This window comes from Acinetobacter sp. NIPH 1852 (genome assembly GCF_022549455.1).
Lineage (GTDB): Bacteria > Pseudomonadota > Gammaproteobacteria > Pseudomonadales > Moraxellaceae > Acinetobacter.
The window spans coordinates 1-57,671 of the sequence record NZ_JAKZGG010000019.1 but is presented as its reverse complement, the minus strand read 5'-3'; the positions used below and the strand labels follow the sequence as shown (position 1 = coordinate 57,671).

The window sequence follows — 57,671 nt, the reverse complement described above, 5'->3', positions numbered from 1 at the left end:
CCGTAAAGATTTGAAAGAAGAATACAAAATCTTTGAAGAAGCAGCACGTGAACGTATTGTTCGCTTGTTGAAAGGTAAAGAGTCTAATGGTGGCGGTACAACGAAGCGCGGCGATAAACTTGCAGAAGATATGTTGTCTGGTTTAGAGCTGGTTGATTTGTTAGAAATCCAACCAACAGATGAAGCAATCGCTGAACGTTTAACTCAAATTCAGGTATTCTTGAAAGAGAAGAGTATCGAGATTGATGAAAAATTTGCTGAGAAGAAACGCAAACTCTCTACAGGTGATGAATTAACAACGGGTGTATTAAAAGTTGTTAAGGTTTACCTTGCAGTGAAACGTCGTATCCAACCGGGTGATAAGATGGCGGGTCGTCACGGGAACAAGGGTGTTGTCTCTAACATCTTACCTGTTGAAGATATGCCACATGATGCCAATGGTGTACCTGTTGACATCGTATTGAATCCATTGGGTGTACCGTCGCGTATGAACGTGGGTCAGATTCTTGAAACCCATTTGGGCTTGGCGGCAAAAGGTTTAGGCGAGCAGATCGATAAGATGCTGCAACAACAACGTACCGTTGCTGAACTTCGTTTGTTCCTTGATAAGATTTACAACAAAGTTGGTGGCGAGCAAGAAGATCTTGATAGCTTAACTGATGAAGAAGTGTTGAAGCTTGCAGGTAACTTACGTGCAGGTGTTCCTTTGGCAACACCAGTTTTTGATGGTGCTGAAGAAAGCCAAATTAAAGAATTACTTGAACTTGCTGAATTGCCGCGTTCTGGTCAACAGACTTTGTTTGATGGCCGTACAGGCGAACAGTTTGACCGTCCTGTAACTGTTGGTTACATGTATATGCTCAAATTGAACCACTTGGTTGATGACAAAATGCACGCGCGTTCAACTGGTTCTTACTCGCTTGTGACACAGCAGCCGCTTGGTGGTAAAGCACAATTCGGTGGTCAGCGTTTTGGTGAGATGGAAGTCTGGGCACTTGAAGCATATGGTGCAGCATATACACTCCAAGAAATGCTCACTGTGAAATCGGATGACGTCGAAGGTCGTACTCGCATCTATAAGAATATTGTAGATGGTAACCATTATATGGATCCGGGTATGCCTGAATCGTTCAACGTATTGACCAAAGAGATCCGTTCTTTAGGTATCAACATTGAACTGAAAAATGGTGACTAATTAGCCATTAATCCCCCGAGCCCCCTTTACGAAAGGGGGAGTTCCCACTTGAAAGGGTAGGAGCTTCCCTCCTTAGAAAAAGGAGGGACTGAGGGCGGATTATTCAGTTAAAAAACAATATTTGTGACCCAGTCGGGCGAGCTTAGCTCCCTGACACACGGAGAAAAAAATTGAAAGACTTGCTCGATATCATGCGTAAGAAAACGGATTCAGAAGGTCATGCACCTGTTGAATTTGACCGTATCCGTATTGGTCTTGCGTCACCAGAAATGATTAAGTCATGGTCTCACGGTGAAGTAAAAAAACCAGAAACCATTAATTACCGTACTTTTAAACCTGAACGTGACGGTTTGTTCTGTGCCAAAATCTTTGGTCCAGTTAAAGATTACGAATGCTTGTGTGGCAAATACAAGCGTATGAAATATAAAGGCGTCATTTGTGAAAAATGTGGCGTCGAGGTTACGACTGCTAAAGTACGTCGTGAGCGCATGGGTCACATTGATCTTGCTTCGCCAGTTGCGCATATTTGGTTCTTAAAATCATTGCCAAGCCGCATCGGTTTGTTACTTGATATGACATTACGTGACATCGAACGCGTCTTGTATTTCGAATCATATGTCGTTACAGATCCAGGCATGACTCCGTTTGAAAAGTATCAACTTTTAACAGACGAAGAATACTTCAATGCGCTTGAAGAACATGGCGATGAATTCACTGCAAAAATGGGTGCTGAAGCAATCCAAGATCTATTGAAAGATATCGATCTTGAAGCTGAAATTGCACGTTTGCGTGAAGAAATTCCTCAAACAACCTCTGAGACGAAACTTAAAAAAGCGTCTAAGCGTTTGAAACTGATGGAAGCTTTCAAAGATTCAAACAACAAGCCAGAATGGATGGTGTTGACAGTACTTCCAGTACTTCCACCAGATCTTCGTCCACTTGTACCACTTGAAGGTGGTCGTTTTGCGACGTCTGACTTGAATGATCTTTATCGTCGTGTGATTAACCGTAACAACCGTTTGAAGCGTCTACTTGACCTATCAGCACCAGACATTATCGTGCGTAACGAAAAACGTATGCTGCAAGAGTCTGTCGATGCGTTGTTAGACAACGGTCGTCGTGGTCGTGCGATTACAGGTTCGAACAAACGTCCATTGAAATCTTTGGCAGATATGATCAAAGGTAAGCAAGGTCGTTTCCGTCAGAACTTACTTGGTAAGCGTGTTGACTATTCTGGTCGTTCGGTTATTACTGTTGGTCCTACTTTACGTCTTCACCAATGTGGTCTTCCGAAGAAAATGGCACTTGAGTTATTCAAGCCATTTATTTTCGCAAAATTACAAGCATCAGGTCAGGCTACAACCATTAAAGCTGCGAAGAAAATGGTTGAGCGTGAAACACCTGAAGTTTGGGACGTTCTAGCATCTGTAATTCGTCAACATCCAGTGATGTTGAACCGTGCGCCAACACTTCACCGTCTAGGTCTTCAAGCATTTGAACCTATTCTGATCGAAGGTAAGGCAATCCGTCTCCACCCACTCGTATGTGCTGCGTTTAACGCCGACTTCGATGGTGACCAAATGGCGGTACACGTTCCATTGACGCTTGAAGCACAGTTAGAAGCTCGTGCCTTGATGATGTCAACCAACAACATCTTGTCACCTGCAAATGGTGAGCCGATCATCGTTCCTTCTCAGGACGTTGTGTTGGGTCTTTACTACATCACACGTGATGCGGTAAATGCCAAAGGTGAAGGCATGATGTTTGCGGATACACACGAAGTAAACCGTGCGTTGGCAACTGGTCAAGTTGCGATTCATGCACGCGTAAAAGTACGTGTACATCAAACAGTAATCGATGAAAATGGTCAACGTGAACAACAAACCATTATTGTTGATACCACGCCTGGTCGTTGCTTGTTGTGGGAAGTTGTTCCACAAGGTTTAAGCTTTGAATCGATCAACCTTGAGATGACCAAGAAAAACATCTCTAAGTTGATTAACTCTTGTTACCGTAAACTTGGTTTGAAAGATACCGTTATCTTCGCTGACCAATTGATGTATTTGGGCTTCCGTCAAGCGACGCGTTCAGGTGTATCAGTCGGTATGGAAGACATGTTGATTCCACCAACCAAGTATACGATTATCGATAAAGCTGAAACAGAAGTTCGTGAAATCGAACAACAGTTTGAGCAAGGTTTCGTAACAGCGGGTGAGCGTTACAACAAGGTTGTCGATATTTGGGCACGTACCAATGACCAAGTTGCGAAAGCAATGATGGACAACTTGTCTTTTGTTACGGTTAAAAACCGTGACGGTGTTGATGAGAAGCAGAAATCATTTAACTCAATTTATATGATGTCTGACTCTGGTGCCCGTGGTAGTGCGGCGCAGATTCGTCAGCTTGCTGGTATGCGTGGTTTGATGGCGAAACCAGATGGTTCGATCATTGAAACGCCGATTAAAGCAAACTTCCGTGAAGGTTTGACAGTACTTCAGTACTTCATTTCAACACATGGTGCACGTAAAGGTTTGGCCGATACTGCATTGAAAACTGCAAACTCTGGTTACTTAACGCGTCGTCTAGTCGATGTAGCACAAGATTTGGTGATTACTGAGCCTGATTGTGGTACAGCTGGCGGTTTAGTGATGACACCATTCATTCAAGGTGGTGACGTGATTGAGCCATTACGCGATCGCGTATTGGGTCGTGTAACAGCTGAAGATGTACGTCGTGCGTCTGATGATGAAGTGGTATTGCCACGTGGTACGTTAATCGATGAGAAAATCGCTGCTCAGCTTGAAGAAGCGGGTGTCGATGAAGTTAAAGTACGTTCTGTGATTGCATGTGAATCTACCTTCGGTGTATGTGCACGTTGTTATGGCCGTGATCTTGCACGTGGTCACTTGGTGAACCCAGGTGAGTCTGTTGGTGTAATGGCTGCACAGTCAATCGGTGAACCAGGTACACAGTTAACGATGCGTACCTTCCACGTCGGTGGTGCTGCGAGCCGAACATCTGCTGCAAACAGTGTTCAAGTCCGTAATAAAGGTACTGTACGTTTCCACAATGTGAAAACAGTAGAACATAACAAAGGTCACTTGGTTTCAGTTTCACGTTCAGGTGAAATTGGTATTGCGGATGACTTAGGTCGTGAGCGTGAGCGCTATAAACTTCCTTACGGTGCAAGCATCTTGTTGAAAGATGGCGAGTCTGTAGAAGCGGGTGGTATCGTTGCGACTTGGGATCCACATACCCATCCACTTGTGACAGAAGTTGCGGGTAAAGCACGCTTCAGCCAAATCGCTGATGGTGTGACTGCGACCTCTAAAACAGATGATGCAACAGGTATGACCACTGTTGAAATCTTACCAGTTACAGCACGTCCTGCTTCTGGTAAAGATTTGCGTCCTGCAATCGTGTTGGATACAACCGATGGTGGTGAACAGTTCTACTTCTTGCCACAAAACACGATCGTAACCGTTCGTGATGGTGCAACGATTGGTGTCGGTGATGTACTTGGTCGTGTACCACAAGAAACTTCACGTACACGTGATATTACCGGTGGTCTACCGCGTGTAGCTGATTTGTTCGAAGCACGTAAGCCGAAAGAGCATGCAATCTTGGCTGAAGTGTCAGGTGTTGTAAGTTTTGGTAAAGAGACTAAAGGTAAGAACCGTTTGGTGATTACACCAGATGATGGTTCTGAGATTTACGAAGAGCTTATTCCGAAATGGCGTACCATTAACGTGTTCGAAGGCGAACATGTGAATCGTGGTGAAACCATTTCTGATGGTCCTCAGAATCCACATGATATCTTGCGTTTGAAAGGTGAAGTGGCATTGACCAACTACATCGTGAACGAAGTTCAAGATGTATATCGTCTCCAAGGTGTAAAAATCAACGATAAGCATATTGAAGTTATCGTACGTCAAATGTTGCGTAAAGTTGATATTACTGAGGGTGGTGATACCAGTTTCATCAAAGGCGAGCAAGTGGATTACATTCGCGTTGTTCAAGAGAACCAAGCGGTATCTGCTCAGAATAAATTCTCTGCGAAGTTTGAGCGTTTATTAATGGGTATTACTAAAGCATCGCTTTCTACTGACTCATTTATTTCAGCTGCATCGTTCCAGGAAACAACACGTGTGTTAACTGAAGCGGCTGTAACAGGTAAAGAAGATGACTTACGTGGCTTGAAAGAAAACGTGGTTGTGGGTCGTTTGATCCCAGCGGGTACGGGTCTTGCGTATCACTTAGAACGTCGTCGTCAAGAAGCTGAAGCTGCTGAATTAGAACTTCACAATGACTTTAGTGAAGTTGACCAAGCATTTAGCCAAGCGTTGAACTCTGATCAATTCTAAGTTCTAGCTAAATCAAAAAAGACACCTTCGGGTGTCTTTTTTTGTGGAGAAAATGAGAGCAAAGCCTTACAAAAACACCTCAGAGCGTTAATGTTTCATTACCGGATCTGAATAGATACTTCATGAAACATGACTATCTTATTGCATAGAAAGAGAGGAGTAGTTCCAATGAAAAAAATGATGATGCTTACGGGTGTTGTGCTTATGTCAACGACAATCTTGGCAGGTTGTCAGCACGCAAGCCCAGAAAGTAAACGTATAGGTGCTGCTGCAATTGGCGGTGGTGCAGGTGGTGCTGTAGGTAAAAATCTAGGTGGTAATTTGGGTGCGGGCCTTGGTGCAGCTGTTGGAGCTGGTGTTGCAGCGAATACAAAAGGTGCGAATAGTAAGAATACACGTAACAGTGCGATAGGTGCTGGCGTAGGTGCATGGCTAGGTGGTGCAGTATTAGGTGGTGAAGCTGGTGCGGCAACAGGTGGTGCACTAGGTGGTAGTGCTGGTGCTGCGTATGGCGAAAAAAAGGGTAAGTACTAGTCGTATAGTTTAGTACAGAACAAAAGCCTAAGATTAAACAAGCTCTTATCATTGATAAGGGCTTTTTTAATTAGGTGGTATTGCAATAGTAAGCTTTCCAGATGGCATGATGGGATCAATACTGCGGGAGGTCATACGCCTTGCACAACTGCCATGTTCTGATATGGATATGTTTAGAAATTTTTAAACAGCTTTTAAAATACTAAACTTATGCTCGATTCGGCTCTTGATTGGCTCAGGTCTATGCAGTTCTAGCGAGATGGATTGCTGAATAGGGGAAAGTGCTTTACAAAATTTCAATCGATTAGGACAGTGTGATAACACAATATGATCAAAATACTCATAAAAGAAGGCTATGCTTTTTATAAGAATAGAAGGAGTGAATACGGTCATGAAAAAAACAATTGCTTTAGTTTCTGCAGCTATGTTGTCTACGGTTATGTTTACAGGCTGTCAAAATATGAGTGCATCTGATCAACGTATTGGTGCGGCTGCATTAGGTGGTGCTGTAGGCGGTGGTGTAGGTAATCATGTTGGTGGCGGTCTAGGTGCTGGTGTCGGTGCGGCAGCGGGTGCTGGTGTTGGTGCAAATACCCAAGGTGGTAGTAGCAAGACCACGACCAGTAGTGCCGTCGGTGCAGGTATTGGCTCGGTTGTCGGTAAAGCGATCTTTGGCGGTGACTCGGGTGCTGCGATTGGTGGCGCGATCGGTGGTGGTGCTGGTGCAGCAATCCAAGAAAAGAAATAGTTCTTGGAGCTTTCAACAGCCTTAAATGTGATGAATAAGAATGTCTGCAAGCGATAAAGTGCAGGCATTTTTTATTTTTAAGCGCTTTTATTTTGATGTGGCTTTCGGCTTTTTACGACGGATGTATAAAACTTTCTCAACTTCCGCAATGCGTGTACCCGCATCATCGATGATATTTAAGGTGTAATGACGTAACACGGGTTCATGATTTTCAGCCAATTGCTTAATTTCTGCAATTTCAACGGCACTCAGTTTAATATCTGCATAAACCGTATTGCGACCAGGTGATATAAAATTAATGGTGGCGCTTTTATCCCAGACGATATATTTATGCCCGAGGTGGTGTATCAGGATTAGCATATAAAACGGATCAACCATTGAATATAAGCTACCACCAAAATGCGTACCCACAATATTACGATTTTTTCTGGTAAGCGGCATTTTGACTCGAATGTGGTAATTATCCAGATCCATGGTTTCAATCGCAATTCCTGCACCACGATACGGGGAGTAGTGGTTGATCATAAATTTTGCAACCACAGGAATGGTTCGAATTTTTTTGAAAAAGCTTTTCATGGTCAATTTTTTTTCTTACAACTCAATTCATACTGCATTAGTATCATTTTTATAGTATCGCTGGCAATGGCTGATTGAACGACCAAGCCGTCTGAAAACAAAATGGGAAACAATTATGCAAGTACAAGTAGAAACTGTAACAACCTCTGATCAGCAAACGCTGTGTGTAAAAACATGGGGTGATGAGAAAAAGCCAGCATTGGTGTTAGTACATGGCTATCCTGACAACCAAGAAGTATGGGAACCGATTATTGAAAAACTGGTGAATGACTATTTTGTTGTTACCTATGATGTACGTGGCGCAGGCTTATCTTCGATTCCAAAACGCATTAAAGACTATCGTTTACCGCGCTTATCATTAGATTTACAAGAAGTCGTTGATCAGGTATTACCGAATCGTAATTTTCATATGGCGGCGCATGATTGGGGTTCTTTACAATCATGGGAGTCAGCGACTGAACCAAAATTAAAAGGTCGTTTATTGTCTTATACGACGATTTCAGGGCCTTGCTTAGATCATGCATCTTTGTATTTACGTGAAAAATTTAAATCAGCACCGAGCCATGTGTTAAAAATGCTGACCAAATCTTGGTACATCGGCGCATTCCATTTACCTCTACTTGCACCAACGGTATGGACTTTGTTTAGTCCTGAGAAGTGGGGCAAGGTGTTAAGCGGCCTAGAGAAAAAACAAGATTTACCTTTGAATGCAAATATTGTGGCAGACGGCAAATATGGGATTAATCTATACCGCGCTAATTTTATTCCATCTTTAACTCAACCGCGCCAACGCTATGCTCAATGCCCTGTACAGGCAATTGTCTTAAAAAGAGATGCTTTTGTTAGCCCTGAATATATTACGGAATCTATGCCGAAATGGGTTGAGAACTTTGAGTATGTTGAGTTGGATGCGAACCATTGGGCGGTGTTGAGCCAACCCGAAAAAATTGCGAATTATATTCGTCAATTTATCGTGAAAAATGCATAAATAAAAATCACGTGATGGCATCGCAGAATTTAAACTCTGCTAAAATGGCGACCTCGTTTCATTTAGTTCAAAGTTATGTTTGCAATTCTTGCTGCGGTTGCCGTCATGTTCGGTCTTTCCTTGGGCCGAGTTCCTGTTGTTTTTGCTTTAGTGATTGGTGCTTTGACAGGCGGTTTACTGGCTGGTTTGGGGTTACAAGGAACATTAGATGCATTTAATAATGGTCTAGGTGGCGGAGCGAAAATCGCACTTGCCTATGGGGTGCTAGGTGCATTTGCCTTGGCCTTGGCGCGTTCTGGGTTGCCTGATTTATTGGCCTACAAACTCGTTAAAATTCTAAAAAATGATACCGACATTCGTGCTCAAAAACAGGTGAAATTTCTCATATTTCTCACTGTTGGTTTAGCTGCGATTGCCTCACAAAATGTCATTCCAGTTCATATTGCATTTATTCCTGTTTTAATTCCGCCTTTATTGAGTGTGTTTAATCACTTGCACTTAGACCGTAGAGCAATTGCGAGTGTGCTGACCTTCGGTTTGGTTGCAACCTATATGTTCCTGCCAATGGGATTTGGGGCAATTTTCTTAAATGATATCCTTGCACATAACATCAATCATTTTGGTCAAGCCTACGGCTTGCAGATCAGCAATGATCAGATTCCCCGTGCGATGATGATTCCTGTTGGGGGAATGTTTTTAGGTCTACTGGTTGCTGTATTTATTAGTTACCGTAAGCCGCGTGTTTATGAAGATAAACCCTTACATAACGTGACACGTAGTATTGTCGGAGAAATGGCGCAACAGCAACAAGCGCCTCAAATTGCCACTTTTACTTTATGGATGGCGGCCTTTGCGATTATTGCAACCATTGCGGTGCAGCTTTATTCAGATTCGATGATTGTTGCTGGCTTGGTGGGGGTGGCCATATTAAGTTGTGCGGGTATCTTTAAGTGGAAAGAGGCAGATGATGTTATCGTCAGTGGGATGCGGATGATGGCGTTGGTTGGATTTACCATGATTGCTGCGCAAGGTTTTGCTGCTGTCATAGAGGCGACCAATCAAGTGCCTGATCTAGTCAAAGCAACTGCTGGTTGGATTGGTGATAGTAAAGCTCTCGCTGCTTTGGTCATGCTTTTGGTCGGGTTATTGATTACTTTAGGGATCGGTTCTTCATTTTCAACGGTGCCGATTCTTGCGATTATTTATGTCCCATTATGTTTGCAATTTGGCTTTAGCCCAATTGCAACGATTGCACTGATTGGCACGGCTGCGGCATTAGGAGATGCGGGTTCTCCAGCATCGGACTCAACTTTGGGTCCAACATCAGGTTTGAATCTCGATGGACAGCATGACCATATGCGGGATACGGTTGTACCGACCTTCATACATTTTAATATTCCATTGATTGTCTTTGGCTGGATCGCCGCGATGGTACTTTAATACAAAAATGGCTCTAATTAGGGCCATTTTTAATATTAAGAAATAATAAAAAGATGACCGATGCTTAAAATAATATTTTTGTTTTCTAATGAATCGCTTTTATTATCGTGCGATGGTTGATTATAAAATTTGGTTTTAATTTAATTATCTGGTTATAAAGTGACATTTTTTGTCTTTTATGTGATTTTGCTTGTGTTTTTATCAAGGCTTCATTCTTAAACAAAACTACATTATTTGATTTTTAAATCGCTTGGTGGATTTGTTTTTTGTTGTGCGAATCCATACAAAAATATTTGGTTTTCATGTGTTTAAACCGAGTGATTAAGTTGGGTATGATGTTTGTTACATATATTTACAAATATATATTGTTGTTAATCAGTTGTTTGAAAATATAATCAAATTGGTCGGAATTAATACATATTGCATAAAATAAAAACCCATGATTATTATTAATAGCACGGTTAGATTTTTATTAAAGAGGTCATTTAAATGTTTAAAAAATTATTAATTGTTACTTTATTGGGGATGTCTTCAACTGTTTTTGCGGGTGGTTTTCAAGTTAAAGTCGGGGCAAGTGTTATTGCACCAACGGATGAAACAACAGTTGCGGGCGTGGGTACGTTAAAAGCGGATTATGAGTTTGCATTTACACCGTCTGTTGAGTATTTCTTTGGAGATACGCCTTTTTCTGCTGAATTATTGCTTGCAACACCGATATCACATGATGTTTCTTTAGACGGAACGAAAGTGGTCAAGCTTAAACATTTACCGCCAACGATTACGGCGAAATATAACTTTAAAAACTCAACTGCTTTTACGCCTTATATTGGGGTAGGCGGTACTGCTTTTCTTGCTTGGGATGAAAAAGCAGTAGGTCCGTTATCAGGCGAAAAAATCAAAGTGAAAGAGGATTTTGGCTTTGCGGGTCAGTTAGGTTTTACTTTTCAGCCTGCTGATGCAAAGAATTGGGGAGTCTTCTTCGATGCCCGTTATGCTCAATTAAAACCAGAAGTAAAACTTAATGGCACAAAGTTGACAGATTTGGATATCAACCCGATGGTATATACCCTTGGCTATAGTTATAAATTCTAAGTTGATCCCTCAAACAAGTCTTACCGAAAGGTTGGACTTGTTTGATTTTTGAGATTGATCGTATTGAAATGAATGAATAGATAAAAAATTAAAATTGAGGTATTGAAAAATCGAAGATATGCACCATTCATAAACCAGTCCAATTTAATACGCCTCACAGATAAGGAGTGATTTATGAGTGAACAAGCATCACAAAATTATAGTTTCCAAGCTGAAGTTGCTCAGTTATTGCATTTAGTGACGCATTCTCTCTATTCCAACCCTGAAATTTTCCTACGCGAATTGATTTCAAATGCTTCTGATGCATGTGATAAGTTGCGTTTTGAGGGAATCAATCATCCTGAATATTATGAAAATGATCCGAACTTACGTGTTCGTGTGACTTTAGATAAAGAGCATAAAACGCTGACCATTTCTGATAATGGGATTGGTTTAAGCCAACAAGAAGCGATTGATAATTTGGGAACGATTGCGAAATCGGGAACCAAAGATTTTATGTCTAAGCTGACTGGCGATCAAAAATCTGATGCGCAGTTGATTGGACAGTTTGGTGTGGGTTTTTATTCAGGTTTTATTGTTGCTGATAAAATTACGGTTGAATCTCGTCGAGCAGGTTCAGAGGCTGCTGATGGGGTACGTTGGATCAGTGGTGGTACAGGTGAGTTTGAAGTTCAAAGCATCGATAAAGCGACACGCGGTACCGATATTATCCTGCACCTACGTGATGATGCGCTTGAGTATTTAGAGTCGTGGAAAGTTAAGCAAATCATCAATAAGTATTCTGACCATATTAGCTTGCCAATTGAAATGCAAAAAGAAGTCTGGCAGGAAGAGGAAGTTGCCGAGGGTGAAGAGCCGAAAGGCGGTCAAATGGTCAAGACCGATGAGTGGGAGGCGATTAACTCTGCCAGTGCGTTATGGACGCGTAGCAAGAGTGAAATCAGCGATGAGCAATACATCGAGTTCTATAAGAACCTCAGCCATGATTTTGCTGAACCGTTGGCGTGGGCACATAACCGTGTGGAGGGCAGTACTGAATATACCCAGTTGCTTTATATCCCGAGTCAGGCCAAACAAGATTTATTTACCCGTGAAGCCAAAGCTGGCATCAAGCTTTACGTTAAACGTGTCTTCATCATGGATGAAGCGGATAATCTGATTCCAAACTATTTACGTTTTGTACAAGGCGTGGTGGATAGTGCTGATTTACCACTCAACGTCAGCCGTGAATTATTGCAAGAAAGCCGTGATGTTAAAACCATTCGTGAAGGCAATGCGCGCCGTGTGCTGACTTTGATCGATGGTTTAGCGAAATCGGAAGATGAGAAAGACCAAGAGAAGTTCAAAACGTTCTATGCTGAATTCGGTTCAGTTCTGAAAGAAGGCTTGGGTGAAGATACTGGAAATCGTGATCGTATCTTGAAGTTATTACGTTATGCGACTTCAAATAATGACGAGATATCAACATCTTTGGCTGATTATAAAGCACGTATGCAAGAGGGACAGAAAGCCATCTATTACGTGACGGCTGATAGCTTAATGGCAGCGAAAAACTCACCGCAACTTGAACTGTTCAAGAAAAAAGGCATTGAAGTTTTGCTCATGGCAGACCGTGTTGATGAATGGGCGATGAACTTTGTATTTGAGTTTGATGGTACGCCATTACAGAACGTTTCTAAAGGTGCGGTAGACTTAGGTGATCTACAAGATGCTGACGAGAAAAAAGCACTTGAACAAGCCGCTGAACAATTCAAACCTGTTGTGGATCGTTTAACGACATCGTTAAAAGACAAGACCAAAGAAGTACGTGTTACGACACGTTTGGTCGATTCTCCAGCATGTTTGGTGACCAGTGAAGGTGAGCTTTCTCCACAACTTATTCGCATGCTTAAACAAGCGGGTCAGGCTGTTCCTGAGATTAAACCGACACTGGAAATTAACCCTGAACATCCTTTAGTGAAGAAATTAGAGAGCTCTGCGCAGTTTGATGATCTTGCCAATGTGATTTTTGATCAGGCTGTGATTGCAGAAGGTGGTTTACCTGAAGATCCTGCGGCGTATGTAAAACGCATTAATAGCTTGTTATTGAAATAAACGCTTTTCTTAAAAAACTCTGCTTCGGCAGAGTTTTTTTTATGTCTATGGATAACATTAAAGTTATCCACAGTTGTGCTGATAATTCCATCAAAACTAAAATAAGGTCTCAAGACGAACAAAGGTACGGACATAGTGGTCTCTGTCTTCACGATGATCATTAAAATAATTGAGATCACCTTGCACATAAAACCATTCACGCCACAGTGGTTGTCTCCATGAAATGAAAGGCCCCCAGCTATTCAGGCGCAAGTCATTGTCATTGTAATAACCACCCGTATAAATGCCATAATTAAAACGATTGTGCGCAAAAAACTGATGCTCACGGAAGGTTCGATTATCCCAACGTAAATCATCATCTTGTTTATCTGCATAAGTCAGGCTGAGCTGATTGGATAAAAAAGCTTGATTGGGACGAGCATGGATAAGTTCTAAATTAGTGCGAAGATAATTTTCACTTTTACTGCCATAGCGATAAATTTGCTCTGCATTGAAGCTAAAATCGTTATTTAATTGCCAATCTTTTTTTGCTCTTAAACGAAGATAAATATCACTGCCTGAACGCAGACCAATATCGGCATTGGTTTCAAAAGGCAGTTTCTTAGAGAGGTCGGAGAAGCGTAAAGCGACTGAGCCGTTGTTATCACGGCTTTGCTTAGAGTCGAATCGTTTATCAGGATCTTGGTTTGGCTGTTGGTTGGTGCTGGAAATATGATTATCAAACTCATCATCGAGTGAATCATCACCAAACACCAAGCTGAGTCTTTTTTCCAGTGTGGGTAGTTTGATTTTACCGCGGATACGTGGTTTTACTTCATAGTTATCATATTCATTCCAATAATTGTCGAGCATCAACCGAATGGTTGCAGAAGCAGGCTTCTCTGGATCGACTTCACCAAACCAATCATCAATTTTAACTGAGGTTCGATCAGCCCATTCTCTGATATCACGTTGCTTGCGATCAACCCAGGTTCGTTCCTCTGTTTCTGAAACGGGAGGTACAACAGGTTGACTAGATTGTTCTGGAAGAATAGTCGGTGTTGCATCAACCCACTTGGGAATATAGTTCAAAACGCTTTCAGTATTTTTCCCATTTGATGTTTGCATGTTGTTGCTTGGCTGCTGTGGCGTTGCTTCAGCGGCATTTGCCATACTCACGAACCCGCAGGACAGGGTGAGTATCGTATAAAAGAGATGAGGTGATACCGTTCTTTGGGAAATTGTCATGGTGCAAGCTTATGTATTGTTCTTGTTTTTAATTCTTGATGATTCGACCTATAAAATCAAGTAATAATCACAAAAAACTGCAATTTAATCGTATAAAAGGTGAGTCAACAGAATGACTTAGTACACTCAAAATCTATCACCTAAAATGCGGAGAAAATCTCGTAGGGTCGATGATAGATAGGAGGGTTTTGGCTTTGTATACGCTCAATGCTAGGTTGATTCTGATAGCGCACTACTTTCCAGTGCTTGGTATAAGTCATGTACTGAAATCGGTTGAGGTAAGCGGCTAATGGCTTGGCGGATCAACTGCCATGTATAACCATCGGCGCGGTCCAATAACAGATAAGGATAAGCTTGGTCTTCATTGGAGAGCTTAATCCGTTCAGCACCATGAATCACACGAATTTTATGACGCTCTCTTAATAAAATCACAGGGGTCAAAAAAGTTGCCGAAGTTTCTTCAAATGGAATGAATTTTTGCGTATTCACAAATGAAGCAGGGATATACGGATAAACGCGTTGATCGCGTTGCCAGATCAATGTTCCATTCATGATGCATTGATTAAACAAACTTTCATGTTGATGATAATGTTGCTTAAAATTAATCCAGTGGGTTTGATGAATCGAGCTGGTTTGAGTATGCAGTGGGTTTGTATAGGACTGTAGGACTGAAATGGCATACTCGATGCTGTGCGTACCAATCAGCACCACATAATGTGAAAATTGACCTTGTGCATAGAGTTGTTCTGCAATGAAAATCTGTGCGGATTCCCATACAGGCTGAACGTCATTTTCAGCTTTTAAATATAACCAATCAATTTTGATGTTTTGATCAATCTCATTGTGTAAATCAACACGATATAACGAAGGGAAGGTGCGCGCATTAATCCGCTCTAAGCGGCAAACTAATCCATCTAAATTAAAATCATTCAGTGCAACGGGTTTCGCTTTATTTAGATTGCTAGACGTCGCTGTGGTCTGTTTAAGGTTCGCTTTCACAGCCGTTGTTTTTGGGGCTGAGACGGGTTGAATCCTCTCTTGGATAATCGCGTCGAGTTGTGACTGAAACTGAGCCGTTTCTTCTTTTATTAAGGATAAGGGATCGGTATGAATGCTTTGATTTGAGCTTGATGATGAGGTTGAGTTTTGGCTAATTGGCTCTAAAACTGGAATTAAATGTTGTAGTTCATGGTCTGTTTTAACATATTCACTGGCATGGTTTTTTAGCCATTGTAATGCGTCCTGAGATGAATTCATCCAAGGGCTTTTAAGAAATGATAAAGCAGGGCGAATGACCCAGACTTGCCAATGTTGTGCTTGACGCAATGCAGCCCATCCCATATCTGCAGAGGCAAATAAAGCATTCTCTACGCGTCCCATAAAATTATAAGTACCACGATAAGTCATGGCATAACCGTGGCTGTTCAACTCGTCCGTTGAGAACTCTTCATTTTGAATATATGCTTTAAAAGGCGTGATTTGATCCTGAAAAGCAGGATCGTCACAAGAGGCACAAATATCTTTAATTCGTTGTTTTGATTTGGCAATTTCAAATAGTGAGGTTTTATCATCATTGAGCCCTTCAATGAGATGCTGGAGCTCATCCACCAAGAGTGCTTTCTCTAATACGTCCATTTATTGTTTCCTTAGAGATAGGCTTGAGCCTGTTTTAGATAAAAAATTAAGTCGTCGTATTTCTAACAATTTGTTGTTGTCGCTTGCAGTGGTGAGCTTCTATTTTTTGCTCATCCTATAAGCGATTCGAGATAGATGTCTGTTGCATAAATTTAACGATCTATTCGGACTGTAATGTTTGCATTTTCATCACAAAAGATTGTCACATTATGACAATTATAGAAGAAAACAATGCAAAATCTATAGCGCTTGAGTTAGCAAACAATCTCATTTGATAGGGTTAAATCGAGATGTTGTTCATGCTTTGTGAGCAAAAATAGAAACATTTTAAAAGAACAAATCGGATAAATAGATCATAAAATAGAAAGGTATCTATAAATCTATACATGAGTTGTGATCAGCTGCACAAATCAATGGCTAAAAAGCATGCAAAAAGATCACTTTCAGTGAAGATGGGTTAATTATCTAAGATAAAATATTGAAATAAATAGAAAATAGACAAATTTATACGGAACAAGACAAGCTTCAATCTTGGATTTGAAGCTTGTCCATAAGTTGTGTTATTGCGGCTTTATTTCACATTGATCATCATGACATTGTGCCCCATCCGTTGGTTGCATGTCTTGCTCAGATGTTGATTGAGCTTTTTGTAGTGCTTGTAAGAAAATTTCACGAGGCTGGGCGCCAGGAAGAGCTAGCTTTTGATCAAAAACAAAAAAAGGAACGCCTGTCACCTTCAATTGTTCATGTGCAATTTTTTCATCGTGCCGAACAAAATCAGCCAATTCATCCGAGTCCAAAACATATTCAACTTCAGCATTGTCTAAGCCAATCCGTGAAGCAATTTCTTCAACCACTTCACGTTCACCAATGGCTAAACCTTCGGTCATATAGGCATGAAAGAAAGCCTCTTTTGCTTCATTGCCCATGCCTTTGCTTTGCGCGAGATGGATAATACGATGTGCATTAAAACTATTGCCTGAGTTGGCTTTTTGCCATTGAAAGTCGATGCCTTCCTCAGCAGCCATGGCCGCAATATTGCGTTCCATTTCTTCCATCTCAGCATAGCTTCGGCCATATTTTTTGGCTAAACGTTCTGTATTGGATGTGTCATGTTTTGCTGGCGCATCGGGATCGAGTTCATAACTATGCCAGTGAATATCAAGTTCGATTCCAGCTTCTGCTGCAACATGCTCAAGACGTTTTTTACCGATATAACAAAAAGGGCAGACCACATCTGACCAAATATCTACACGCATGGCGTATCTCTTCAATTTCAGTTAAAGAGATAATAGGGATGAAGTGCTTGAATTTAAAGTGAGTAATATGTAATGCTCCGTTACGTGAAGTGAAATAAAAATCATATTAATGCATACGTTTTAATGATTACACTAAAGTTAGGACATAAAAAATATAATTAAGCTTGGAGGCATTATGCGCCGTTTTCTATTATTTGTTGCTGTAATCGCGATTTGTATTGGTTCATTTTTTCTATATCAACATAAGCTACAACAGCGTGCAGAGAACAATAAGCAAATGTTTGATGTGGTCATGGCCGAGAAGATGCGTGAGCTATATGACCAAGCACAAGATTGGTCAACGCCAGTTCAGCTCGATGTACAAGATGATCGCTTGTCTGGTGATTATAAATTAATGTCGGAATTCTTATTAACCTATTGGATGCAAAATGTTGAAGCACGAAATGAGTATCTACGAGCACTAAAAGCTGCGAATTGGGATACCTTTTTAAATGTAGAGCGATTAGATCGTGATCGTAAACAGGACTATAAAGAGACACAGCAGATGCTTAGCGATGTGCGTAAAGTCTCGGCCGAATATGAGCAAACACGTCAAAAAATTCAATTAGACGCGCTTGAACAAGCCAAGAGTTTGTCTATTCAACGTGATATGCGTGATTTGTTGCAAGCAAAACTAGAAAGCAACCTGAATGCTGATCAAAGCCAAGATATTTTTGCAATTGAACAACAGATCCTAGAAAAGGCAGAAGTTATGTTTGATCTGTTAAAGACCCATCAATGGCAAAGAAAAAATAACACCATTCTATTTTATGAGAATGCACCCGTGAAGAAATTTAATACGCTGTATCAAGATGTCCTTAAGCTCAATAGTCAGATGGAAAAAATTAAAAACAATAACGTCGAAGTGTTGGAGGGGGAACTATAGTTATTTTCTGCTTGCACCGTTAAAAATAGTGCATCTAGATCATCATTCGCCATGTTTAAGCTGGAGAATCGCATCGAAGTCGTTGAGTTCATCGCTGTAAGTTAAAACCTGTCGTCGAAAGCATTTTGGGAAAAATCGTAAAAATATGAATCTATGGCAGCTTTTTAATAGAGTTAAACCCTTTGTTGCACCGTATAAATTACTGGTGATTGTGACATTGGTTCTGACCTTGATCGGTGCACTAACCGCTCAGGTCAATGCCTTAACGCTTCAATACGCTGTCGACCAGATCAATCGTTTGGTTGAAGCAGGCGGCGGCTTGGCGGAAGGCTTGCATATTTTAGTGACGATTAGTGTGATTTTGCTGAGTAAGGAAGTCCTCAGTACTTTGATTCAGTTTGGCCAGAAGTTATTTGGTGAACGCCTCAGAATTATGGTTTCTCAAGATGTCGCACAGGCGATTATTGAGAAGTTTCTCACCTATCGTCTGGCATTTTTTACCCAAGATGATAATCAGGCAGGCAAATTACAAACAAGGATTGATCGAGGAATTGGCTCGATTACCCGTTTGATTCAAATCTTCTTTATCGATATTTTACCGTTGTTTAGCAGTGCCATTTTGGCATTGGCTTTGATGTTCTATGCTAATTTTTGGATTGGACTGGTTGCGCTGAGTATCGTGCCGATTTACTTCTGGCTGACATTTAAGCAAGCACAGAAGTTAGGTGGGGTTAGACGAAATTTACGTGATGGGCGCGAGCGTAAGAGTCAGGGTATTTTGAGTATTATCAATTCCATCACGGTGATCAAATCATTCAATCGGGAAAAAGTCGAAGCTGAAAAACAACTGATCTTACAGAAGCAACTAACAGATAATCAGATGTATACCCGTCAAATTAGCTTTGTTTTTGATGGTTTGAAAACCTTTACAGAACAAATCGGTATTGTTTTTATTATCATCTTAACGGCTTATTTTGTCTTGGTTGGAGACATGAGTATCGGGATGATCATGTTCCATATTCTGTTATTTAACAACGTATCTGCTCCAATTCGTTCACTCCACCGCATTTATGATGAAGTGAATGATGCCATGATTTATGCAGAAAGTTTTTTCCAGATTCTTCAGGCAGATGATGAGATTGAGGATTCGGGGCAGCAAAAGCCAGCGCACCTGAGAGGAAAATTTGAGTTAAAGCAGGTCGATTTTTATTATCCCAATGGCCATCATGCCCTGAAAAATATCAACATGGTTATTCAACCCAATAAAATTACGGCCTTGGTTGGACTATCAGGTGCAGGTAAATCGACCCTGATTAGTTTGCTAGATAAGTTTTACTTACCGCAATCTGGGCAGATTCTCATGGATGGGATTGATTTAAATCAAATGGATACTCAATATTTACGTGATCATATTGGCTTAGTATTACAGAAAAACCATATTTTCCAAGGTACTATCCAAGACAATATTTGCTATGGAAAAATGGATGCAACTGAAGAAGAGATTATCCGAGCAGCAAAAAAAGCCTCTATCCACGAACAAATTTTGAAACTACCAAAAGGTTATCAATCAGATGCCTTGCAGTTATCGGGCGGTCAACAACAACGAATCGCAATCGCTCGGATGTTTCTGAAAAACCCACCAATTATCTTTTTGGATGAACCGACAGCAAGTTTGGATGCTATTGCCACTGAACAGATTAAACATAGCTTAGATGAAATCAAACAGGGGCGGACAGTGATCATTATTTCTCATAGTTTGTCACAGATCATTGATGCGGATTATACCTATGTGATGCAGGATGGTGCGATCGTTGAGCACGGTGAGCATTATCAACTTTATCAGCAACAAGGTGTTTATAAGGATATTTTTGATGCGATGGCGAAAAGTCTAAATATCGATAAAATCGCCAAAACCTTTGATAATGAAGGTGAAGAAGAGACACACAGTTAGAGTGATATCTCTGATCTATACAGAAACTATTTGTTTTGATTTGCTTGATAGGTTTTTCTATATAGTTCTTCACATTCGATTAGATTTTGGTTGGTAACTGGCTGATGATTATGTGTTTTGTATCTATAATTTAAAGTACATTTTTCAATGCATTTGAAGCCTAGAAATGAAACTTTACCATTTAAGTTGTATTGGTACGTGGTTAGCTGTGGTTGAGACGGCCCTATATAACAGTGTATAGGCAGCCAGTGTTGATGATCATTGATTGAAATCTTTGCTGCTATTTTGTAAGGTGCGGGATCGATTAATGTGTATGAATGTCTGACGCTGCCAAGCGTGATGGATTGTTGGTGATCAGGATTTTCGAAAACTTTTTGTTGGATTTGAACCATGATGACTTGTTCGTTACCCCAAACATGCGTAATAGCACTGAATAAGCCATTCATCATCCATACAGTTGATTGTTTAGCCATCAAGGCCAATAATGTACTACCAAATAGATTAAGAACTAAAAATAGGCCTAAATAAATTTTTAATCGTATAGGACGATAAAAATTGTCTTTTTTGAGCGTTGGAATATCTCGTTTCCAAAGATAATTTAAGACATATATAAAAACGTACAATGCACTCAGTATCGAAATGATGAAGATGATGATTTGGACAAATTGTGAGGGATAATACGGATAGTTGGTTTGATCATTGTCGGATATAAAAACGATGATAATTCCGATTACAAACAACAATATTGCAACGTACTTTAGTACAGAATATAGCGGTGTTTTCTTTTTATAGCTTTTCATTAAGGTTATAGAGTTTCGTTTCTTTATCATGGACTTGAATATATTAAAAAATCCTCATTTCAAATGAGGATGTTACGAAAAAAAAAGAAATTAAATATGTTCTAATCAATGAAATCGCATTAAGTATTAATCAAAAATCTTTTCGGCAGCTTGGAATGGTAAGCTCACCACATCAATTGCTACTGCGAAAGGTAGTAATACTAACTTTTCAAAAGGATTGAGACTTGATCTTGATTTATAGCTTTCTTGTTGATTGGTATAGATTGTAACTTGATAAGGTTTGCTTAATGCTTTCAATGAAGTCAGATTATTTGCGACAGGGTAGACTACACCCGCAAGTTTTATATCAAAACAAAAACGTTGTGCTTGCATACGTGTATCACTTGAAGACGAACATTCTTTTGCACCATTTTCAATAAAAAATTCTAAGTCTTTTTTGCTTAAATCCTCTTTGAGTTTGACATAAGAAATGGGCAATGTTCCTGAAAAATGACCGTCATTTTTTTCAGAAAAGAAATTTAGATCACGTGTGATTTGAATGTTTTTGGGATCAAGCTTGTTGATGATGGTTGCAAACTGAGCGCCGCCTTGGGTCAGAATGTAACTGTTCTTTTGACCTGCAATGACGATGCTATCTCTTGGTAAATTGGCTGTTGCTTGTGCAGGTCGTCCAAAAGCGACCACATTGTCTTCAACTAAAGTGACCTTTGCCGTCCGAGTATACGTTTTACTGTCTTTGGTGATGAGGGTTTTGGTGGCACAGCCCGAGATAACCATGCTTAATAAAGCAATGGATAATGTCGTTTTTATTATATGATTCATATGTATGGTCCTAAATGGTTGATTCAACTGTACCATGTTCTAAAAATGATTTTAATAGTTCATGTGATCGTTGTAGTTTGATTAATTGCTCATTTACGTTTTTAAGTTCATTTTCTAATTTTGTCTGCACAACAGGACATAAACTAAATCGATAATAATCCAAATCGAAACAAGGTAATAAAACTTGAATATCTTTCAAATTCATCCCTGCATCATTCAATATTTTAATCTTATAAATATCTTCAATATCTTTTTGACTGTAATCGCGATAATTATTTGTATTTCGTTTGGGATGAACTAGCCCTACGTCCTCATAGTAACGCAACATACGAGGACTAACCTGCGTTAATTTGGCAACTTTTGCAAGATTCATAGAATATCACTTGACCTTAACATCGCTGTCATAGTTTAGCATGGCTATAAGTAGATTTTACTGAGAGTATATTGATGAAAAAATTGGTTTATTCTTTGGGATTGTTGTTCACTTCATTTTTTGGATATGCTGCGCCTCCACCAGAGACCACGATACATCGTCAGATTTTTATTGTGCATGGTTATGGCGCTACAGCACACGATCATTGGTTTGAATCAGTACAGAGGCAGATGCAGGATTCACATACTCGGGTAACCATTTTACAGTTACCCAATCCGATGCAGCCAGATGTTGAGGCTTGGCAGCATGCTTTAGAACAAAATATTAAAATGATTGATGAACAGACGTATTTTGTAGCCCATAGTTTAGGCGGTATCACATTATTAAATTTTTTATCAAAGCGGAATCCTCCCAAGATTGGGGGAGTTATTCTTGTTGCTGGATTTACTGAAACTTTACCTGCGCTACCTCAACTCGACTCATATATTATAAAAAGTCAAAATATGCAGATAAATCTGAAGAATTCCCCAAATAAACACCTGTTTATTTCAGAAAATGATGAATATGTCCCACCTGAGTTGAGTATTAAGCTCGCAAAAAAACTTGATATACCATTTACCCTTATTCCTAAAGCGGGGCATTTTTTGGCAGAGGATGGTTATACTGACTTTCCTCAGTTGGCTCGATATTTGAAAGAAATACTCATAAAATAGAATGACTTGATACTCATAATTCATTTGATCTTTTGTTCAAAATTTTCTTGATATTTACCGTTTATCTGAGCCTTACTGAATCAAGCCCGACTTTGTTGTAGCCTATGAATAGATGCTTTTATTTAACTCATCATCTTTTCGTATGGTGACGGATTTTTGGAGCGAGTCGAGTCATGAACTTTCTAAAACGATCAGTGTTTATCGCCGTATTTGCTGCTATTGGTATACCAACGGCTCAGGCAGATGAGGTGGTTACATTACCAACGATTCGTATTATGGCGGAGTCTGAGTTGCGTGAAGAAGTAGGCTTTATTCCCTTCCAAGAGGATGAAAAAGTACGTGAAGCCCTACAACATCAGATCTATAAAGCTCATAGTGATATTCAGAATGCTGGAGTGAAAGAGGGCGTAACGACGGTTAATTATCAACAAAAAATGGAAGAACCTGATTCATCGCAACTTTCTCCGCTATTAGAGCAACATGTTTTAGCCGTTGCTCAGGGTCTACAATCATCTGATCCGACTAGTGGTCTGTTTAAAATGTTAGAACCTTTGAATATTGATCGAAATAATATAATAGGGATTCGTGATGGGTCGATTAAGATCAATATGGATGATATTTTGAAATTGCAGCAACAGATTCAAGACGGGTTAAAAGGTCCTAAAAATCAATTTTTCATACCTTAAAATTTGAACTAAGTTCAAAAAAAGAAACCCCGCTATAAGCGGGGTTTCTTTTTCTTAGTATCGATTAAACACGTTCGATAATCGTCGCGATACCTTGACCAAGACCGATACACATGGTCGCAAGACCGATTTGCGTATCTTGTTGTTCCATCACGTTCAACAATGTTGTTGTGATACGTGCACCTGAACAGCCCAATGGATGACCCAATGCAATCGCACCACCATTTAAGTTGATGATGTCTTGTTTGTCATAAACGCCTAAACCTTTCATGACTGACAAGCCTTGAGCAGCAAATGCTTCGTTTAATTCGATGGTTTGAATATCAGCCATCGTTAAACCAGCGCGTTTAAGTGCTTTTTGAGTTGCTGGAACTGGACCGTAACCCATGATCGCAGCATCACAACCCGCAATCGCCATAGAGCGAATCACGGCACGTGGTTTTAAACCAAAAGCTTGCGCACGTTCAGCAGACATCAGTAACATTGCAGAAGCACCGTCAGAAAGTGCAGAAGACGTTGCCGCGGTTACTGAACCACCCTTAGGATCGAAAACTGGTTTCAATGCTTTGAACGCTTCAAGGTTTGCTTCAGCACGAATCACTTCATCGATGTCGCAAAGGATTTTGAAGCCATTGGCATCATGACCTTCAACACCAACGATTTCGTTTTTGAAGCGACCTTCTTGTGTTGCAGCCCAAGCGCGACGGTGAGATTCAACACCAAACGCATCTTGTTCTTCACGGCTAATGCCATTCATACGGCCTAACATTTCAGCAGTTAAGCCCATCATGTTAGATGCTTTCGCATAGTGTTTAGACGCTTCTGGGTTCAGGTCGATGCCGTGCATCATACCTACATGGCCCATGTGCTCTACACCACCGATGATGAACACGTCACCTTGGTTGGTTGCAATCTGTGCAGCAGCCGTGTGGATTGCTTGCATAGAAGAACCACAAAGACGGTTGACGGTTTGACCGCCAGCAGTCTTAGGGATGTCAGCCAATAAACCAATATTACGAGCAATGTTCATACCTTGCTCTAAAGTTTGGTTGACACAACCCCAAATGATGTCTTCAACTTCGTTTGTATCGAACTGGTTACGAGCAACCAGTGCACGTACTAATTCAGCAGATAAACTGTCGGCACGTACATTGCGGAACATACCGTTACGCGATTTGCCCATGGCAGAACGAACGCCATCAACAATCACAACGTCACGTGGATTTAAAGTAGCCATTCACGTCGCTCCTTAACCGTAGAATTTTGTGTTGTTAGCAGCCATGTCACGCAACATCTGTGGCGCTTCATAAGCCTTACCTAAGTGTGCATACTTGTCGCAAAGCGCAACGTATTCAGCAACACCTGTTTGGTCGATGTAACGACATGGACCACCACGGAATGGAGGGAAACCTACACCCATAATCATTGCCATATCTGCTTCAGCAGCCGTTGCAACGATGTTGTCTTCTAAGCAACGAACAGTTTCGTTACAGAAAGCAAGCATCATGCGGTCAATGATTTCTTGGTTGTCAAACTCGCGTTTTTCACCCGTAACGAAAGGTGCAATGATTTCGTAAGCTGTTGGATCAACAGTTTTCGCTTTCTTACCTTTCTTGTCTAACACGTATTTGTAGAAACCAACGTCATTCTTTTGACCAAGACGTTTTGCTTCGTACATCGCTTCGATAGAACCTTTGTAGTCAGGCTTCATACGGTCAGGGAAACCTTCAGCCATGACTTCAGCGCCATGAACACCTGTATCGATACCAACAACGTCGATCAAGTATGCAGGACCCATAGGCCAGCCGAACTTCGCCATTACATTGTCTACTTGTTGGAAATCCGCACCGTCTTTAACAAGAAGGTCGAATGCACCAAAGTAAGGGAACAATACACGGTTTACTAAGAAACCTGGGCAGTCGTTCACAACGATTGGTGTTTTACCCATTTTCTGAGCAAGAACAACTGTGGTTGCAATCGCTTCGTCAGAAGTCTTTTCACCACGAATAACTTCGACCAGTGGCATCATGTGTACTGGGTTGAAGAAGTGCATACCAACGAAGTTTTCAGGACGTTGTAATGCTTTTGCTAAACGTGTAATTGAAATTGTAGAAGTGTTTGATGCAATGATCGTGTTTTCACGAACATTTTTCTCAGTTTCTACCAATACCATTTCTTTTACTTTTGGATTTTCAGTCACCGCTTCGATCACGATATCCACTTCTTTAAACTCATCGTAGCTTAAAGTCGGGCGGATGCGAGCAAGTGTTTCACCCATTTGCGCAGCTTTCATTTTCTTGCGTTCAACTTGCTTGGTCAGTAAGCCATTCGCTTCTTTCATACCAAGTGCAAGTTGTGGGTTACCAATGTCTTTCATGATGATTGGTGTGCCTTTGCTTGCCGCTTGGTAAGCAATACCACCACCCATGATACCAGCACCTAATACCGCTGCTTGGTTTACTGGGTGAGCACCTTTCTCATATTTTTTCGCAGTTTTCTTCACAACTTGATCGTTGATGAATAAACCGATCAATGCACCTGCTTGTGGTGTGATCGCAGCTTTTGCGAAACCTTGTGCTTCTGCTTTTAATGCATCATCACGTGTTAAGGTTGCACCTGCTTGTAATGAATCAAGCAATAATTTTGGAGCAGGGTATTGTGCAGGGTTTGCTTTTGCAAGTACCGCACCTTTCGCTGTATTGAACGCCATCATTTGTTCAAGTGGGTTCAATTTAATCGCGTCTAATTTTTCTTGACGTTTTGTTTTCCAGTCCAAACGACCAGCAATGGCTTGTTTAACCAAGTCAACAGCAGCTTCTTTTAGTTTGTCAGCAGCAACAACCGCATCTACAGCACCATCTTTAAGTGCAGCAGCAGGTTTCTTCGGATTGGCCATTGCCATCCATTCAACGGCATTGTCGATACCGATTAAACGGCTTAAACGTACGCTACCACCAAAACCAGGATAGATACCCAATTTGATTTCTGGTAAGCCGACTTGTGCTTGTTCAGACATGACACGGTAGTCACAGACTAAGCACATTTCGAAACCACCACCTAACGCCATGCCATTAATAGCAACAACTTTAGGGATGTCTAAATCTTCAAAGCTGTTGAAGATTTCGTGTACAGGCATAAGCCAATCAACAATTGCTTGTTCACCTGCGGCGAAGTTGTCGCCAAATTCAGTGATATCTGCACCAACGATAAATGTTGATTTTCCAGAAGTTACAACTAAGCCTTTAATATCGTTATTGGCTTTAACCGCAGCAATCGCTGCTTGGAAGTCTTCAATGGTTGCACGGTTAAATTTATTAACCGACTCACCTTGTAAGTCAAAGCGGAATTCTGCAATTCCGTCCGCAAGCATTTGGACGGTAATGGCATTGCCAGCGTGGATCATGCCTGATCTCCCTTGTTGTGGAGGATTCTGAGTTGATGTCATAAAGCATGTATGCGGTTAGGCACACAAAAAAGCTTCGCTAATCTTACGATAACTATATCTAAAAAGGACATAACAAGTTGTATCAAGGCGTGACGCAGTGGTCATCAATTTTTTGAGGAACAGATCAATTTTGAAAACTTCACTAAAAAGATAGAGGTAGGTTGTTTTATTCGTGTAAAAACGAAACGCTGAAATGATGGTGTTATTAAAAAAAGCCAGTGTGTAGAAGAAATGATAAGGAGTGCTGGTGTTGTTAAGTTTTTTTGAATTAAAGATAAAAAAAAGGAAGATTTTTTAAGAATTGTTGGACAGAAAGTATTGTCTGGATCTGTATAGTTGGTTAAAATTTGTGTTATAAAAATGTTCTAGAAAGTAATATTATGTTAAAAATTAAATTTGTTGTTTTGGCAATCCTTCCATTAATGCTGAGTGCGTGTGGAGGTGGTGGCGATAGTTCAGGTAATGGATCAAGTTCAAAAGGTGGAAGCACGACTGCACCTATTCAAGAGAAAGTTACTGTCGATCTATATAACGTAGATCAAGAAACGTTATTGGCAAGAAAATATTCGTATGTTGATAATGTGATTAAAGGAACAACTTACTATACTCCTTTAAGTGAAAATGAATTCTTATTGACAGCAGATCAACTTTTTACCGATACGTGGGTTTACTCAGATACCAAGGCCATTAATGCTTTAAAATTCTATTTCAGTAATGCTCCTAAAACGGGTTACTACCATACTTATAAAAAAATAGATATTTCTGGGGAGAATGTATTTGATCGTTTTTACCCAGATTACAAAGTTATTTTTGATAAATTTGAAGTATCTCCTGAATTAAAAAATACAAAAATGGGACAAGCATACAATAGAAGTACACCTTTGTATTTTCCACAAAATTCATTTTGTTATCAAATTCAAGAAGAGATTGTTGAAAAACCTTATATTACGTTCTCAAAAGAAGATATGACTGGTGAAGACTATGCTGAGGTTTTTTCTGGCGTAGAAAATAATTTTAAGAATGCAGTTAAAGAAATGGGAAATACATATAAAGTTAACACTGGTAAGTGGAAAGGTCATTCGTGGCGTTATTATCGTGAATATGACTCTTATGGATTAGTCTTTGATATTGTAGTCATTAATTATAATGGACAGCTTGTTTTTGGAAGAATGCATAATTTTGAGGGTTACTTACAAAAGGACTTAATTAATCAACATACTCAACGTTTAAATGCTATGGGACCTAATGCGTTTGTACCTGGTTATTACGTTCAAAAAGCTGTTATAGCAAATTTAACAAAAGGTTGCGCGTGGTTTAATGATATTGCTGCAGAAACAATTAAAAAGCTTTAGTATTTGATAGGCTTTTTAGATTCTTAAATATTATTCCTAATTGCTGATGTGGCTCACTACATCAGCAATTTTTTTTTATACTTAGCTTTATCTTTTCTAAGTCGTTTAGGGGGGATATAAAGCCTTTTTCAACTATCTCGTATCAAAACTGATCTTAAGAGTGATATTGATAATACTTTGGTTAACAAAATAGGGACATCATTAAGGAAATATTCAAAATAGTACTGATTTTAATTTAAATTGCTGATATTTATGGTGATTTTTTTTGAGGATATGTAAAGAGTGAATTAAATAAAAAAGTATAGAAATTATAGGTGATAGTGTTAAAATTTGCCAATTAGTTTTTTTGTGTCGATTTCAATGATTAAGTGGATCATATTAGCGATTTTTATCATTTCGGCGTTCTATGTTCATCGCCGTGGTAAAGTTAGGCACTCGTTTTATCGTCAATTTTTTGACCATTCAACGCTATTCGCACCCGTTAACTATTTGATGTACATGTTTTCCAGCGTGCCGAATCAACCCTATATCGACACACAGCATTTCAAGGATTTAAAAGTTCTGGATGAAAACTGGGAAATGATCCGTGATGAAGCGCAAGCGCTTTATGACAAAGGTGGTATTAAAGCATCAAGTACTTATGATGACTTGGGTTTTAATTCATTCTTTAAAACGGGGTGGAAGCGTTTCTATTTGAAATGGTATGACTCTGCACACCCATCAGCATCAGAATTTTGTCCAAAAACAACGGCTTTGTTAAAAACACTCCCAAGTATCAAAGCTGCAATGTTTACAGAGCTTGCACCTGATAGCCGTTTGGTTCGCCATCGTGATCCTTATGCAGGTTCATTGCGTTACCATTTAGGTTTGATTACACCGAACGATGATCGTTGTTTCATTGATGTCGATGGTGAGCGTTATTCTTGGCGTGATGGTGAGAGTGTGGTGTTTGATGAAACCTATATTCACTATGCGGAAAATAAAACTGATCAAAACCGTATTATCTTTTTTGCTGACGTAGAGCGCCCATTAAAAACGCGTTTCATGGAAAAGTTTAATCATTGGTTTGGAAAAAGTGTGATGACTGCGGCAAGTTCACCCAATGAAGTGGGCGATCAAACGGGCGGCCTAAATAAAGTATTTGGTTATGTCTATCAAGTTCGTATTAAAGCCAAGGCGTTGAAGAAATCAAATCGTCAGCTTTATTACTTTTTGAAATGGTTCATTATGCTTGGCTTGTTCTTCGTTATTTTTGTTCGACCTTATGTATTTTAACTTTATTTATCAAAACGCCTGCAAGGGCGTTTTTTTATATATGGACCAAGTAATACTACATAGAATTATTGTATCGAATGGTTAAATTAAGCATAATCAATTCGCTTTATATTTATGAGAACAGATAATGAAAAAAATATTATTAATTTGTATTTCTATGTTAGGTCTGAGTGCTTGTGAAGAAGGTACAGAAAATACGGAAGCATCTAATAAAAAGGTGTTCTATGGTTTGGATTTTTTTGGTGGCAATGATGTTAATGTAAAAACCTATCGTATAGATACAGGTATTCTCAGTGAACAGTCATCGATACCGCTAGATAAAACGTATCTTTCTGAATCTAATAGATATTACTTTTCAGATCAAGGTGTTCCAACACTAAAGCAAACAACGAATCAAAATTTTATTTGGGGAAAACAAGCATCGTTGAAAGAAACAACGACTCAAGCAGTTCTTAGCTTTGCACCAACGAACCTAAGAAAAAATGAGACTTTAACAGTTGAATATCATTTAAAAAAAATGGATTTAACGGGATTAAGTTTTGATATCTTTGCTCAAAATAAGTTTTTTTATCAACTATATAATTCTAATGGGGATAAAGAGAGTTTCGGTGATCCGAATAATCATATCATATATGCCATTGCATTTACGCATTTTGAAGACAAATTCCCTTTGGGATCAGTGTGTTGGAAAATAGTTGAAACACGTAGTAATAAAGATTATATCATTTTTGATCAGACCAAGATTAGCAATCAAACGGTCGATGGAACAACGTTGCTAAAAAACCAAGGCGTATGGAATGGTACTGCGTGGCAGGTGATTGATACGTCCAACCTGTTTAACACTTTCTTTAAAATCGGAAATCAGCAATATTTAGGGCGTTATATTTCGAAAAAGAGTGCTGTACAAGACGTTGCTGGCGAGTTGCAATGTGATTATCTCAATGAAACGGCAACCAATGCATTATTAACGAAATACAAGCAAGTAAAATTATAACTTAATGTACTAAAAATCGATTAAGTGGACTTTTCAATCACTTGCCCCCATGATAAGAAATCAATAATGGTGATTGAATTGGCTAAACAAAGTATTGTGAACTCAAACGCTCGTGAACACATTGAAACCATCCTGACTCACATGACCCAACTGCCCGGTGTTTATAAAATGCTCGGCAAAGAGGGGGAGTTACTGTATGTGGGTAAGGCAAAAAATTTAAAAAATCGTGTATCCAGCTATTTTGTTAAAACTATTGAGCATCCTAAAACACAAGCGCTTGTTGCACGTATTTATGACATTGAAACGCTGATCGTTCGTTCAGAAACAGAAGCTTTATTACTCGAACAAAATCTCATAAAACTGCACCGTCCGCCGTATAACATTATGCTGCGGGATGATAAATCTTATGTTTATATCTTTGTCTCAGCGGATAAGCCCTATCCGCGTATTGCCAGTGGACGTGGCAAAGGCAAACATCAAATTGGTAAGTTTTTTGGACCTTATCCGAGTGCCTATAGTGCTCGGGATACTTTGCTCACCTTACAAAAATTATTTAATGTACGGCAGTGTGAAAATAGCTTTTTTGCCCAAAGAAAACGTCCTTGTTTGCAGTATCAAATCAAACGTTGTACCGCCCCTTGTGTGGGTTTGATTAGCCCTGAAGCTTATAAAGAAGATGTTGATAACTCGATTCGCTTTCTACAAGGCGACACCAAAGAGTTGAATCAAGAGTTGATCGGAAAAATGGAGCAAGCGGCTGAAGCACTTGAGTTTGAAAAGGCGGTGTTCTATCGGGATCGTTTAGGCTTATTGCGTGAGGTTCAGGCACAACAGGCAGTCTTTAAAGTTAAAGGTGAAGCCGACATTTTAGCGATTGCCTATCAAGCGGGCGTAACTTGTGTGCAGATCATGTACGTTCGTAACGGAAGAATGCTTGGGGGAAAAAGTTATTTTCCAGATATGTTGGGAGATGATTTGGGGCAAATGCTCAGTGATTTTATTGCGAACTTTTATTTTCAGGTAGCAGATGAAGTACCGACTGAGTTGATTGTGAATATTGAGGTGCCAGATCGCCCCCAACTCGAAGAAGCATTACAGCAGACCTTTAACAAGAAAGTCCACATCAAGCATAAAGTACGTGAAACACGGGCGGAATGGCTAGAGTTGGCACAAATGAATGTGCAGCATGCCATTAAAGGTAAGCTCAGTAATTATCTAGAATTGAACGAACGTTTTCATCAGCTTGAGCAAGTGGTGGGGCGTCCGATTGACCGAATTGAATGTTTTGATATTAGCCATACGATGGGTGAAGCACCGATTGCATCCTGTGTGGTCTTTGATCAAGGCGGCGCGAGAAAGCGGGACTATCGTCAGTTTGCGATTCAAGATATTACGGGTGGCGATGATTATGCCGCTATGCGCCAAGCATTAATCCGTCGTTATAAGAAAAACATATTGCCTGATTTACTCCTCATCGATGGTGGTAAAGGGCAGTTACATATGGCAATGGAGGTAATGCAAGAATTAGCACTGGATGCTTTTATGATTGGGGTGTCTAAAGGTGAGGGGCGTAAAGCGGGTCTGGAAACGCTACATTTTACCGATGGCACTAAGCTGCAATTGGCAGAAGATCATAAAGCCTTGCATCTGATTCAACAGGTCCGTGATGAAGCCCATCGTTTTGCGATTACCAAGCATCGAGCGAAGCGTGATAAACGTCGCAGTAGTTCTGTATTGGAGGCGATTCCTGGGCTAGGTCCTAAACGCCGTCGTGATTTACTGACGCATTTTGGTGGGATACAAGGTGTACTGAGGGCATCTGAAAAAGAGCTTATGTTGGTTCAAGGTTTAGGTGAGGTGATGGCACGCACCATTTATAAAATCTTGCATGAGTAGATGATGCTGCACGATTGTTGGGATAGGTCGCGTTGAACTGAGTGATCGATTGATCGTGTTATGGTGTTAGCATACTGAATTGACATAATTGCTCTGACATTTTAGCCAGATCGATCATTCACATTTAGGCTGAAAAGTTGAAAGATAACATTTATTCAGAGCGATCAAGGAAATCAATATGTCACTACTCCCGATTTATCAACAGATCGAACAACAAGAATGGATTGATATTCCATCGGGATGGCTACAAGGTCGCACAGTATTTGGTGGTTTAGTTGCAGGCTTAATGATCCAAAAAGCGCTGAGTGTGATGAATGATGCAGCAAAACAACTCTTAAGTTGTAATGTCACTTTCGTTGGCCCTGTACAACAAGGGCGAGCAAAGCTGAGTGCTGAGATTTTAAGACAAGGAAAATCAGTCACTAGCTTAGAAATACGTTTATGGCAAGATGACGCAGTACAGAGTATTTTAGTTGCAAGTTTTGGTTCACAGCGTGAGTCGCAGATCCATGTGAGTAATTTGCCACAAGTTCCTGATTATCCGATGGCTGAACAATTGGAAAAAACCTTCTACCTCGAAGGTTTGATGCCAGAATGCTTACAACAATTTGAATTGTGTTGGGCAGAGGGAAGCTACCCAATGGCGGGAAGTAAGGTCCCTGATTTTGGTGGTTGGAGTCGTTTTTCACCTGCTTTACATCCCAATCGTGACATGCAGCTTGCAGATTTGTTTGCTTTAATGGATGTTTGGCCGCCAGGCGTATTACCGATGTTTAAGACCCCAGCGCCTGCGAGTTCTTTGACATGGCAGATTACTTTTTTAAGTCCAATTGCACATCAAATTCAGGATTGGTTTAAATATAAGGTCGTCACTGAGTTTGCCCATCAAGGGTATTCAACGGAATATGCTTATGTTTGGGATCAACAAAATCAGCTCATTGCCGTGTTAAGACAGACGGTTGCCGTTTTTGCCTAATCGACATTCAACTATATTTCGTATAAAGTTGCTTACAGATGGATACATTCTCGGTACATCCTTTGTGCAATATGCAAATTTGACGCGAACAACATGGCGGTGTTTATGAGTACAGGGCAAATCCTGAACATTCCCAATATCTTAACCTTGGCGCGTATTGCTTTAATACCAGTGTTTTTGGTGATCGCTTATTGGCCACCAGCCATTGGAGCTGAACATCATGGTGGAATGCTTCGCCATATGGTGCTGACAGCAATCTTTGTCGTTGCTGCGCTTACGGATTGGTTCGATGGCTATTTGGCACGGACATTAGATCAGAGTTCAGCTTTCGGACGTTTCCTTGATCCTGTTGCTGATAAACTAATGGTTGCAGCGGCGCTCATTGTCTTAGTGCAATGGCAACCGACCATTTCTATGGCATTTGCTGCCATCGTGATTATTTCTCGTGAAATTACGGTATCTGCTTTGCGTGAGTGGATGGCTGAACTCGGTGCGCGTACCAATGTTGCGGTTTCAACGGTAGGGAAGTATAAGACTGCTTTTCAAATGATTGCGATTAGTGTGTTTCTGTTAAATTGGAAACCACTCGAAATGTGGGCCTATGCTTTGCTTTATGCAGCTGTGATTTTGACATTATGGTCTATGTTTATCTATCTCAAAGCAGCGTGGCCATACTTGAAACAACCTTAAAATAGATATTTGATCGATCCATTCAAAATTTCTAAGCCTTCCAGATGGAGGGCTTTTTATTGACTATATAAAAATAAAGGCAAGAAAAAAGCCCATAGCAAGGATGAGCTTAGTTCTCTGAGGAAACATGCTCTCTTGAGGAGAGGATGCTGAAGAACATAATCATAATATGAGAATTTATTGATTTTTACAACGGTTAGAAATGTAAATGTTTTTTATATTCTCAAGTTTGGCTTTATGGATTTTCTGAGAGTGCTGCAAATTTAAGTTCAATTTGTGCGGCATTGTTTTGCAGAATTTCTGTCAATTTTTGAATGTTTAAGAAGTCAAAACGGTTTTTTGATGCCACCAAAGTGAGCGCAATCGGCGCTTCTTTGTTCGAAAATCGAATTGGTACTGACAGACCACAAACAGATGGGTCGATCTCACCTTGTGATAAATAAAAGCCTTGTTTCTTGATTTTTCGCATGTGTTGAGAGAATTCATCTAAGTTTTGTGCGAAACCAACCTGAGCCAATTCATGACTGAATTGTTGATAGTAGGCTTGAATGCGTTGTTTGCTCAAATGTGCAATCACGATTTTTGGTGACGCGCCAATATAAACAGGGCGAGGACACCCACGACCAAATGAGAGTAGCTCCGACTCTTTAAATGTTTCGTGATGTAGGTCGATACAATAATCATGGTTTAGATAGGTGAGCAAGCAGCACAGTTCAGTTTTTTCAACGATATCTCGCATAAAAGGAATACTCGTTTGCACCAATGGATCGGTGCTGTGCGAAATATAGTCCAGAACAGCGATTTTAGATCCTAAAGTGTAGTCACCTGACGTGCCACTAATGCGTTTCAGCATATCGGTCGCGACCAATTCTTTAAGATAGCGATAGGCAGTAGGTTTGGATAGAGCAAGCTCATCACAAATGATATCGACATTGATAATCGGGCGTGAAACTGAGAATAGATCCAGTACAGTGAGAATCTTACCAAAACTCGAAATTGCCATGATGGGGCATCTACTCCTTAAAAATAACGTGAAAATCAAACTTTTATTGTTTTATAACAGAAAAGTCTGAGTTCGTGTATGGACTTTTAAATCTGATCGAGATGGTTGAATAAACCAATGGTCATGATGAGAAAGAAGATCACTTTTATCAATATTATTCTAAATTAAAATTAAATATTATCAAATCGTGATAATTTATATTGACTAATTGGTCTTGTTTTGAAAAAATAGATCAAAGAATGTCTTATTTGGATATTTTTTGGGCTATAAATCTAAATTTTCCGAATATTGCACATCACTTCCCATCATCAGCTTTACGCTTATCGAACTGATTTGGATCTGTCCAAATCAGTTGAATTCGTCATCACATTCATTGGTGTTGTTGAAGGAATATGAGCGAAAAGTCTGGCTCAGAATTGAGACACGTTCATGCTATTTAAACAGTTGTTGGCTTTTAGACCGAGCCGACTGGACATTATTTTTGCCTGCAAAACCTTTGTGGCAGGCATGCTGGCACTGTTTATTTCCTTTGAACTCGATTTAATTAATCCAATGTGGTCGATTGGTACGGTATTGATTATTGCCAATCCTTACTCAGGGATGGTGTCGTCAAAATGTGTGTATCGTTTAGTTGGGACGGTGGTTGGGGCAATGATTGCCTTATTGTTAACCCCTCATTTTATTAATACGCCATGGTTATTTACCATTGTTTTGTCTTTATGGGTCGGGTTTGCTTTATACGTTTCATTGCTTGATCGTACGCCACGTAGTTATGTCTTTATGTTGGCTGGCTATTCAACCGCCATGATTGTGTATAACGCGATTACCTATATTGATGTCTACAATATTTTTGATATCGCATTGGCGCGCGTGTTAGAAATTTCAATCGGTGTGATTGCAACAGCGGTCGTCTCTGCAACGGTTTTACCCGTTCATGTTGGTGCAATGATCAAGCAGCGTGTCAATAAAACCTTAAGTGATCTGGAAAGTACCTTTAGGAATTTAATGAGTGTGCAGGCAAGTTCAGACGATGATACGCAAATTCTGTCTGTGATCACGCGTGATGCTTCCGACATTCATGCTTTGGCAGTTCATTTGGCCTATGAAAAAGGTGAGTTGAATGGGATGACCAAGCCTTTGCAGGAAATGTTGCATCAGGTGTCATTAGTGGTCGCGAATTTGGTGGCGCTGTCTCAACGCGTGAAACAGCTTGAAAAAATGCAAATGAGCAATCTAGCACCGCATTTGGATCTGATTCTTCAGCATAGCTTGGCATTTTTAAAACAAGATCGCTTGTTAAAACCGAATGATTTACAGGGCTTACCGAGCAGTTTTGAACAGGATTTTGCTGAACTTATGGTTCTAGCAACGTCCGAACAGCAAATTGTCTTGGCGGCATTGAAAATGGATGTGCGTCATTTTATTGCCAATATTTTGGCGGTAAAGCTTATTTGGCAGCAGATCCAGCAAGGCAACAAAGATATTCCTGTCGAAATTACCGCGATTACCACCAAGTACCCAAGTTTACATCGTGATCATGGCATCGCTGTTCGTGGTGGCATTAGTGCGGTACTGATTACTTTTATTGTGACTGGCGCATGGATTCTTTCGGGTTGGAAAGCTGGATTTATGATGGCGCAAATGGGTGCGGTGACGGCGTGTATTTTGACTGCTTTGGATAATCCTGTGCCTGTGTTACGGATTTTTATTTGGGGCAGTATTTTTTCTGCGGGTTTGGTCTTCTTATACGCCTTTGGTATTTTTCCGCATGTCACCCATTTTTGGCAACTGGCTTTGGTCCTGTTTCCAATGTTCCTTGTGGCTGTAACCATGATGGCCAATCAAATGCTGATGCCGATTGGTATGGTACTTGGGATCAATACCATGATGGGGTTGAATCTGCATAACCAATATACGATGGATGCGGTTTCTTATTTGGATAGTTCCTTTGCCATGATCTTGGGCGTATTGGTGTCGCTGATTGTGATTGATTTGGTTCGTGCCGTTTCACCAGATACCAGTGCCACGCGTATTTTGGCTTTGCATTATCAAGCCATGCGTCAGGCCTTAAGCATGTCTTATGGTAGTGATTTTAAAATCCATTTACGCAGTATGTTGGATCGTGTGGGTATTTTGAATACCAAGTTGGTGCAAAATCCTGAGATTAAAACAGCGATTCAAAATGCATTGATTGAGAGCAGCTCGATTGTTGATTTGGTGCGGCTACAAGAAATTAGTCAAAAACTACCGCAGCTATCCGCGCTGCAAACTGAGGTCGCAGTATTACAACAGCAATTAGCTCAGTATTTCCAAGCCCAAGAGAAACAAAGTGCATCGCATCATTTCTCAACATCTATTGTGCAGCAAATCAATCTACTGCATCGCATTGCTCAGCAGATTGAAGATGCTCAATTACAGCAACGGCTGTTGATTTCTCTGAATAATATTTGTGAAAGCATTGGTCATATTCCAACCGATGAAATGGATGTGGCAATGTCAGGCGTAGGTGTGTCACATGGGTGAAATTAATCTTTATGGGATTTATATCCCCATTCTTTTGGTGCAAGCCATCATCGCTTATGTCTTGTTTAAGCTGATTAGTCCATGGGTCGACCGATTGGTCATCAAGGGTTGGATTGCACTGCCGAGTATTTTTAATCTGTGTTTTTACTTGGCATTGTTGCTACTGGTCCATGGGCTATTCGTGTGGCTGTGGGTCTAAGGTTTTCAATAAACACTCAATTCGAAATTTAATGATTTAAAGAATCAGTGGTAAAGGTAATGAACATGAAGGCATTTGAGGTGCGAAAAGTCATACGTCCTGTGGTATTACTCGTTGCGATCGTGATCGCTGTCTATGCGGTCGTGCATTTGTGGAATTACTACAATGCCGCACCGTGGACGAGAGATGGCCGTGTACGGGGTGATGTGATTCAGGTCGCATCAGATGTCAACGGTCTGGTCACAGAGGTTCTGGTACAGGATAACCAGACTGTAAAAAAAGGACAGGTGCTTTTCAAAATAGATGTCGCACGTCAGGCTTTAGATGTGGAACAAGCAAAATCTGATTTGGCTAAGGCCAAGGCGGGTTTGGCACAAGCCCATGCAAACTTGGCAGGTGCGAAAGCCAGTTTGATCAAAACCGAAGCCAATATGAAGCTGACTGAAAAGAATGCAGCGCGTTATGCTAGCCTCATGGATGGTGCGATTTCAAGGCAAGAGCAGGATCAAGTGTTTGCAACCCGCGATCAAGCTGTCGCAGAACGTGAGCAACTGGTTGCAAGTATCGAGCAGTCCAATGCAGCGATTCAACAGCAACAAGCACTGATAGAAGTCGCACAAAGCAGTTTGCATTTAGCTCAATTAAATTTACATCGTTCAGAAGTGGTTGCACCTGCTGATGGAACTTTATCAAATTTTGATTTGCGTGTCGGAAGCTATGTCAATGTGGGGCAAGCCGTTGCCGCTTTACTTGATCGCCATCAGCTTTATGTAGTGGGTTATTTTGAAGAGACTAAACTCAATCGTATTCATGTTGGTGATCAGGCAACGGTGCAACTCATGGGTGATCGTCAACAGATTAAAGGGCATGTTCAAGGGGTCGCAACGGGAATTGAAGATCGTGAACGCTCAGGCAGTTCTAATTTACTCGCTAACGTGAATCCGACCTTTAGTTGGGTGCGTTTAGCACAACGTGTACCTGTCAAGATTGTGTTAGATGAGCAACCACAGAATCCGTTAGCTTTTGTGTCTGGACGCACGGCAACGGTTCGAATTATTGAGAAATAGTGATATGCGGCGTCTTGCTGAGTTCTCATCCAATTTTAGGTTAAACCTGCGGTTCGCCCTACTTTGGTTTCGCCCAAATGAGAAGCAACGCTTTGCAAGAAAGGCATCTTGCGCTGCTATAGTCGCAGCTCACCACAAAACCTGTTCTATTTCTTCATTTATATGCTTTTTCGCAGAAACAAAATCTTGTTTATGCCACGCAGGTTGTGGATGACGCTTCCGTGTATCTTATTTTATTCAAGAGTTGTTATCTTGAAGTTGTTTTCTATCGCGGAATAATACTAATGCTGCTCTGTGATAGAAAGTTGAGGGACAGTTTTTTTAAGGCGTAATCCCAGCAGGATCGCGATACCAACTTTGAATTAGCAGTGCAGCGGCAAAACTATCTGCGGATAAGCGCCTGGCGCGACCACGTTCTTGATAAAACTCAAGTTCCTCGCGTGCTTCTCGGGTGGTCAAACGTTCATCGACCATCCATGTTTCAATGTTGGTTTGATGGCGTAAACGTCTCGCAAACTTTCGAGCGCGTGCAGAGAGTTCTGACTCACTATCATCCATATTCAGTGGCAAACCCACTAAAAATAAATTCGGTTGCCATTCTTTGACCAGTTTCAATAACTGATTCCAGTCTGGAATGCCATCTTTCATGATGAATAGAGGGAGAGGATTGGTGCTTTCGATACTCGACTGACCAATTGCAATCCCCATTTTTTTGGTGCCAAAATCAAATGCCATAATTGATTGTGAAGTTTGGATATCAGGCATGACCAATCTCTGAAGCAAACCATGTACGATCTACCCCAATTTTTTTGTAGGCTGCATCCCAACGATCGTCATAAGGTAAATTAAAAATCAAATCCATATCTGAATCGCAAATGAGCCAATCGCCTCGAGCCATTTCTTCCTCAAGTTGATTTTTGCTCCAACTCGCATAACCCAATGCGATTTGATAACGACCAACACCTTCATTGTGTGCAATCGCGTCTAAGATATCTTTACTGGTGGTGATACAAACATTTTCACCCACTGCGATGGATGAATGCCAAGTGGGTTGACCAGTATGTAAAACAAAGCCAGCCTCGGGACGCAAAGGTCCACCTTGCAAAACTGCATGTGGCTGTACATTGTCGGCATCGATCTCTAAATCATTGAGTAATTCTTTGATTTGTAGATCAGAAGGGCGATTGATCACAATGCCTTGAGCGCCGTCTTCATCATGGCGAGCAACATATATGACTGTATTTGCAAAGAAGTCATCTGCCATGTCTGGTGGAGCAATTAGACAACGATGAGTTAAATATTGTTTCGTCACCTAGGCGGTTCTCCATCAAAATATTCTGCTAATTTATCTATATAGGTTCTTTTTATCAACATACAAGAGTTGATCGGATTTCGCCAATCATTTTCTGATATTTTGTTAATAGACGCTAGCTCGGTTGAAATTTCAACTGACGTAGTTGTTTCGCGTGTTGTAAGGTGGTTTCGCTAATTTCGACCCCCCCAGACATGCGGGCAAGTTCCAAAATTCGTTGCGCTTCGTCAAGTTCAATGATGGTGCTACTGGCAGGGTCAGTTTGTTGCTTTTTCACCAAGAGATGCTGGTCAGATTGTGCCGCAACTTGCGCTTGATGAGTAATACAAAGCAATTGTACGTGTTGCGCCAAATCAGCGAGGAGGCGACCAACCACTTCAGCAGTTCCGCCACTAATCCCGACATCAATTTCATCAAATACCAGCACTTCAGCTTCAGTTTTTTCGGCATTCATGACTTGCATGACCAGCGCAATACGTGAAAGTTCACCACCTGATGCCACACGTGCTAGGGGTTGTGCTGGGATGCCTTTATTGGCGGTGAATAGCAGTTGAATAGAACTTAAACCTTCTGCATTTGGTGGCATCAATGGTTCAAACTTAAATTCAAAATAGGCTTCAGGTAAAGCAAGTGGTTTGACTTGTTCGATCAGTTGTTGTGCCAATGGAATGGCTGCAGCACGACGAATTTCATCTAAATGTTGTGCTTTTTGCATAAATTCTTGATATGAAATCTCAACTTGTTCCGCTAAGGTTTCAGGATCTTCAAGATGATGGAGCTGTTCTAGCTCTTGTTGCCAAGCTTCGTATTCCTGTTTTAGTTGTTCTGGTTGGCTACGGTGCTTACGAGCAAGGCGATGAAAAATTTCTAAGGTTGCATTGAGCTGTTCCATCCGCTCAGGATCAAAACTTTGTCGGTCAATAAATTGACGCAAACTCGCAGTTGCATCATCTATTTCACTTTGTGCATTCAACAATGAATTATAAATACTGGAGAGTTGTTCACTACGTCCTGCGTGAGATTCCAAACGACGGATGATAGAGGCAACTTCTTGGGTAATATTTTGTTCTGCTTCATCTAGCACATTCAAGCTAAAACCACAGTCTTGCATGATGTGTTCATGATGGCTCAGACGATCAAATTCTTGTTCTGTTTCACGATAATCAGTCTGAATGATATCTTCGAGTTCTTCAAGTTGGGATTCAAGCGTTTGTATTCTTTGAATACGTGTTGCTTGCGCATCTAAAGCGGCTTGATGTTGATGAATGTTTTTTTGCCAAGTCGCATAAGCCTCACGTACAGCCTGTGCTGGCGTTGCAAAGTTGCTATAGCGGTCTAACCAATGTTTGGGATAGGGTGGTTCAAGTAATTGTTGTTGGCTATGTTGGCTATAGAGTTGTACGAGCAAACGCCCGATTTCTTTAAGTTCAGTTAAACTGCTTGGTCGCCCATTAATCCATGCTTTACTTCGGCCTGTCGCAAAAACTACGCGTCTTAAATGAATTTCAGCAGTGTCATCATCCAGTTCATGTTCTTTTAACCAATGTGCTTCGGCACTTTCGGGCTGATAACTAAATACAGCAGTCACATCTGCTTTATCGGCACCATAGCGGACATAATGGGTGTCTGTGCGCTCTCCTAAACAGGCAGATAATGCATCTAACAATAATGATTTACCTGCACCAGTTTCACCAGTAAGTACATTAAAACCTTGTTCAATATCTAAAGCGAGGTGGTCGGCGAGTGCAAAATTAATTAAAGTTAAATGGGTGAGCATAAACGCATCCAATGCACAAAATCTTTTGCTTAAAGATAGAGAAGTTTTATAGTTGCTACAAGCGTTGAATAGATGAATTTGTTGATTTGCCTAGGATATGACAGTTCTCTCTGTGATAAAGCACTTTGGTGCTTCGAAATTTGCTGCAAAAAGCATGATAAAAATGGATTGATTAGTGACGCAGGCACAATTAAACTACGTCCATCATAACCTAATATAAATGCTGCATTATTTGGAGAGTAGGCATGAGTTCAGTGCAGTTTGATCATGTTACGGTCATTAAAAAGTCAAATGTGTATTTTGGTGGGGCATGTATTAGCCATACAGTACAGTTTGAAGATGGTACCAAAAAGACTTTAGGTGTCCTTTTACCGACTGAACAGCCTTTAGCATTCGAGACACATGTACCAGAGCGTATGGAAATTATTTCTGGTGAATGCCGTGTAAAAATTGCAGATAGCACCGAAAGTGAGTTATTCCGTGCTGGACAGTCTTTTTATGTGCCTGGCAATAGTGTTTTTCATATCGAAGCGGATGAAGTGCTCGATTATGTTTGCCATCTAGAAGGCTAACCTATTACTGTTTAAATCGAGTACACTTATGCTGTAAGGGAATCCTGTAAAGTCATTTTACAGGATTTTTTATTAAATTCCCTTGCGGAGCTATTCGCTCCTCACCTGTAAAGTCATTTTACAGGATTTTTTTATTAAATTCCCTTACGGAGCTATTCGCTCCTCACCTGTAAAGTCACTTTGCAGGATTTTTATTTTTTATAAGTCTCCCAAAAGTTTCTGCTTCAAAGAGAAACTTTTACAATCTAAATCCCCTTTTTTGAAGCGGGCATTTTTAAAGAGGTCGTTCGTTCATGGCAAAATCTGAATATTATTATGGTGTTCACTCTGTGGAGTCATTATTAGAGTTAGAGCCTGAGCGAGTCTTGACTTTATTTACCCTGAAAGGGCGTGATGACCAACGTCTACAAAAGATTTTACAGCTTGCAGAACCTTTTGGGATTAGTGTGCAACAAGCCAGTCGAGACAGTTTAGAAAAATTGGCGGGTCTGCCTTTTCATCAGGGGGTTGTCGCGGCTGTACGTCCACATCCGACCTTAAATGAACAAGATTTAGATCAACTGATGCAACAGACTCCAAATGCGTTGTTATTGGCACTAGATCAAGTAACTGATCCGCATAACCTTGGTGCCTGTATTCGTACTGCTGCTGCAATGGGGGTTCAAGCGGTGATCGTGCCTCGTGACCGTTCCGCAGGGCTTACACCAACTGCTCGCAAAGTTGCAGCAGGGGGCGCTGAAAAGGTTAAATTTATTCAAGTCACTAATCTTGCACGTACTTTGGCGCATTTAAAAGACACCACACATACGCGCGTTATCGGCACGATGTTAGATGAAAAGGCATTGCCGCTACAGCAGTGTGATTTTAGCGGACCGATTGTGATCGTGATGGGTGCTGAAGATACTGGCTTGCGACCAATTACACAGTCTCAGTGTGATCACACCGTTTATATTCCAATGTCAGGTGATTTACAAAGCTTGAATGTGAGTGTGGCGACGGGAATGGCGTTGTATGAAGCATGTCGTCAGCGCAATGTATAATCATCTGACTACGGTATGATGATTCAAGTGCTTTGACATGACGGTTCGAACCCAAGGCTATGTATTTGTCTTCATTACCATGTGTATTTGGGGCGGCTTTACCATTTTTTCTCGCTTAAATGCGCATTGGCATATCAGTGCTTGGGATTTGGTCGCAATGCGCTTTGCGATTGCGTTTACGATTCTCATGCCGATCCTGATTTATAAAAAAGATTTGGCTTTTTTATGGCATCCACGCGCAGTGATATTGGCATTAACAGGAGGTTTAGCCTACTGTTTTACCGTTTATACTGCCTTTCTACATGCACCAGCAGCGCATGCCGCAATTTTTTTAAATGGTTTTATTCCATTATGTACTGCCGTCGCTGCTTATGTATTTTTTAAGCAGACCTTTGATAAGCATACGTGGTTGAGCTTGATCATCATGTTGAGTGCTTTGGCGGTGATGAGCTATTTGATGTTGCATGAGCAAGCTTCGTCATTTGGTCTAGGTGATCTGTTATTCTTTTTTAGTGCAGTTTGGTGGGGGCTATTCACTGTGTTGTTGAAACAGTGGCAATTGTCCGCATGGCATGCGATGGCAAGTGTGGCAATCTGGTCTGCATTGATTTATTTGCCGATTTATCTTTTATTTATTCCAAAGCATTTTCAAGAAGTCGAAGCTGTACATTTATTGGTACAAGGGTTGTTTCATGGCGTATTGGTCGTGATTGTTGCCACTTTGACTTATATCGCTGCAATTCAGCGTTTAGGTGCATTTAAGACTGGAAGTATTGTCACTTTAGCGCCGTTTATCGCGGCTGTGCTTGCCGTTCCGTTGTTAAATGAACCCTTAAGTGTTGCCGTTGCTTGTGGTTTGGTGGGAATGGCAATCGGGGCATTACAGCCATGGCGGTGGTTCCGCCAAGATAGCTTAAGTAAACAACTTGCTCAGCAAAAAAAAGATTAAAAGAACTGCTCAGCACGTTGCAAATAACTTAAATGTAAGGGCTTCAACCGCTTATGCAGATGCTCTAATAAACCATCATTGAGAACAACATCATGGGCGAGTTGTTGTTTTTGAGCTCTAGGCATTTGTGCTGCAATAATTTTTCTAATCTCTGCTGCATTTTGTCCATCGCGTTGGCTGGCACGCTGTAACTGTGTTTGTTCATCTGCATCAATCAGTAAGGTGTGATGAACAAGTTCATGCTGATTGGTTTCAAAGAGTAGTGGTGAAACCAAGATCACATAAGGGCTTTGAGCGTTTTGTAGTTGTTGGATAATCGACTGGCGAATCGCGGGGTGGGTAATTCCCTCTAATGTTTGACGCGCTTCAGGTGATTGGAAAATATGCTCACGCAGAGCACGTCGATTTAGACTGCCATCTTCCAATAACACCCAATCTCCAAAAGCATCTTGAATACTTTTTAATGCGGGCTGACCTTGTTCAACAACTTCTCTTGCCACAATGTCAGCATCAACAACGCAGATACCTTGAGACTCAAACCATTGGGTCGCCGCAGATTTACCACTGCCAATGCCACCTGTAATTCCCAAGATAAATCGCATGTTAACCTCCAAGATAAACTTTCATAATTTGATCACCCCATAAAAAAGCAATCCAACCTGCAATCGCAATATAAGGACCAAATGCAAAGGGCTGATTTTCACCACGCATTTTCAGCAGGATAATCCCTACAATTGCGCCGACGATCGAAGACAGTAACACAATCAACGGCAGTAGCATCGGCCCCATCCAAGCACCTAAGGCTGCGAGTAGTTTAAAGTCTCCATAGCCCATTCCTTCTTTGCCTGTGATGAGTTTAAAGAGATAATAAACAATCCATAGACAGAGGAAGCCGATTACATAGCCCCAAATCGCCGAGCTTGCTGTGGTATAAACCGCAAAACTGTTAATTGCCAAACCTAAGGCTGCAAGGGGAAGGGTAAAACGGTCAGGAAGCAGTTGTGTATCAAAATCAATAAAGGTCAGTGTAATCAAAACCCATGTGAAGACCAAGGCAAACAGCATTTGAATGGTTGCACCAAATACAGCCACGACCACCAGAGAACACGCCATTGTGAGGAGTTCAATCAATGGATAGCGGATACTAATTGGATTTTGACAAGCACCACATTTACCGCGTAGCACGAGCCAACTGATCACAGGAATATTTTGATACCAGCGTATCGCAGAGTGACATTTTGGGCAGGTCGAGGGCGGTTCACTGAGTGTTAATTTACTTTGATCGATGAGCGGTTGTTCTGGGTGGAGCAGCATCTGACACTCTTGCTGCCATTCCTGTTCCATCATTCGAGGTGTTCGGAAAATAACCACATTGAGGAAACTACCAATACATAAACTCAACAACCCAACTGCAAGATAGAGCGCAGTTGGGTTTTCGATAAAATAAGAGAAAAATTGTTGCATTAGACCACAGAACCCATTTGGAAGATTGGAAGGTACATTGCAATCACAAGTCCACCGACCAGTACACCTAGAATTGCCATAATGAGTGGTTCCATCATTGCAGTTAAGCCATCAACCGCGTTATCGACTTCATTTTCATAGTGGGTTGCCACTTTATCGAGCATACTGTCTAGAGCACCTGATTCTTCACCGATCGCAACCATTTGAATCGCCATCGATGGAAAACGATTCGACACGCGCATGGCAAACTGTAATTGTTGTCCAGTTGCGACATCTTCGCGGATCTTCATCACAGCATCTTCATAAACGACATTATTGGTTGCACCAGCGGTTGATTCAAGTGCATCAATCAGTGGCACACCTGCTGCAAATGTTGTCGCTAGAGTACGACTATATCGCGCAATAATGGCTTTATAAACTAAATCACCAAAAATAGGCAATCTGAGCGCCATTTTATCCAGTGTATCTCGAAACTTTTTACTGCGTTTTTTCGCTTCGAGAAAGCAGGCAATCATCGCACCAATCACAATAATCAAGATAAACCAATATTCTTGCATCCATACCGACATATTCACCACCATTTTGGTAAAGGCGGGTAAGTCAGCACCAAATGAACTAAATAGATCTTGGAAAACAGGCACAACTTTGACCATCAAAATAATGGTGACAATCACAGCAACCACCACCACTGTGGCTGGGTATTTCATGGCTTTTTTGATCTTTTGTTTCAGTAATTCACTTTTTTCTTTGTAGATCGCTACACGATCAAGCATGGTTTCTAGCGCACCAGACTGTTCGCCAGATTCAACTAAAGAACAAAATAAATTGTCAAAATATTGTGGGTATTTTCTTAGTGCACCAGCAAAAGTATTACCCCCTTCGACCTCGCTCTTTATGCCCAGTACCACTTCACGCATGGCAGGGTTTTCTAAGCCTTCAGCAACAATTTCAAAACCTTGTACCAGTGGTACGCCGGCTTTCATCATGGTTGCAAGCTGGCGTGTGAACACCGTGATATCCAGTGTTGTGACTCGTTTTTTCATTAAGCCATCGAGAATATTTTTGCGTTTTTCTCGAATATTCTTAATGGTGACGCCCTGTTTACGTAAAGTGACTTTTGCTAAAGCCATATTCCGTGCAGGTAATTCCCCTTTAATTTTTGCCCCTTTACGATCTACCCCTTCATAAGCAAAAGTAGGCATCATTTGCGCTTTTTTAGCTGCCATGATTATTAATCCTTTTTATTAATTTTATTCACTTGTGACTCGATTAACTTCTTGTAATGAAGTGATCCCTTGCATGACTTTTTGTAAACCTGAACGCCTTAAATTGTTAAAACCAGCTTGTGCAGAGGCGGTTGCGATTTGTAATGCATTGCCATCTTCCATAATGATTTTAGAAATTTCAGGGGTCACTTTCATCACTTCATAGATACCGACACGGCCTTTGTAGCCTTCACGACATTCGGAACAACCAACCGGTTGAAATATCTGAAGTTCAGGATTTGCTAAATCTTGTTCAGTGAAGCCTAACTCTAAAAGACTTTGTTTGGGAATATCTATCGCTTGTTTGCACTGTGGACATAAGCGACGTGCTAATCGCTGTGCAATAACAAGATTGACCGAAGTCGCGATATTGAAGGAGGGGACTCCCATATTACGCAAGCGAGTTAAGGTTTCAGGTGCACTGTTGGTATGAAGTGTAGACATCACCATATGACCGGTTTGTGCTGCTTTAATGGCAATTTCAGCAGTTTCTAGGTCACGAATCTCACCAACCATGATGATATCAGGATCTTGACGGAGAAAGGCTTTAAGGGCAGCAGAGAAGGTTAAGCCTGTCTTGGTGTTGACGTTAACCTGATTGATCCCTTCTAAGTTGATCTCAACGGGATCTTCGGCTGTAGAAATATTGGTATCTTCAGTGTTGAGGATGTTAATCCCCGTATATAAAGATACCGTTTTACCTGACCCTGTTGGACCTGTGATCAAGAGCATGCCTTGAGGCTTGTCGAGTGCTTCTAGAAATAATGCTTTTTGTTCTTCTTCATAACCGAGTGCCTCAATGCCTAACATTGCACTGGATGGATCAAGGATACGCAGCACCAATTTTTCACCAAATAGCGTGGGTAATGAGTTGACACGGAAGTCAATCGCTTTGGTTTTGGATAGCTTGAGCTTAATACGACCATCCTGCGGCATCCGTTTTTCAGAGATGTCCATTTGCGACATAACTTTTAAACGTGAAGCAAGTCGAGTGGCGAGTTGCAAGGGGGGATTTGCAATTTGACGCAATACACCATCGACACGATAGCGAACCCGATACATTTTCTCATAAGGCTCAAAGTGTAAGTCGGATGCGCCCATGCGAATCGCATCAATGAGTAACTTGTTGATGTATTTTACAATCGGTGCTTCTTCACCTTGAGGGACTTCATCGTCTTGTGTTGATTCAGTGGGTATATCGACATCAAGATCAAAATCTTCGCCCTCCCCAAAGTCGAAGTTGTCCGTGTCCCCAAATTGTTGCTCAATGAGTTTTTCGAGTTTGCTGTGTTCAACAATAATCGGTTCGATATTGAGTTTGGTGTTAAAACGAATCGCATCGAGTGCATCAATATTGGTTGGATTGCTGGTAGCAACATAGAGAATTTGCCCACGTTGAATCAAAGGCGCAACCCGATGTTTGTGAATCAATTTGCTGTCAGCGAGCTCACGTGGCAACAAAGCCGTATCAAAAACCGCTAAATCAAAGACTGGCTCACCGAATTCTACCGCAATGGTTTCAGCAATGGTAAGTTGAGAAAGACGATGATGTTCAATCAGATGCGCAACAATATCTTGTTGTGCTTTTTTTGCTGTGTCGATTGCTGTTTGCATACCTGATGCAGACATATGACCATCTTCGACCAATCGTCGAATAAACCCCGAAAATTTTGGAGACGTATGTAATCCTGACATCTGTCCGCCTTATGACAATAAATGTTTATAATATGTATCCTAAAAATTATACTTTTGTTATGCAAAAATACCACTAGAGAAAGTGTCGTTTTTGACTTGGTTCACCGATAAAACTTTGAACTAATCGAGTTTTTTATAAATTAATTTTCTTTTATTCGTTCCGTTGCTAAAAGACACACGATTAATTCGATCTAAGTTTGAGCCGTTTTTAGCGATAATGCAATGCGTGTTGGAAAGAGTAGCAACACCTAAGCAACTTAATTTTAAAATAAATATCAAAACGAACAGAGCGTTCGCAAAGAATTTCTTGTTGAGCCCATGCTGTTTTCAATCTGATTTATATTTAAACAATAGAAAAAAACTCAATTTTATAAAAATCCGTGTAAAATATGCAGCATTTTTGAGAAATTAACATTAGGCAGGCGAAGTATGTCGAATTCGACCATTACCCCTTGGGTTGTTGGTAATTGGAAAATGAATCCAATGCATGCGAATGCTTTCCAATTAATACAAGAATTTAAACAGTTATTAGAGCAAGAACATATTGCTCCCGAACAATGTCATATCGGTGTGGCACCGACCACAATTGCTTTAACCAGTATTCAAGCTCAGTTAAAAGATGCTGCTAGAACGGTTTATACCGTAGCACAAGACCTTTCTCGGGTAGCAGGTACAGGTGCGTACACGGGAGAGGTGAGTGCTGAATTACTGAAAGACAGTGGTATTGGGTTTGCGCTGGTTGGTCATTCTGAGCGCCGTGAGTTGTTCGGTGACCATGTCGAAATTTTAAAAGAGAAGTTGCATCATGCATTAAATGCAGGCTTAACTGTGATTTACTGTGTTGGTGAAAGTCTTGATCAGCGTGAGCAAGGTTTGGCTGATCAAGTTGTATTACAGCAAATCTGTGATATTGCTGCTGTGGTCAAAGCTGAACAATGGCAAAATATTGTGATTGCTTATGAGCCAATTTGGGCGATAGGCACAGGTAAAACAGCTTCACCAGAAGATGCTCAGGCGATGCATGCAAAAATTCGTGAAGGGTTAACGCAAATCACATCATATGGCGCAAACATGGCGATCTTATATGGTGGTAGCGTTAAAGCTGAAAATGCAGTTGAATTGGCTGCATGTCCAGATATCAATGGTGCCTTAGTGGGTGGTGCATCTCTCAATGCACAATCTTTTTACCAAATTGCACAAGCATTTGCACAAAGCAAATAACGAGGAATAGAAATGTATAGTTTTATACTCGTTGTACACATCATTTTAGCAATTTTGATTATTGCTTTGGTTTTAGTACAACAAGGTAAAGGTGCAGAAGCAGGCGCATCGTTTGGTGGTGGTGGTGCTGCAACTGTATTTGGCGCGTCAGGTGCAGGTAACTTCTTGACACGTTTAACTGCAGTTTTTACTGCAATCTTTTTTGTGACCAGTCTAACTTTGGCTGTACTTGCAAAAAAACATACCACAGATGCATATAGTTTAAAAACTGTTCAAACCTCAACGTCTGCACCAGTGACATCGGCTGAAACTTCGCCAAATGCACCAAAAACGACTGAATAAGCTGAATTAATGCTTTCCTTTTTTTGTTTTAGGTACTAGAATTCGTCCCACAAAGCTGCGGTGGTGGTGGAATTGGTAGACACGCTACCTTGAGGTGGTAGTGCCTTCGGGCGTGGGGGTTCAAGTCCCCCCTTCCGCACCAAGCTTAATAACCAGTAAGTTTGGTGTACGCAGTAATTTGTTGATGCGGGATGGAGCAGTCTGGTAGCTCGTCGGGCTCATAACCCGAAGGTCGTTGGTTCAAATCCAGCTCCCGCTACCATTTGATTAAGGTGCAACTTAATCAAGCAATGGTGAAAAAAACTTAGATTGACTTTTTTTCATAATTGTATATAATTTTGCACGTTGATGCGGGATGGAGCAGTCTGGTAGCTCGTCGGGCTCATAACCCGAAGGTCGTTGGTTCAAATCCAGCTCCCGCTACCAAGTTTCTAAAAAGAGGCTCACAATAGGTGGGCCTTTTTGCACAGTGGGCTTTGCTTTTCTGTGTAACATAGGGGCGATTACGCCCTTTTTTATTGGTTGTTTAGCTATCGTGTAGTGTCGATATGAGCCGTATACGGCGCAAGATCAAATCATCGTGTTCACTATACGGTTAAGATTGATTGGCTCGCATGAGAGCGACGAGAGTAAATGAAATTATCAAATAAATCTCAAGCACTGTTTGATCTTATCGCACCAGCTGTGGCTGCTTGTGGTGTAGATCTGTGGGGAATTGAATTCCTACCACAAGGTAAACGTTCTTTATTACGTATTTATATTGACAAAGCGACTGATGACAATGCAGAGCCACTTCTCACCGAAGATGGCGAAGCAGACCAAGGGCGTGGTATTGGTGTTCAAGATTGTGTGCTGGTCACGCAACAAGTGGGCGCAATGCTAGATGTCCATGATCCGATTTCGGGTGAGTATGCTCTAGAAGTTTCTTCACCTGGTTGGGATCGCCCATTCTTTCAGTTGTCACAAATGTCTGGGTATATTGGACAACAAGTCGCTTTACGATTAATTGCTGCTGTCGAAAACCGTCGTAAATTTCAAGCAAAATTACTTTCTGTAGACCTAGAAAATGAAATCATTCAGGTTGAAGTAGAAGGTGGTCAGGTGCTTGAAGTTGATAGTAATAATATTGATAAAGCAAATTTAATCTATCAAGACTAATATTAACTTAATTTTATAAGAAATCGGTAGGTGACTTATGGGCCGCGAAATTCTTACCGTTGCAGAAACGGTTAGTAATGAAAAAGGTGTTAGTCGTGAAGCGATCTTCGAAGCGTTAGAACAAGCACTTGTTGCCGCGACGAAGAAAAAATTCTACGAAGGCACAAATTCAGAAGAAGCTCAACTTCGTGTTGAGATTGATCGTAAAACTGGTGATTACCGTACTTTCCGTCAATGGACGCTGGTTGCAGATGAAGACCACGAAATGCCAGCATGTCAGGATGCGATTTCTGATGTGGATGCAACAAAGTGGTCAATTGGCGATATCCGCGAGCTTGAAGTTGAATCGATCGAGTTTGGTCGTATTGCTGCGCAAATTGCAAAACAAGTGATTGTGCAAAAGATTCGTGAAGCTGAACGTGCGTTGGTTGCGGATGCGTATGCATCTAAAGTTGGCGAACTGATCTATGGTGAAGTGAAAAAACAAACTAAAGATGGCTTTATCATTGATCTTGGTGACAATGCAGAAGCGTATTTGGCGCGTGAAGAAACCATCCATAAAGAAATTTTACGTCCAAAGCAACGTATCAATGCAATCTTGTATAACGTAAACCGTGAAGGTCGTGGTGCACAATTGCTGTTGTCACGTGCTCGTCCTGAAATGCTAATGGCTTTAATGAAAAAAGAAATTCCAGAAATTTCTGAAGAAATCATTGAAATTAAAGCCGCAGCGCGTCAACCAGGTGTACGTGCTAAAATTGCAGTGAAAACCAATGATCATCGTATTGACCCTGTAGGTGCATGTATTGGTATGCGTGGTACGCGTATCCAAGCGGTACAACAAGAGTTAAATGGTGAGCGTATTGATGTTGTGGTGTGGTCTGATGATCCAGCGCAATACATTGCAAGTGCATTAGAACCAGCAGACGTTTCAGGTATCGTACTTGATGAAGATGCACGTAGTGCAGATATTATTTTTGCGACCAGTGACCAGTTGGCACGTGCGATTGGTTCGCAAGGACAGAATGTTCGTTTAGCATCGGAATTAACCGGTTATAAACTCGACATGATGTTGGAAGAAGAGTATCGTGCTCGTCAGCAAAATGAAGCACAACAATATCTTGATATGTTTGTATCACGTCTCGATATTGAAGAAGATTTAGCAATGGCTTTGGTAGAAATGGGCTTCACTTCATTAGAAGAAATTGCTTATGTTCCTGCTGAGACATTTGATGAAATCGAGCTTGATGCAGACTTAGTTGAATTACTACAAAGTCGTGCAAAAGAAGCTGCATTAACGGATGCGTTAAAACAGCAAGAAAATATTCAAGAGCCAAGTGCAGAACTTCTCGGAATGGAAGGTATGACCACTGAGATTGCATATGCATTGGCGGCACGTGGTGTGATTACTGTTGATGATTTGGCAGACCAAGCGACTGATGATATCTCTGATATCGAAGGTTTAGGTCATGACAAAGCGGGTCAACTCATCATGAAAGCACGTGAATCATGGTTTAACTAGGAGATAATAGATGACGGACAAGTCGATTCAAGAGTTAGCGCTCAGCGTAGAACGTCCTGTAGAGAAACTCCTAGAGCAGGTTCGTGATGCAGGTCTACCACAGCGTAAAGCAGATGATATTATTACCACTGAGCAACAAGACACTTTAGTCAATCATTTGAAAAAAGTTCATGGTCAGGAAAGTGGTAACACAGGAAAAATTGCGTTGAAACGTAAAACAACGAGTACTGCTAAAGTTACAAGTACTTCGGGCAAAGCAAAAAGCATTAATGTTGAAGTTCGTAAGAAACAAGTTTTTGCTAAACCGAACCCAGAATTGCTTGCTGCTGAAGCAAAAGCACGCGTAGAAGCGAATGTGAAAGTACGTGCTGAACAAAATGTACGTACTGAAGCAGTGCAAAATGCACGTGATGTTGCAGAGAAAAAAGCCAATGCAACTTTAGAAGCGATGCGTGCAGCGCATACTTCTGATAGCGCAACACAAGCACCGTCAAAAACGGCTGTTGTGGTGAAAAAACGCAATAGCGATAAGGTGATTAAAGCGCCTCAAGTGGTAAAACCATCAGAGACGGCTGAACAGAAAAAAGCACGTGAAGCACAAACTGCTCAGTTAAAAGCAACTGAAGAAGCAGTGCGTCGTAAGGCGGCTGAAGAAGCTCAGCAACGTACGCTTGAACAAATGCGTAAAATGGCATCAAAATATTCAAATGATGATACCACTACGACTGTTCGTGTGATTGATGATTCGCCTTTAGCAGCGGGTCTTGTTGGTCAAGCATATGAAGATTCCTTTAACAAGGAAGACCGTGAAATCAAACGTGGTGGTGCAACTGCAAACCCACGAGCTGGTAAGAAAGGCGGTCGCGGCGGTGATGCTCAGTCTGAACAAAGTTTCAGTAAGAATCATCACAAGCGTGGCTTAAAAACCAGCCAAGCAAACAAACATGGTTTCGAAAAACCTGTCAAAAAACAAGTTTACGATGTTGAGATTGGCGAGAAAATCGTTGTTGCTGATCTTGCTCAAAAAATGGCTGTTAAAGTTCGTGAAGTTATCAAAACCCTCATGAAAATGGGTGAGTTGGTTACACAGAACCAAGCGATTGAACAAGATACAGCGGTACTTGTAGTTGAAGAAATGGGACACAATCCTGTTCTGGTTTCGGATACTCAAGCAGAAGATAATTTATTGGTTGCAGCTGAAGAAGCACGTGGTGAGCAAACAACTCGTCCTCCAGTCGTTACGATCATGGGTCACGTTGACCATGGTAAAACTTCATTACTGGATCGTATCCGTCGCTCTAAAGTGGCAGCGGGAGAAGCGGGTGGTATTACTCAGCATATCGGTGCTTATCACGTTGAAACTGAGAAAGGCATTATTACTTTCTTAGATACCCCGGGACACGCAGCGTTTACTTCTATGCGTGCACGTGGTGCAAAAGCGACTGATATCGTGGTACTTGTTGTTGCTGCGGATGATGGTGTAATGCCACAAACTGCGGAAGCAATTGACCATGCGCGTGCTGCTGGTACGCCTATTATTGTTGCAATCAACAAAATGGATAAAGAATCAGCAGACGTAGATCGCGTATTGAATGAACTGACCACTAAAGGTATCGTGCCTGAAGAGTGGGGCGGTGATGTACCTATCGCGAAAGTTTCAGCACATTCTGGTGCCGGTATCGATGGGTTACTTGACCTGATCTTGATCCAAGCTGAATTGATGGAACTCAAAGCTTCTGCAGACGGTGCGGCTCAAGGTGTTGTTATTGAAGCACGTGTTGATAAAGGCCGTGGTGCTGTAACGTCGATTCTTGTACAAAACGGTACTTTGAACATTGGTGATTTAGTTCTTGCTGGCTCATCTTATGGTCGTGTACGTGCGATGGTTGATGAAAACGGTAAACGAATTCAGTCAGCAGGTCCTTCGATTCCAGTTGAGATTTTAGGTTTACCTGAAGCACCAATGGCGGGTGATGAAGTTCTTGTTGTGAATGATGAGAAGAAAGCTCGTGAAGTTGCTGATGCTCGTTCTGATCGTGAACGTCATAAACGTTTAGAGCGCGCGAGTGCGATGCGTCTTGAAAACATCATGGCGTCTATGGGTAAAAAAGATGTGCCTTATGTAAATGTCGTACTTAAAACTGACGTACGCGGTACTTTAGAAGCATTGCATGTTGCACTTGATGAGCTTTCAACTGATGAAGTTAAAGTTCGTGTGATCGGTTCTGGTGTCGGTGCAATCACTGAGTCAGACGTCACCTTAGCTGAATCTTCAGAAGCAGTCTTACTTGGTTTCAACGTACGTGCGGACAACACTGCACGTCAGAAATCTGATCAAGACGGTATCGATATTCGTTACTACAGCATCATTTATCAATTGATTGATGATGTAAAAGCAGCAATGAGCGGTAAGCTTGCACCTGAACATCGTGAAACGATCTTAGGTGTAGCGGAAGTACGTGAAGTCTTCCACTCAAGTAAATTTGGTGCAGCAGCAGGCTGTATGGTACTTGAAGGTATGTTACACCGTAATAAACCGATTCGCGTATTACGTGATGACGTGGTTGTGTTCCAAGGTGAGCTTGAATCTCTTCGTCGTTATAAAGAAGTGGTTGAAGAAGTTCGCGCAGGTATGGAATGTGGTCTTGCGGTGAAAGGTTATAAAGACATCAAAGTACAAGATAAGATCGAAGTATATGATGTTCAACTGATTAAACGGAGTCTTTAATGGCGGGTAGCCAACGCTTAAAGCGGATGGCGGATTCAGTACAACGTGAGTTGGCTGAGCTGATCCGTCAGGAGCTTAAAGATCCACGTCTGGGTGGTCTAGTGACCATCTCAGCCGTGAAAGTCAGTGCAGATATGGGATATGCTGAAGTTTATGTCACTGTTATGGGGCGTGAACTGGGCGATGATCAAAGTGAAGCTGCAAATAAAGAAACTTTAGATGTGCTGAATAAGGCTTCTGGTTTCTTGCGTCATGAATTGAGTCGTCGCATCAAGACGCGTATCACGCCAAGATTGCGTTTCCATTATGATAAAACCAATGCATATGGAAACTATATGTTTGGTTTGATTGCTGAAGCTGTCAAGGATTTGCCTGAACACGAGCAAGATAAAGAATAAATTAAAAAGCCACCTTCGGGTGGCTTTTTTAGACATGAGGTTTTTAGGATGATGGGTAGATTCTATTTTTTAGAAATTTAAAAATAATTAAAGAGAATGAGTGCTCACTTAAAAGAAATTTTGCTAGCTAAATCAAAAATATATACAGACTGATTTGTATAAAAAAGAAGCAAGTCAGCGTAAAATATTGTAGACGAAAAACTGAAATAAAAATTTAAAATGCATATTCATTTTACCATTGAAGATAACGAAAAGTTGATTGGGGAAGGACCAATTCAAGTGGGTTGGTTTTTAACAGAGGACAGAGCATCCATTCTGTATGAACCACCTTATCGGATGCGTTCGCAGTCACAGACCAAACATGCCAAGTCAGCAAGCCGTTGTCCTGCGGTATTGCAGTTGGAAAGTCGTTATTTTGTGGTGAATTGCCCATTTGACTTTCATCTGCGTTTTGCACGAGATGCACAAGGCAAGCCGACCTTAGTGAATGTCTTGGGGGATCAGTCGCCTATACGTGCCAATAAATTACGAGAGCTGCTCACAATTGTCAATGAGAATGAATGGCGTACGCCTCAAGTCCCAATCTTACAACTGAAACTTCCATATTGCTTTATTGCAGATGAAGTGGTGTACATCACTCAATTGGATGCTTTTGGGCATTACCGCAAGAATCCGCTACCAGGCACAATATTTGGTGGACGTTTTCCGATTCACATTTGGCCACGACCACTAATGTGGGCATTTGAATGGTATGACACTTCAAAGGATTTAATTCTAAAACGGGGTGAACCTTTATTTTACTGTCAGTTTGATGGTTACGATCCATCACGCACGATAAAACTGCTACAGGCTGAGAAAACACCTGAACTTATGCACTATATGGATCAAATTTCAGGTGTGGTGAATTATGTGAATCAAACTTTTAGTTTGTTTAATGAAGTAGAAAAAATAAGACCTAAAAAATTATTAAAAATGGATAAATAATAATGATGAATATAAAAAACTACAGGCCATCAAAAGGTTTTATATGGACTTTACTTTTAATCATTTTTACAGCTTGGCTAGTATATAAATGTGTTCCTTTAACGGAGAAGAGACAGGATGCTCGTATTCATTCATTGATGGAACGGCAAAGGATGAGGCTAGCTCAAGAGTTCGACTCATATACATCAGAAGATTTTGCTAGATTACCAAAATTTGACTCTCGCAAATATGCTCTATTAAAGCGTAATGGTCGTTTTTGGTTAATACCTAGAGAATATTATGGTGCTAATGGGTTTACCATTAGAGTGGCTTTGTTGCACAAACCTATCTGTAAAGGGTTTTTCAGCGATATAATTTTCAAATGAAGAAGCCTACACACAAAATCTACCGCACAACCAATTG

At 40.9% G+C, this 57,671-nt stretch carries 49 protein-coding genes and 3 tRNA genes (1 of these 52 running past the window's edge); 35 read left to right on the top strand and 17 right to left on the bottom strand.

Annotated features, from left to right (window positions below):
* The 4 genes from rpoB to MMO38_RS13760 all read left to right on the top strand — a co-directional run.
* Positions 1 to 1,195, top strand: the 3' portion of a protein-coding gene (rpoB, locus tag MMO38_RS13775) for a DNA-directed RNA polymerase subunit beta (RefSeq protein ID WP_004668270.1). 2,894 nt of this gene lie to the left of the window's left edge; the window shows 1,195 of its 4,089 coding nt (coding positions 2,895-4,089); its start codon lies beyond the left edge, outside the window; its stop codon occupies positions 1,193 to 1,195.
* Between the two features lie 170 nt (positions 1,196 to 1,365).
* Positions 1,366 to 5,559 carry a DNA-directed RNA polymerase subunit beta' gene (gene rpoC, locus MMO38_RS13770; protein ID WP_004668274.1) on the top strand — a complete coding sequence of 1,398 codons (4,194 nt, stop codon included), beginning with the start codon at positions 1,366 to 1,368 and terminating at the stop codon, positions 5,557 to 5,559.
* Positions 5,560 to 5,727: 168 nt separating this feature from the next.
* Positions 5,728 to 6,093 carry a hypothetical protein gene (locus MMO38_RS13765; protein ID WP_004668275.1) on the top strand — a complete coding sequence of 122 codons (366 nt, stop codon included), beginning with the start codon at positions 5,728 to 5,730 and terminating at the stop codon, positions 6,091 to 6,093.
* A 391-nt stretch (positions 6,094 to 6,484) separates the two neighbouring features.
* Positions 6,485 to 6,841, top strand: a complete 357-nt coding sequence (locus tag MMO38_RS13760; protein WP_004668277.1) for a YMGG-like glycine zipper-containing protein — start codon at positions 6,485 to 6,487, stop codon at positions 6,839 to 6,841.
* Between the two features lie 87 nt (positions 6,842 to 6,928).
* Here the strand turns inward: MMO38_RS13760 and MMO38_RS13755 are convergent, their stop codons facing one another.
* On the bottom strand, positions 6,929 to 7,417 hold the full coding sequence (locus MMO38_RS13755) for a DUF4442 domain-containing protein (RefSeq protein ID WP_241323906.1): 489 nt from the start codon (positions 7,415 to 7,417) through the stop codon (positions 6,929 to 6,931).
* 115 nt (positions 7,418 to 7,532) lie between these two features.
* On the opposite strand from MMO38_RS13755, the gene MMO38_RS13750 reads away from it, so the two are divergent.
* From MMO38_RS13750 to htpG, 4 genes are all read left to right on the top strand, one after another.
* The gene (locus MMO38_RS13750) at positions 7,533 to 8,405 is read left to right on the top strand and encodes an alpha/beta fold hydrolase (protein WP_121929860.1); all 873 of its coding nucleotides are present in this window, start codon (positions 7,533 to 7,535) and stop codon (positions 8,403 to 8,405) included.
* A gap of 75 nt (positions 8,406 to 8,480) precedes the next feature.
* Complete coding sequence (locus tag MMO38_RS13745; RefSeq protein ID WP_241323905.1) at positions 8,481 to 9,845, top strand: Na+/H+ antiporter NhaC family protein; 1,365 nt, start codon at positions 8,481 to 8,483, stop codon at positions 9,843 to 9,845.
* Between the two features lie 489 nt (positions 9,846 to 10,334).
* Entirely contained in the window at positions 10,335 to 10,937 is a 603-nt protein-coding gene (locus MMO38_RS13740) for an OmpW family outer membrane protein (protein WP_121929858.1), read from the top strand.
* Between the two features lie 174 nt (positions 10,938 to 11,111).
* Entirely contained in the window at positions 11,112 to 13,031 is a 1,920-nt protein-coding gene (gene htpG / locus MMO38_RS13735; RefSeq protein ID WP_241323904.1) for a molecular chaperone HtpG, read from the top strand.
* Between the two features lie 96 nt (positions 13,032 to 13,127).
* On the opposite strand, the gene MMO38_RS13730 is transcribed toward htpG, so the two are convergent.
* The 3 genes from MMO38_RS13730 to MMO38_RS13720 form a co-directional block, all read right to left on the bottom strand.
* Positions 13,128 to 14,258, bottom strand: a complete 1,131-nt coding sequence (locus MMO38_RS13730; RefSeq protein ID WP_005194726.1) for a hypothetical protein — start codon at positions 14,256 to 14,258, stop codon at positions 13,128 to 13,130.
* A gap of 210 nt (positions 14,259 to 14,468) precedes the next feature.
* Positions 14,469 to 15,893 carry a hypothetical protein gene (locus MMO38_RS13725; RefSeq protein ID WP_241323903.1) on the bottom strand — a complete coding sequence of 475 codons (1,425 nt, stop codon included), beginning with the start codon at positions 15,891 to 15,893 and terminating at the stop codon, positions 14,469 to 14,471.
* 560 nt (positions 15,894 to 16,453) lie between these two features.
* Complete coding sequence (locus tag MMO38_RS13720; protein ID WP_241323902.1) at positions 16,454 to 17,152, bottom strand: DsbA family oxidoreductase; 699 nt, start codon at positions 17,150 to 17,152, stop codon at positions 16,454 to 16,456.
* Positions 17,153 to 17,327: 175 nt separating this feature from the next.
* On the opposite strand from MMO38_RS13720, the gene MMO38_RS13715 reads away from it, so the two are divergent.
* Positions 17,328 to 18,077, top strand: coding sequence for a hypothetical protein (locus tag MMO38_RS13715; protein WP_241323901.1), 750 nt, complete (start codon positions 17,328 to 17,330; stop codon positions 18,075 to 18,077).
* 145 nt (positions 18,078 to 18,222) lie between these two features.
* Positions 18,223 to 20,028, top strand: a complete 1,806-nt coding sequence (locus MMO38_RS13710) for an ABC transporter ATP-binding protein (RefSeq protein ID WP_241323900.1) — start codon at positions 18,223 to 18,225, stop codon at positions 20,026 to 20,028.
* Positions 20,029 to 20,054: 26 nt separating this feature from the next.
* Here the strand turns inward: MMO38_RS13710 and MMO38_RS13705 are convergent, their stop codons facing one another.
* The 3 genes from MMO38_RS13705 to MMO38_RS13695 all read right to left on the bottom strand — a co-directional run bounded on the left by MMO38_RS13705 (position 20,055) and on the right by MMO38_RS13695 (position 22,023).
* Complete coding sequence (locus MMO38_RS13705) at positions 20,055 to 20,501, bottom strand: hypothetical protein (protein WP_241323899.1); 447 nt, start codon at positions 20,499 to 20,501, stop codon at positions 20,055 to 20,057.
* Positions 20,502 to 20,954: 453 nt separating this feature from the next.
* Positions 20,955 to 21,650 carry a hypothetical protein gene (locus tag MMO38_RS13700; RefSeq protein ID WP_241323898.1) on the bottom strand — a complete coding sequence of 232 codons (696 nt, stop codon included), beginning with the start codon at positions 21,648 to 21,650 and terminating at the stop codon, positions 20,955 to 20,957.
* A gap of 10 nt (positions 21,651 to 21,660) precedes the next feature.
* A complete protein-coding gene (locus MMO38_RS13695) occupies positions 21,661 to 22,023 on the bottom strand; it encodes a MerR family transcriptional regulator (protein WP_241323897.1) in 363 nt (120 codons plus the stop codon).
* A gap of 74 nt (positions 22,024 to 22,097) precedes the next feature.
* Between MMO38_RS13695 and MMO38_RS13690 the strand changes: the two genes are divergently transcribed.
* Positions 22,098 to 22,736 carry an alpha/beta hydrolase gene (locus tag MMO38_RS13690; RefSeq protein WP_241323896.1) on the top strand — a complete coding sequence of 213 codons (639 nt, stop codon included), beginning with the start codon at positions 22,098 to 22,100 and terminating at the stop codon, positions 22,734 to 22,736.
* Between the two features lie 173 nt (positions 22,737 to 22,909).
* Positions 22,910 to 23,422 carry a hypothetical protein gene (locus tag MMO38_RS13685; RefSeq protein ID WP_241323895.1) on the top strand — a complete coding sequence of 171 codons (513 nt, stop codon included), beginning with the start codon at positions 22,910 to 22,912 and terminating at the stop codon, positions 23,420 to 23,422.
* Between the two features lie 64 nt (positions 23,423 to 23,486).
* Here the strand turns inward: MMO38_RS13685 and fadA are convergent, their stop codons facing one another.
* On the bottom strand, positions 23,487 to 24,659 hold the full coding sequence (gene fadA / locus MMO38_RS13680; RefSeq protein WP_004668297.1) for an acetyl-CoA C-acyltransferase FadA: 1,173 nt from the start codon (positions 24,657 to 24,659) through the stop codon (positions 23,487 to 23,489).
* 12 nt (positions 24,660 to 24,671) lie between these two features.
* Positions 24,672 to 26,825, bottom strand: coding sequence for a fatty acid oxidation complex subunit alpha FadB (gene fadB, locus MMO38_RS13675; RefSeq protein ID WP_241323908.1), 2,154 nt, complete (start codon positions 26,823 to 26,825; stop codon positions 24,672 to 24,674).
* Positions 26,826 to 27,247: 422 nt separating this feature from the next.
* On the opposite strand from fadB, the gene MMO38_RS13670 reads away from it, so the two are divergent.
* The 6 genes from MMO38_RS13670 (at position 27,248) to pgsA (ending at position 34,050) form a co-directional block, all read left to right on the top strand.
* Positions 27,248 to 28,219, top strand: coding sequence for a hypothetical protein (locus MMO38_RS13670; protein ID WP_241323894.1), 972 nt, complete (start codon positions 27,248 to 27,250; stop codon positions 28,217 to 28,219).
* Positions 28,220 to 28,579: 360 nt separating this feature from the next.
* Positions 28,580 to 29,494 carry a lipid A hydroxylase LpxO gene (lpxO, locus tag MMO38_RS13665; RefSeq protein ID WP_241323893.1) on the top strand — a complete coding sequence of 305 codons (915 nt, stop codon included), beginning with the start codon at positions 28,580 to 28,582 and terminating at the stop codon, positions 29,492 to 29,494.
* Between the two features lie 127 nt (positions 29,495 to 29,621).
* On the top strand, positions 29,622 to 30,488 hold the full coding sequence (locus MMO38_RS13660; protein ID WP_241323892.1) for a hypothetical protein: 867 nt from the start codon (positions 29,622 to 29,624) through the stop codon (positions 30,486 to 30,488).
* A gap of 96 nt (positions 30,489 to 30,584) precedes the next feature.
* Entirely contained in the window at positions 30,585 to 32,384 is a 1,800-nt protein-coding gene (uvrC, locus tag MMO38_RS13655) for an excinuclease ABC subunit UvrC (protein ID WP_241323907.1), read from the top strand.
* 178 nt (positions 32,385 to 32,562) lie between these two features.
* Positions 32,563 to 33,360, top strand: a complete 798-nt coding sequence (locus MMO38_RS13650; RefSeq protein WP_241323891.1) for a thioesterase family protein — start codon at positions 32,563 to 32,565, stop codon at positions 33,358 to 33,360.
* Between the two features lie 105 nt (positions 33,361 to 33,465).
* Positions 33,466 to 34,050 carry a CDP-diacylglycerol--glycerol-3-phosphate 3-phosphatidyltransferase gene (pgsA, locus tag MMO38_RS13645; protein ID WP_004668339.1) on the top strand — a complete coding sequence of 195 codons (585 nt, stop codon included), beginning with the start codon at positions 33,466 to 33,468 and terminating at the stop codon, positions 34,048 to 34,050.
* A gap of 235 nt (positions 34,051 to 34,285) precedes the next feature.
* Here pgsA and MMO38_RS13640 read toward each other — a convergent pair whose 3' ends face one another.
* Positions 34,286 to 35,053, bottom strand: coding sequence for an IclR family transcriptional regulator C-terminal domain-containing protein (locus MMO38_RS13640; protein ID WP_241323890.1), 768 nt, complete (start codon positions 35,051 to 35,053; stop codon positions 34,286 to 34,288).
* 429 nt (positions 35,054 to 35,482) lie between these two features.
* On the opposite strand from MMO38_RS13640, the gene MMO38_RS13635 reads away from it, so the two are divergent.
* The 3 genes from MMO38_RS13635 to MMO38_RS13625 all read left to right on the top strand — a co-directional run bounded on the left by MMO38_RS13635 (position 35,483) and on the right by MMO38_RS13625 (position 38,842).
* Positions 35,483 to 37,576, top strand: coding sequence for an FUSC family protein (locus MMO38_RS13635; protein WP_241323889.1), 2,094 nt, complete (start codon positions 35,483 to 35,485; stop codon positions 37,574 to 37,576).
* A complete protein-coding gene (locus MMO38_RS13630; RefSeq protein ID WP_004668345.1) occupies positions 37,569 to 37,775 on the top strand; it encodes a DUF1656 domain-containing protein in 207 nt (68 codons plus the stop codon). Before MMO38_RS13635 ends, MMO38_RS13630 begins: the two co-directional genes overlap by 8 nt.
* Positions 37,776 to 37,840: 65 nt before the next feature.
* Positions 37,841 to 38,842, top strand: coding sequence for an HlyD family secretion protein (locus tag MMO38_RS13625; protein ID WP_005194760.1), 1,002 nt, complete (start codon positions 37,841 to 37,843; stop codon positions 38,840 to 38,842).
* Between the two features lie 321 nt (positions 38,843 to 39,163).
* Here MMO38_RS13625 and ruvX read toward each other — a convergent pair whose 3' ends face one another.
* The 3 genes from ruvX to recN form a co-directional block, all read right to left on the bottom strand.
* Positions 39,164 to 39,607, bottom strand: a complete 444-nt coding sequence (ruvX, locus tag MMO38_RS13620; RefSeq protein ID WP_241323888.1) for a Holliday junction resolvase RuvX — start codon at positions 39,605 to 39,607, stop codon at positions 39,164 to 39,166.
* Complete coding sequence (locus tag MMO38_RS13615; RefSeq protein ID WP_004668352.1) at positions 39,600 to 40,154, bottom strand: YqgE/AlgH family protein; 555 nt, start codon at positions 40,152 to 40,154, stop codon at positions 39,600 to 39,602. Before MMO38_RS13615 ends, ruvX begins: the two co-directional genes overlap by 8 nt.
* A 115-nt stretch (positions 40,155 to 40,269) precedes the next feature.
* Entirely contained in the window at positions 40,270 to 41,931 is a 1,662-nt protein-coding gene (gene recN, locus MMO38_RS13610) for a DNA repair protein RecN (RefSeq protein ID WP_004668354.1), read from the bottom strand.
* Positions 41,932 to 42,176: 245 nt separating this feature from the next.
* Here recN and MMO38_RS13605 point away from each other — a divergent pair, with 245 nt between their 5' ends.
* The 3 genes from MMO38_RS13605 (at position 42,177) to MMO38_RS13595 (ending at position 44,492) form a co-directional block, all read left to right on the top strand.
* On the top strand, positions 42,177 to 42,503 hold the full coding sequence (locus tag MMO38_RS13605) for a pyrimidine/purine nucleoside phosphorylase (protein ID WP_004668356.1): 327 nt from the start codon (positions 42,177 to 42,179) through the stop codon (positions 42,501 to 42,503).
* Between the two features lie 293 nt (positions 42,504 to 42,796).
* Positions 42,797 to 43,543 (top strand): 23S rRNA (guanosine(2251)-2'-O)-methyltransferase RlmB, encoded by a 747-nt coding sequence (gene rlmB / locus MMO38_RS13600; protein ID WP_005194769.1) that lies wholly within the window; start codon positions 42,797 to 42,799, stop codon positions 43,541 to 43,543.
* A gap of 37 nt (positions 43,544 to 43,580) precedes the next feature.
* Entirely contained in the window at positions 43,581 to 44,492 is a 912-nt protein-coding gene (locus MMO38_RS13595; protein WP_241323887.1) for a DMT family transporter, read from the top strand.
* Here the strand turns inward: MMO38_RS13595 and coaE are convergent.
* Genes coaE through pilB form a run of 4 tightly spaced genes read right to left on the bottom strand, consistent with a single transcriptional unit; the run spans position 44,489 to position 48,916 of the window.
* On the bottom strand, positions 44,489 to 45,094 hold the full coding sequence (gene coaE, locus MMO38_RS13590) for a dephospho-CoA kinase (protein WP_241323886.1): 606 nt from the start codon (positions 45,092 to 45,094) through the stop codon (positions 44,489 to 44,491). The two genes, MMO38_RS13595 and coaE, sit on opposite strands and share 4 nt — an antisense overlap.
* A 1-nt stretch (position 45,095) precedes the next feature.
* Complete coding sequence (locus MMO38_RS16660; protein WP_005194773.1) at positions 45,096 to 45,956, bottom strand: A24 family peptidase; 861 nt, start codon at positions 45,954 to 45,956, stop codon at positions 45,096 to 45,098.
* Positions 45,956 to 47,182: a type II secretion system F family protein gene (locus tag MMO38_RS13575; RefSeq protein WP_241323885.1), complete on the bottom strand. Its 1,227-nt coding sequence runs from the start codon at positions 47,180 to 47,182 to the stop codon at positions 45,956 to 45,958. Before MMO38_RS13575 ends, MMO38_RS16660 begins: the two co-directional genes overlap by 1 nt.
* A 24-nt stretch (positions 47,183 to 47,206) precedes the next feature.
* Entirely contained in the window at positions 47,207 to 48,916 is a 1,710-nt protein-coding gene (gene pilB, locus MMO38_RS13570) for a type IV-A pilus assembly ATPase PilB (RefSeq protein WP_241323884.1), read from the bottom strand.
* A gap of 429 nt (positions 48,917 to 49,345) precedes the next feature.
* Between pilB and tpiA the strand changes: the two genes are divergently transcribed.
* The 11 genes from tpiA (at position 49,346) to MMO38_RS13515 (ending at position 57,634) form a co-directional block, all read left to right on the top strand.
* On the top strand, positions 49,346 to 50,137 hold the full coding sequence (gene tpiA / locus MMO38_RS13565; protein ID WP_241323883.1) for a triose-phosphate isomerase: 792 nt from the start codon (positions 49,346 to 49,348) through the stop codon (positions 50,135 to 50,137).
* A gap of 12 nt (positions 50,138 to 50,149) precedes the next feature.
* Positions 50,150 to 50,479 (top strand): preprotein translocase subunit SecG, encoded by a 330-nt coding sequence (secG, locus tag MMO38_RS13560; protein ID WP_004668371.1) that lies wholly within the window; start codon positions 50,150 to 50,152, stop codon positions 50,477 to 50,479.
* 57 nt (positions 50,480 to 50,536) lie between these two features.
* Positions 50,537 to 50,621: transfer RNA gene (locus MMO38_RS13555), tRNA-Leu, on the top strand.
* A 43-nt stretch (positions 50,622 to 50,664) separates the two neighbouring features.
* A tRNA-Met gene (locus MMO38_RS13550) sits at positions 50,665 to 50,741 on the top strand.
* An 87-nt stretch (positions 50,742 to 50,828) separates the two neighbouring features.
* A tRNA-Met gene (locus MMO38_RS13545) sits at positions 50,829 to 50,905 on the top strand.
* Between the two features lie 207 nt (positions 50,906 to 51,112).
* The gene (gene rimP / locus MMO38_RS13540) at positions 51,113 to 51,637 is read left to right on the top strand and encodes a ribosome maturation factor RimP (protein WP_241323882.1); all 525 of its coding nucleotides are present in this window, start codon (positions 51,113 to 51,115) and stop codon (positions 51,635 to 51,637) included.
* 37 nt (positions 51,638 to 51,674) lie between these two features.
* A complete protein-coding gene (gene nusA / locus MMO38_RS13535) occupies positions 51,675 to 53,159 on the top strand; it encodes a transcription termination factor NusA (protein WP_004668373.1) in 1,485 nt (494 codons plus the stop codon).
* A 10-nt stretch (positions 53,160 to 53,169) separates the two neighbouring features.
* Positions 53,170 to 55,887, top strand: coding sequence for a translation initiation factor IF-2 (gene infB / locus MMO38_RS13530; RefSeq protein ID WP_004668374.1), 2,718 nt, complete (start codon positions 53,170 to 53,172; stop codon positions 55,885 to 55,887).
* The gene (locus MMO38_RS13525) at positions 55,887 to 56,285 is read left to right on the top strand and encodes a ribosome-binding factor A (protein WP_004668375.1); all 399 of its coding nucleotides are present in this window, start codon (positions 55,887 to 55,889) and stop codon (positions 56,283 to 56,285) included. Before infB ends, MMO38_RS13525 begins: the two co-directional genes overlap by 1 nt.
* A gap of 219 nt (positions 56,286 to 56,504) precedes the next feature.
* On the top strand, positions 56,505 to 57,269 hold the full coding sequence (locus MMO38_RS13520; RefSeq protein ID WP_241323881.1) for a hypothetical protein: 765 nt from the start codon (positions 56,505 to 56,507) through the stop codon (positions 57,267 to 57,269).
* A 2-nt stretch (positions 57,270 to 57,271) separates the two neighbouring features.
* Complete coding sequence (locus MMO38_RS13515; RefSeq protein ID WP_241323880.1) at positions 57,272 to 57,634, top strand: hypothetical protein; 363 nt, start codon at positions 57,272 to 57,274, stop codon at positions 57,632 to 57,634.
* The last annotated feature ends 37 nt before the right edge of the window (positions 57,635 to 57,671 follow it).

What these genes read in the sequence shown, in the direction of transcription:
- MMO38_RS13765 (WP_004668275.1), top strand. Translation starts at nt 5,728, where the DNA reads ATGAAAAAAATGATGATGCTTACGGGTGTTGTGCTTATGTCAACGACA.
- MMO38_RS13760 (WP_004668277.1), top strand. Translation starts at nt 6,485, where the DNA reads ATGAAAAAAACAATTGCTTTAGTTTCTGCAGCTATGTTGTCTACGGTT.
- MMO38_RS13755 (WP_241323906.1), bottom strand. Translation starts at nt 7,417, where the DNA reads ATGAAAAGCTTTTTCAAAAAAATTCGAACCATTCCTGTGGTTGCAAAA.
- MMO38_RS13750 (WP_121929860.1), top strand. Translation starts at nt 7,533, where the DNA reads ATGCAAGTACAAGTAGAAACTGTAACAACCTCTGATCAGCAAACGCTG.
- MMO38_RS13745 (WP_241323905.1), top strand. Translation starts at nt 8,481, where the DNA reads ATGTTTGCAATTCTTGCTGCGGTTGCCGTCATGTTCGGTCTTTCCTTG.
- MMO38_RS13740 (WP_121929858.1), top strand. Translation starts at nt 10,335, where the DNA reads ATGTTTAAAAAATTATTAATTGTTACTTTATTGGGGATGTCTTCAACT.
- htpG (WP_241323904.1), top strand. Translation starts at nt 11,112, where the DNA reads ATGAGTGAACAAGCATCACAAAATTATAGTTTCCAAGCTGAAGTTGCT.
- MMO38_RS13730 (WP_005194726.1), bottom strand. Translation starts at nt 14,258, where the DNA reads ATGACAATTTCCCAAAGAACGGTATCACCTCATCTCTTTTATACGATA.
- MMO38_RS13725 (WP_241323903.1), bottom strand. Translation starts at nt 15,893, where the DNA reads ATGGACGTATTAGAGAAAGCACTCTTGGTGGATGAGCTCCAGCATCTC.
- MMO38_RS13720 (WP_241323902.1), bottom strand. Translation starts at nt 17,152, where the DNA reads ATGCGTGTAGATATTTGGTCAGATGTGGTCTGCCCTTTTTGTTATATC.
- MMO38_RS13715 (WP_241323901.1), top strand. Translation starts at nt 17,328, where the DNA reads ATGCGCCGTTTTCTATTATTTGTTGCTGTAATCGCGATTTGTATTGGT.
- MMO38_RS13710 (WP_241323900.1), top strand. Translation starts at nt 18,223, where the DNA reads ATGAATCTATGGCAGCTTTTTAATAGAGTTAAACCCTTTGTTGCACCG.
- MMO38_RS13705 (WP_241323899.1), bottom strand. Translation starts at nt 20,501, where the DNA reads ATGGCTAAACAATCAACTGTATGGATGATGAATGGCTTATTCAGTGCT.
- MMO38_RS13700 (WP_241323898.1), bottom strand. Translation starts at nt 21,650, where the DNA reads ATGAATCATATAATAAAAACGACATTATCCATTGCTTTATTAAGCATG.
- MMO38_RS13695 (WP_241323897.1), bottom strand. Translation starts at nt 22,023, where the DNA reads ATGAATCTTGCAAAAGTTGCCAAATTAACGCAGGTTAGTCCTCGTATG.
- MMO38_RS13690 (WP_241323896.1), top strand. Translation starts at nt 22,098, where the DNA reads ATGAAAAAATTGGTTTATTCTTTGGGATTGTTGTTCACTTCATTTTTT.
- MMO38_RS13685 (WP_241323895.1), top strand. Translation starts at nt 22,910, where the DNA reads ATGAACTTTCTAAAACGATCAGTGTTTATCGCCGTATTTGCTGCTATT.
- fadA (WP_004668297.1), bottom strand. Translation starts at nt 24,659, where the DNA reads ATGGCTACTTTAAATCCACGTGACGTTGTGATTGTTGATGGCGTTCGT.
- fadB (WP_241323908.1), bottom strand. Translation starts at nt 26,825, where the DNA reads ATGATCCACGCTGGCAATGCCATTACCGTCCAAATGCTTGCGGACGGA.
- MMO38_RS13670 (WP_241323894.1), top strand. Translation starts at nt 27,248, where the DNA reads ATGTTAAAAATTAAATTTGTTGTTTTGGCAATCCTTCCATTAATGCTG.
- lpxO (WP_241323893.1), top strand. Translation starts at nt 28,580, where the DNA reads ATGATTAAGTGGATCATATTAGCGATTTTTATCATTTCGGCGTTCTAT.
- MMO38_RS13660 (WP_241323892.1), top strand. Translation starts at nt 29,622, where the DNA reads ATGAAAAAAATATTATTAATTTGTATTTCTATGTTAGGTCTGAGTGCT.
- MMO38_RS13650 (WP_241323891.1), top strand. Translation starts at nt 32,563, where the DNA reads ATGTCACTACTCCCGATTTATCAACAGATCGAACAACAAGAATGGATT.
- pgsA (WP_004668339.1), top strand. Translation starts at nt 33,466, where the DNA reads ATGAGTACAGGGCAAATCCTGAACATTCCCAATATCTTAACCTTGGCG.
- MMO38_RS13640 (WP_241323890.1), bottom strand. Translation starts at nt 35,053, where the DNA reads ATGGCAATTTCGAGTTTTGGTAAGATTCTCACTGTACTGGATCTATTC.
- MMO38_RS13635 (WP_241323889.1), top strand. Translation starts at nt 35,483, where the DNA reads ATGCTATTTAAACAGTTGTTGGCTTTTAGACCGAGCCGACTGGACATT.
- MMO38_RS13630 (WP_004668345.1), top strand. Translation starts at nt 37,569, where the DNA reads ATGGGTGAAATTAATCTTTATGGGATTTATATCCCCATTCTTTTGGTG.
- MMO38_RS13625 (WP_005194760.1), top strand. Translation starts at nt 37,841, where the DNA reads ATGAAGGCATTTGAGGTGCGAAAAGTCATACGTCCTGTGGTATTACTC.
- ruvX (WP_241323888.1), bottom strand. Translation starts at nt 39,607, where the DNA reads ATGCCTGATATCCAAACTTCACAATCAATTATGGCATTTGATTTTGGC.
- recN (WP_004668354.1), bottom strand. Translation starts at nt 41,931, where the DNA reads ATGCTCACCCATTTAACTTTAATTAATTTTGCACTCGCCGACCACCTC.
- MMO38_RS13605 (WP_004668356.1), top strand. Translation starts at nt 42,177, where the DNA reads ATGAGTTCAGTGCAGTTTGATCATGTTACGGTCATTAAAAAGTCAAAT.
- rlmB (WP_005194769.1), top strand. Translation starts at nt 42,797, where the DNA reads ATGGCAAAATCTGAATATTATTATGGTGTTCACTCTGTGGAGTCATTA.
- MMO38_RS13595 (WP_241323887.1), top strand. Translation starts at nt 43,581, where the DNA reads ATGACGGTTCGAACCCAAGGCTATGTATTTGTCTTCATTACCATGTGT.
- coaE (WP_241323886.1), bottom strand. Translation starts at nt 45,094, where the DNA reads ATGCGATTTATCTTGGGAATTACAGGTGGCATTGGCAGTGGTAAATCT.
- MMO38_RS16660 (WP_005194773.1), bottom strand. Translation starts at nt 45,956, where the DNA reads ATGCAACAATTTTTCTCTTATTTTATCGAAAACCCAACTGCGCTCTAT.
- MMO38_RS13575 (WP_241323885.1), bottom strand. Translation starts at nt 47,182, where the DNA reads ATGGCAGCTAAAAAAGCGCAAATGATGCCTACTTTTGCTTATGAAGGG.
- pilB (WP_241323884.1), bottom strand. Translation starts at nt 48,916, where the DNA reads ATGTCAGGATTACATACGTCTCCAAAATTTTCGGGGTTTATTCGACGA.
- tpiA (WP_241323883.1), top strand. Translation starts at nt 49,346, where the DNA reads ATGTCGAATTCGACCATTACCCCTTGGGTTGTTGGTAATTGGAAAATG.
- secG (WP_004668371.1), top strand. Translation starts at nt 50,150, where the DNA reads ATGTATAGTTTTATACTCGTTGTACACATCATTTTAGCAATTTTGATT.
- rimP (WP_241323882.1), top strand. Translation starts at nt 51,113, where the DNA reads ATGAAATTATCAAATAAATCTCAAGCACTGTTTGATCTTATCGCACCA.
- nusA (WP_004668373.1), top strand. Translation starts at nt 51,675, where the DNA reads ATGGGCCGCGAAATTCTTACCGTTGCAGAAACGGTTAGTAATGAAAAA.
- infB (WP_004668374.1), top strand. Translation starts at nt 53,170, where the DNA reads ATGACGGACAAGTCGATTCAAGAGTTAGCGCTCAGCGTAGAACGTCCT.
- MMO38_RS13525 (WP_004668375.1), top strand. Translation starts at nt 55,887, where the DNA reads ATGGCGGGTAGCCAACGCTTAAAGCGGATGGCGGATTCAGTACAACGT.
- MMO38_RS13520 (WP_241323881.1), top strand. Translation starts at nt 56,505, where the DNA reads ATGCATATTCATTTTACCATTGAAGATAACGAAAAGTTGATTGGGGAA.
- MMO38_RS13515 (WP_241323880.1), top strand. Translation starts at nt 57,272, where the DNA reads ATGATGAATATAAAAAACTACAGGCCATCAAAAGGTTTTATATGGACT.